This is a genomic window from Streptomyces sp. NPDC055103, from assembly GCF_053607625.1.
Genome location: NZ_JBSGTX010000004.1, coordinates 81,302 through 129,639, shown reverse-complemented (window position 1 = coordinate 129,639; position 48,338 = coordinate 81,302). Strand labels below are relative to the sequence as shown.

Annotated in this window: 38 protein-coding genes and 2 tRNA genes; 10 read left to right on the top strand and 30 right to left on the bottom strand. The window is 71.1% G+C overall.

Annotation, left to right across the window (positions count from 1 at the left end):
• Positions 1-77: 77 nt before the first annotated feature.
• The 13 genes from ACWFR1_RS04670 to folC form a co-directional block, all read right to left on the bottom strand.
• Positions 78-3,914: an Rne/Rng family ribonuclease gene (locus ACWFR1_RS04670; protein ID WP_453546430.1), complete on the bottom strand. Its 3,837-nt coding sequence runs from the start codon at positions 3,912-3,914 to the stop codon at positions 78-80.
• A gap of 236 nt (positions 3,915-4,150) precedes the next feature.
• On the bottom strand, positions 4,151-4,942 hold the full coding sequence (locus tag ACWFR1_RS04665) for a TIGR03936 family radical SAM-associated protein (protein WP_453546575.1): 792 nt from the start codon (positions 4,940-4,942) through the stop codon (positions 4,151-4,153).
• A 122-nt stretch (positions 4,943-5,064) separates the two neighbouring features.
• Positions 5,065-6,255: a hypothetical protein gene (locus ACWFR1_RS04660; protein WP_453546428.1), complete on the bottom strand. Its 1,191-nt coding sequence runs from the start codon at positions 6,253-6,255 to the stop codon at positions 5,065-5,067.
• Positions 6,256-6,329: 74 nt separating this feature from the next.
• Positions 6,330-8,258 (bottom strand): TIGR03960 family B12-binding radical SAM protein, encoded by a 1,929-nt coding sequence (locus ACWFR1_RS04655; protein ID WP_453546426.1) that lies wholly within the window; start codon positions 8,256-8,258, stop codon positions 6,330-6,332.
• A 52-nt stretch (positions 8,259-8,310) separates the two neighbouring features.
• On the bottom strand, positions 8,311-9,834 hold the full coding sequence (locus ACWFR1_RS04650; RefSeq protein WP_453546424.1) for a CYTH and CHAD domain-containing protein: 1,524 nt from the start codon (positions 9,832-9,834) through the stop codon (positions 8,311-8,313).
• A 27-nt stretch (positions 9,835-9,861) separates the two neighbouring features.
• Complete coding sequence (gene rodA, locus ACWFR1_RS04645; RefSeq protein WP_453546422.1) at positions 9,862-11,061, bottom strand: rod shape-determining protein RodA; 1,200 nt, start codon at positions 11,059-11,061, stop codon at positions 9,862-9,864.
• A 4-nt stretch (positions 11,062-11,065) separates the two neighbouring features.
• Entirely contained in the window at positions 11,066-13,252 is a 2,187-nt protein-coding gene (gene mrdA, locus ACWFR1_RS04640; RefSeq protein WP_453546419.1) for a penicillin-binding protein 2, read from the bottom strand.
• 19 nt (positions 13,253-13,271) lie between these two features.
• Positions 13,272-13,940, bottom strand: a complete 669-nt coding sequence (mreD, locus tag ACWFR1_RS04635; protein WP_453546417.1) for a rod shape-determining protein MreD — start codon at positions 13,938-13,940, stop codon at positions 13,272-13,274.
• A complete protein-coding gene (gene mreC / locus ACWFR1_RS04630) occupies positions 13,937-14,947 on the bottom strand; it encodes a rod shape-determining protein MreC (protein WP_453546415.1) in 1,011 nt (336 codons plus the stop codon). Before mreC ends, mreD begins: the two co-directional genes overlap by 4 nt.
• 102 nt (positions 14,948-15,049) lie before the next feature.
• On the bottom strand, positions 15,050-16,069 hold the full coding sequence (locus tag ACWFR1_RS04625) for a rod shape-determining protein (RefSeq protein ID WP_024755513.1): 1,020 nt from the start codon (positions 16,067-16,069) through the stop codon (positions 15,050-15,052).
• Between the two features lie 234 nt (positions 16,070-16,303).
• Positions 16,304-16,717: a nucleoside-diphosphate kinase gene (gene ndk / locus ACWFR1_RS04620; RefSeq protein WP_056640535.1), complete on the bottom strand. Its 414-nt coding sequence runs from the start codon at positions 16,715-16,717 to the stop codon at positions 16,304-16,306.
• 66 nt (positions 16,718-16,783) lie between these two features.
• The gene (locus tag ACWFR1_RS04615) at positions 16,784-17,158 is read right to left on the bottom strand and encodes a DUF4233 domain-containing protein (protein WP_453546412.1); all 375 of its coding nucleotides are present in this window, start codon (positions 17,156-17,158) and stop codon (positions 16,784-16,786) included.
• 4 nt (positions 17,159-17,162) lie between these two features.
• A complete protein-coding gene (gene folC, locus ACWFR1_RS04610) occupies positions 17,163-18,662 on the bottom strand; it encodes a bifunctional tetrahydrofolate synthase/dihydrofolate synthase (protein ID WP_453546410.1) in 1,500 nt (499 codons plus the stop codon).
• A gap of 100 nt (positions 18,663-18,762) precedes the next feature.
• Between folC and ACWFR1_RS04605 the strand changes: the two genes are divergently transcribed.
• Positions 18,763-19,785 (top strand): rod shape-determining protein, encoded by a 1,023-nt coding sequence (locus ACWFR1_RS04605; protein WP_453546408.1) that lies wholly within the window; start codon positions 18,763-18,765, stop codon positions 19,783-19,785.
• Positions 19,786-19,800: 15 nt separating this feature from the next.
• Here ACWFR1_RS04605 and ACWFR1_RS04600 read toward each other — a convergent pair whose 3' ends face one another.
• Together ACWFR1_RS04600 and ACWFR1_RS04595 are read right to left on the bottom strand one after the other, a co-directional pair.
• Positions 19,801-20,940, bottom strand: a complete 1,140-nt coding sequence (locus tag ACWFR1_RS04600) for a sensor histidine kinase (protein ID WP_453546406.1) — start codon at positions 20,938-20,940, stop codon at positions 19,801-19,803.
• A 179-nt stretch (positions 20,941-21,119) separates the two neighbouring features.
• The gene (locus tag ACWFR1_RS04595) at positions 21,120-23,741 is read right to left on the bottom strand and encodes a valine--tRNA ligase (protein ID WP_453546403.1); all 2,622 of its coding nucleotides are present in this window, start codon (positions 23,739-23,741) and stop codon (positions 21,120-21,122) included.
• Between the two features lie 137 nt (positions 23,742-23,878).
• Between ACWFR1_RS04595 and ACWFR1_RS04590 the strand changes: the two genes are divergently transcribed.
• Positions 23,879-24,847 carry a hypothetical protein gene (locus ACWFR1_RS04590; protein ID WP_453546401.1) on the top strand — a complete coding sequence of 323 codons (969 nt, stop codon included), beginning with the start codon at positions 23,879-23,881 and terminating at the stop codon, positions 24,845-24,847.
• Between the two features lie 80 nt (positions 24,848-24,927).
• On the opposite strand, the gene clpX is transcribed toward ACWFR1_RS04590, so the two are convergent.
• From clpX to ACWFR1_RS04565, 5 genes are all read right to left on the bottom strand, one after another.
• A complete protein-coding gene (clpX, locus tag ACWFR1_RS04585; protein WP_015033605.1) occupies positions 24,928-26,211 on the bottom strand; it encodes an ATP-dependent Clp protease ATP-binding subunit ClpX in 1,284 nt (427 codons plus the stop codon).
• Between the two features lie 156 nt (positions 26,212-26,367).
• Complete coding sequence (locus ACWFR1_RS04580; protein WP_376405880.1) at positions 26,368-27,030, bottom strand: ATP-dependent Clp protease proteolytic subunit; 663 nt, start codon at positions 27,028-27,030, stop codon at positions 26,368-26,370.
• A gap of 62 nt (positions 27,031-27,092) precedes the next feature.
• Positions 27,093-27,710: an ATP-dependent Clp protease proteolytic subunit gene (locus tag ACWFR1_RS04575; RefSeq protein ID WP_453546398.1), complete on the bottom strand. Its 618-nt coding sequence runs from the start codon at positions 27,708-27,710 to the stop codon at positions 27,093-27,095.
• Between the two features lie 242 nt (positions 27,711-27,952).
• The gene (gene tig / locus ACWFR1_RS04570) at positions 27,953-29,338 is read right to left on the bottom strand and encodes a trigger factor (RefSeq protein WP_453546396.1); all 1,386 of its coding nucleotides are present in this window, start codon (positions 29,336-29,338) and stop codon (positions 27,953-27,955) included.
• Between the two features lie 172 nt (positions 29,339-29,510).
• A tRNA-Pro gene (locus ACWFR1_RS04565) sits at positions 29,511-29,587 on the bottom strand.
• A 132-nt stretch (positions 29,588-29,719) separates the two neighbouring features.
• Between ACWFR1_RS04565 and ACWFR1_RS04560 the strand changes: the two genes are divergently transcribed.
• Positions 29,720-29,793, top strand: a tRNA-Gly gene (locus ACWFR1_RS04560).
• A 168-nt stretch (positions 29,794-29,961) separates the two neighbouring features.
• On the top strand, positions 29,962-30,387 hold the full coding sequence (locus tag ACWFR1_RS04555) for an amphi-Trp domain-containing protein (RefSeq protein ID WP_453546393.1): 426 nt from the start codon (positions 29,962-29,964) through the stop codon (positions 30,385-30,387).
• Positions 30,388-30,410: 23 nt separating this feature from the next.
• Here ACWFR1_RS04555 and ACWFR1_RS04550 read toward each other — a convergent pair whose 3' ends face one another.
• Both ACWFR1_RS04550 and ACWFR1_RS04545 read right to left on the bottom strand, forming a co-directional pair.
• Positions 30,411-30,605 (bottom strand): hypothetical protein, encoded by a 195-nt coding sequence (locus tag ACWFR1_RS04550; RefSeq protein ID WP_024755527.1) that lies wholly within the window; start codon positions 30,603-30,605, stop codon positions 30,411-30,413.
• A gap of 154 nt (positions 30,606-30,759) precedes the next feature.
• Positions 30,760-31,905, bottom strand: coding sequence for a PP2C family protein-serine/threonine phosphatase (locus ACWFR1_RS04545; RefSeq protein ID WP_453546390.1), 1,146 nt, complete (start codon positions 31,903-31,905; stop codon positions 30,760-30,762).
• A gap of 106 nt (positions 31,906-32,011) precedes the next feature.
• Between ACWFR1_RS04545 and ACWFR1_RS04540 the strand changes: the two genes are divergently transcribed.
• Positions 32,012-33,241 carry a GNAT family N-acetyltransferase gene (locus ACWFR1_RS04540; RefSeq protein WP_453546388.1) on the top strand — a complete coding sequence of 410 codons (1,230 nt, stop codon included), beginning with the start codon at positions 32,012-32,014 and terminating at the stop codon, positions 33,239-33,241.
• A gap of 192 nt (positions 33,242-33,433) precedes the next feature.
• Here ACWFR1_RS04540 and ACWFR1_RS04535 read toward each other — a convergent pair whose 3' ends face one another.
• Positions 33,434-34,243 carry an Fpg/Nei family DNA glycosylase gene (locus tag ACWFR1_RS04535; protein ID WP_453546386.1) on the bottom strand — a complete coding sequence of 270 codons (810 nt, stop codon included), beginning with the start codon at positions 34,241-34,243 and terminating at the stop codon, positions 33,434-33,436.
• On the bottom strand, positions 34,243-34,737 hold the full coding sequence (locus tag ACWFR1_RS04530) for a ribose-5-phosphate isomerase (RefSeq protein WP_453546384.1): 495 nt from the start codon (positions 34,735-34,737) through the stop codon (positions 34,243-34,245). Before ACWFR1_RS04530 ends, ACWFR1_RS04535 begins: the two co-directional genes overlap by 1 nt.
• 196 nt (positions 34,738-34,933) lie before the next feature.
• Between ACWFR1_RS04530 and ACWFR1_RS04525 the strand changes: the two genes are divergently transcribed.
• Positions 34,934-36,370, top strand: a complete 1,437-nt coding sequence (locus tag ACWFR1_RS04525) for an amino acid permease (protein WP_453546382.1) — start codon at positions 34,934-34,936, stop codon at positions 36,368-36,370.
• A 68-nt stretch (positions 36,371-36,438) separates the two neighbouring features.
• Here the strand turns inward: ACWFR1_RS04525 and ACWFR1_RS04520 are convergent, their stop codons facing one another.
• Positions 36,439-37,032: a biotin transporter BioY gene (locus tag ACWFR1_RS04520; RefSeq protein ID WP_453546379.1), complete on the bottom strand. Its 594-nt coding sequence runs from the start codon at positions 37,030-37,032 to the stop codon at positions 36,439-36,441.
• Positions 37,033-37,848: 816 nt separating this feature from the next.
• Here ACWFR1_RS04520 and ACWFR1_RS04515 point away from each other — a divergent pair.
• Together ACWFR1_RS04515 and ACWFR1_RS04510 are read left to right on the top strand one after the other, a co-directional pair.
• A complete protein-coding gene (locus tag ACWFR1_RS04515) occupies positions 37,849-39,264 on the top strand; it encodes an amino acid permease (protein ID WP_453546377.1) in 1,416 nt (471 codons plus the stop codon).
• 177 nt (positions 39,265-39,441) lie between these two features.
• Positions 39,442-40,086 carry a superoxide dismutase gene (locus ACWFR1_RS04510; RefSeq protein ID WP_453546375.1) on the top strand — a complete coding sequence of 215 codons (645 nt, stop codon included), beginning with the start codon at positions 39,442-39,444 and terminating at the stop codon, positions 40,084-40,086.
• 129 nt (positions 40,087-40,215) lie between these two features.
• Here ACWFR1_RS04510 and ACWFR1_RS04505 read toward each other — a convergent pair whose 3' ends face one another.
• Positions 40,216-40,851: a mycothiol-dependent nitroreductase Rv2466c family protein gene (locus tag ACWFR1_RS04505; protein WP_453546373.1), complete on the bottom strand. Its 636-nt coding sequence runs from the start codon at positions 40,849-40,851 to the stop codon at positions 40,216-40,218.
• 155 nt (positions 40,852-41,006) lie between these two features.
• Here ACWFR1_RS04505 and pepN point away from each other — a divergent pair, with 155 nt between their 5' ends.
• A complete protein-coding gene (gene pepN / locus ACWFR1_RS04500) occupies positions 41,007-43,559 on the top strand; it encodes an aminopeptidase N (RefSeq protein WP_453546371.1) in 2,553 nt (850 codons plus the stop codon).
• A 245-nt stretch (positions 43,560-43,804) separates the two neighbouring features.
• Positions 43,805-44,812 carry a hypothetical protein gene (locus ACWFR1_RS04495; protein ID WP_453546369.1) on the top strand — a complete coding sequence of 336 codons (1,008 nt, stop codon included), beginning with the start codon at positions 43,805-43,807 and terminating at the stop codon, positions 44,810-44,812.
• Positions 44,813-44,823: 11 nt separating this feature from the next.
• Here the strand turns inward: ACWFR1_RS04495 and ACWFR1_RS04490 are convergent, their stop codons facing one another.
• The 4 genes from ACWFR1_RS04490 to ACWFR1_RS04475 form a co-directional block, all read right to left on the bottom strand.
• Positions 44,824-45,984, bottom strand: coding sequence for a serine hydrolase domain-containing protein (locus ACWFR1_RS04490; protein ID WP_453546367.1), 1,161 nt, complete (start codon positions 45,982-45,984; stop codon positions 44,824-44,826).
• Positions 45,985-46,101: 117 nt separating this feature from the next.
• Positions 46,102-46,569: an NUDIX hydrolase gene (locus ACWFR1_RS04485; RefSeq protein ID WP_453546365.1), complete on the bottom strand. Its 468-nt coding sequence runs from the start codon at positions 46,567-46,569 to the stop codon at positions 46,102-46,104.
• 9 nt (positions 46,570-46,578) lie between these two features.
• Positions 46,579-47,124, bottom strand: coding sequence for an HPP family protein (locus ACWFR1_RS04480; RefSeq protein WP_453546573.1), 546 nt, complete (start codon positions 47,122-47,124; stop codon positions 46,579-46,581).
• A gap of 116 nt (positions 47,125-47,240) precedes the next feature.
• The gene (locus ACWFR1_RS04475) at positions 47,241-48,125 is read right to left on the bottom strand and encodes a pyridoxamine 5'-phosphate oxidase family protein (protein ID WP_453546363.1); all 885 of its coding nucleotides are present in this window, start codon (positions 48,123-48,125) and stop codon (positions 47,241-47,243) included.
• Between the last annotated feature and the right edge of the window lie 213 nt (positions 48,126-48,338).

The window sequence follows — 48,338 nt, the reverse complement described above, 5'->3', positions numbered from 1 at the left end:
GGGGGGGGGGCCACCGCGGTCAAAAGCCGCCGGCGGGGGGGGGGGCCGCCCCCGGGGCCCGCCCCGCACCCGGTGGGTCAGTCCTGGGCCGGAGCCGTGGTCTTCTCCGCCGCCTTCTTGGCCGGGGCCTTCTTGGCGGTGGTCTTCTTCGCCGCCGTCTTCTTGGTCGCCGCCGTCTTCTTGGTGGCGGCCTTCTTGGCCGTGGCCTTCTTCGCGGTCTTGCGCGCGGCCGTCTTCTTGGCCGGCGCGGCCTCGCTCTCGGCCTCGGCCTCGGGCTCCGCCGTGGCGGCCTCGGCCGGGGCCGTGGTGACCACGACGACGGCGGCTTCCTCGGCGCCCGCGGGCGAACCGGCGGGAGCGGTGGCCTTGCGGACCACCCGGCGACGGGCACGCGGCGGGGCGGCCACGGGGGCCTCCTCGACGGCGGGCTCGGGCGCGGGCTGCACGACGGGCTCCGGCTCCGGGGCGGCCACGGGGACCTCCTCGGCGACGGGCGCGGCGACCGGCTCGACGACGGCGGGCTCGGCGGCCTCCGTGGTCGACACGACCGGGGACGTCGCCCGGCGGGTGGCGCGACGGCGGCCGCGCGGCGCCGGGGCGGCGGTCTCCTCGACCACCGGCTCGACGACGGCTTCGGCGACCGGCTCCGGCACGACGACCGGCTCGGGCTCCGGCACGACGACCGGCTCCGGCTCCACCACGTAGCTCTCGGTCTCCACGACCGGGGCCGGGGCGACCGGCGCGGACACCCTGCGGGTGGCGCGACGACGTCCACGACCGCGCGTGGCGGCGGCCTCGGCCTCGGCGACGCTGCCGTACAGCTCCTCGTCCGGGGCGATGGGCTCGGGCAGGGCCACCGGCGCGGCCAGCTCCGCCGCGACCTCGGCCTCGGTCTCGACCTCGGTCTCGACGTCGGTCTCGATGGCCTCGTGCTCGTGGACGTGCTCGGCGCCGCGGCCGCGCTTCTTCGCCCGCTTGCCGCCACCGCCGACGGCGGCCGGCTGCTCCATGTGGACGATGACGCCACGGCCGTTGCAGTGGACGCAGGTCTCGGAGAAGGACTCCAGGAGGCCCTGGCCGACCCGCTTGCGGGTCATCTGGACCAGGCCGAGCGAGGTGACCTCGGCCACCTGGTGCTTGGTCCGGTCACGGCCCAGGCACTCCAGGAGGCGGCGCAGCACCAGGTCGCGGTTGGACTCCAGGACCATGTCGATGAAGTCGATGACGACGATGCCGCCGAGGTCGCGCAGACGCAGCTGGCGCACGATCTCCTCGGCCGCTTCGAGGTTGTTCCTCGTCACGGTCTCTTCGAGGTTGCCGCCCTGACCGGTGAACTTGCCGGTGTTGACGTCGACGACGATCATCGCCTCGGTCTTGTCGATCACCAGCGAGCCGCCGGACGGCAGCCAGACCTTGCGGTCCAGCGCCTTCATGAGCTGCTCGTCGATCCGGTACGTCGCGAAGACGTCGACCTCGCTCGTCCACTTGGACAGGCGGTCGGCCAGGTCCGGGGCGACGTGCGAGACGTATCCGTGGATGGTCTCCCACGCCTCGTCGCCGCTGACGATGACCTTGGAGAAGTCCTCGTTGAAGATGTCGCGGACGACCCGGACGGTCATGTCCGGCTCGCCGTACAGCAGGCTCGGCGCGCTCGTCGAGATCTGCTTCGCCTTCTTCTGGATGTCCTCCCACTGCGCCTGCAGGCGCTCGACGTCGCGGCGCAGCTCGTCCTCGCTCGCGCCCTCGGCGGCGGTGCGCACGATGACGCCCGCGTCCTCGGGGACGATCTTCTTGAGGATGGTCTTCAGCCGGGCGCGCTCGGTGTCCGGGAGCTTGCGGCTGATGCCGGTCATCGAGCCCTCGGGGACGTACACGAGGTAGCGGCCGGGGAGGGAGACCTGGCTGGTCAGACGAGCGCCCTTGTGGCCGATCGGGTCCTTCGTGACCTGCACGAGGACCGACTGGCCGGACTTGAGGGCGGTCTCGATGCGGCGCGGCCCGTTGGCCATGCCGAGCGCCTCGAAGTTGACCTCACCGGCGTACAGGACGGCGTTGCGGCCCTTGCCGATGTCGACGAAGGCGGCCTCCATCGACGGCAGGACGTTCTGGACCTTGCCCAGGTAGACGTTGCCGACGTACGAGGTGGCCTGCTCCTTGTTGACGTAGTGCTCGACGAGCACGTTGTCTTCCAGGACGCCGATCTGGGTGCGCTCGCCGCTCTGGCGGACGACCATGACGCGCTCGACGGCCTCGCGGCGGGCCAGGAACTCGGCCTCGGTGATGATCGGGACGCGGCGGCGGCCCTGCTCGCGGCCCTCGCGGCGCCGCTGCTTCTTGGCCTCCAGGCGGGTCGAGCCCTTGATGGACTGGACCTCGTCGGCGCCGGTGCCGGGCTCGGCCTTCTCGCGGGCCGGGCGGGGCTCGCGGACCTTGACGACCGTACGGACGCCTTCCTCCTCGGCGCCCTCGGCGTCGGCGGAGGCGTCCCCGCTGCGACGGCGGCGACGGCGACGGCGACGGGAGCTGCTGGAGCCGCCGGCGTACGCCTCGGCGTCGTCCTGCTCCTCCTCGCCCTCCTCGGTCTCGGCCTCGTCCTCGGCGCGGAGCTCGTCGGACTCCTCGGTCTCGTCGACCTCGGCGAGCTCACCGCGGCGACGGCGACGGCCACCACGGCGGCGACGGCGGGACGGGCGGTCCCCGTACTCGTCGGTCTCCTCGGCCTCCTCGGCCTCTTCGAGCTCGTCCGCGACGGCCTCGACCTCGGGCTCGTCGGCGACGGTGACCGGGACGGGCTCGACGGCGACGGGCTCGCCGCGGCGGCGCCGGCGGCGGCGGGAGCCGGCCTCGGCGCGCTCGGTGGCCTCGGGGATCTCGATGGGCCCGGTCGCCTCGGCGACCTCGGCCTCGGCCTCGACGGTCTCGTCGAGCTCGTCCTCCTCCAGCTCCTCCGGCTCCACGACCTCGGCGGCCTGCAGGGCGGCCGTCTCCGGGGTCTGGAACATCGGCTCGGAGAACACCGGAGCCTGGAAGACGGCGACGGCGGGGCGCTCGGCGCGGCGGGCGCGGGACGTCTCCGGCTTGGTGACGGGCTCGGACGTGAACTGCGGCGAGGTCGCGCGGCGGCGGCCGCGACCACGGGTGGCGGCGGTCTCGGCGGCGGCGACCTCGGCCTCCTCGGAGGCGATCTGCGCCACGGCGGCCTGCGGCAGCGACTCGCCGGTGGTGGCGGCCTCGGCGGCCGTCTCGGGGGTCGCCTCGGGCGACGTGACCCTGCGGGTGGCGCGGCGGCGGGTGCGCGGGGCGGGCGCGGCGGCCTCGGGGGCCTCCTCGACCGGGGCGGCGACGGTCTCGGCGACCGGAGCGGCCTCGACGGCGGGCTCCTCGGCAGCGGCCGTGGCGGTCACCGGCGACGTGGCCTTACGGGTGGCACGGCGACGCGTCGGGCGCGCCGGGGCGGCCTCGGGGGCCTCCTCGGCCGGGGCGGCGACGGTCTCGGCGACCGGAGCGGCCTCGACGGCGGGCTCCTCGGCAGCGGCCGTGGCAGTCACCGGCGACGTGGCCTTACGGGTGGCACGGCGACGCGTCGGGCGCGCCGGGGCGGCATCCTCGGCCGCGGCCTCGACGGCGGGCTCGGCCGCCGCGGAGGTCTCCGCGAGGGGGGCGCCGGCCTCGGCCGTCTCGGCGACCGGAGCGGTGGCCTTGCGGGTGGCGCGGCGGCGGGTGCGCGGCGCGGGGGCGGCCTCGGCCTCGACCGGGGCGGCCTCCACGGCCGGGGTCTCGGCGGTGGCCGTGGTCTCGGTGGTTTCGGCGCCCGCCGTCACCGGCGGACCGGCGGGGCGGGAAGCGGCGCGGCGCCGACGGCGCGGCGGCAGCTTGTCACTGGGGGCGTTGGTGTCTTCGTTGGACTCGAGCATGCGGGCGGTTCTCCCGTCACGCTCCCGGGCGCCGCGTCTGGTTCCGGTCCGGCGGCACGATCACGCCTGTGGCGCGGTGCCGCCGTCCGGGGCGCGGGCGCCGCACGGGAGCTGATGTCTGGCTCGCCGGTTCCGTACGCCCCAATGACGTACGGCCTGGCGAAAGTCTCCTGGTCAGTGCGCTGCCCGACCCAGGTGGCTCCCGAGTACCAGGGCGGCGCTACAACGACCGCTCCCTACGCGGTACCTGCACCCGGCGCCGTCGCTGAGGCGGTCGCGGCGGCCGTGGATGAAGCGGCCGTGACTGCCTCGCGGTCGGGCGCGAGCGGGTCGGTCACCGTGCCGGACTCCTCGTCGAAGAGCCCCTGCGCCAGCCTGGTCACCGCTGCGGGGACCGGCGGCGCCAGGTCGGCCACAGCTCGGAGACCGGACAGGACGTCGTCGGGTCGTACGGCAGGTGTCACGTGCCGAACAACCAGCCGCAGTATCGCACAGGCGCTGTCCAGCGGCCTATCGCCCTGGGGATCGCCCTGGGGACGGGAAACCGACAGCTCGGTGACCGCGGAGCGGGCGTCGAAGGTGCGGATGCCGTTCTTGGTCTTGCGCTGTACTTCCACGGTCTCGGCCGCGAGAAACGCCTCGGCGGCCTTCTGCGCGTCCTCGACGGTGACGCCTTCGAGGCGCAGCTCCCACACGGAGGCGGTGAGCCGGTCCGCGAGACCCGAGGTCCGGGCCTCGACGGCGTCGGTGATGTCGAGGCCCGTGGGAAGGGACTCGTCGAGCAGGGCCCGCAGCATCTCGGGGTCGCGCGTCTGGGTGAGCGCGATCTCCAGGTACTCGGCCTCGGAGCCCGTACCGGTCGGGGCTGCGTTGGCGTACGACACCTTCGGGTGCGGGGTGAACCCCGCCGAGTACGCCATGGGCACCTCGGCGCGGCGCAGCGCACGCTCGAAGGCGCGCTGGAAGTCACGGTGGCTGGTGAACCGGAGGCGGCCGCGCTTGGTGTAGCGCAGTCGGATGCGCTGCACCGCCGGTGCGGGCGGCGGGCCTTCGGGCTGTCGCTTGCCCAGTGGTTCTTCTCCTCGGTGCGGGGCGGCGCGGGTGGCGCCGTCCACGAGATGTGCGGGTGGCCCTGGGGGTCCCGCCCGGTTCACCCCCGCTTTCGCAGGGAGATCTCGGGGGCGGGCGCCGCGCCGGGGACGTTCGTTGTACTACCCAGAGTACGCGTTCGGGCCACCTCCGGTTCCCGGGGCTCGGTCATCCGGGCTCCGCCGACCAGGGCGCGCCATGCGTCGCGTCGAGCGTCCCGCACGGTGGCGCGGGCGGCGGTGAGCGCCTCCCGAACGGCCCGCCCGGTCTCGACGGCGGCCCTGCGGGCCGGGGCCAGGACGCTGTCGCGGATCCAGTGCCCGACTGGCCGGACGACCTGGGTCCAGGACCAGGCCACCGGCCGTCCGACCAGGTTCCAGGCGACCCGCTTGAGGGCCCGCCCGACGGCCAGGGAGAGGAATCCGGCGACCCGCCAGCAGATGGCGAGGGCGTCCCGGATCTCCCGCCCGACGGGCGCGAGGACCCGCTTCCAGAGCCATGTGGCGGGGACGGCGATCCCGTACCGGAGGAGCGGTGCGAGGACGTACCGCCACGGCCACACGAACAGCACGGTGGCGAGCCCGATCGCGCAGAACCGCAGGCCGTGTCCCAGTCCCGTGAGGACGAGGGCCAGTCCTCGTCCGAGTCGGGTGAACCCCCAGGCCAGGCCGCGTCCCGCGCCGACGACCAGCCAGGTCACGCCGAGCCCCAGGGGTGCGAGGACCCATCGGTACAGCCAGCGCGTGGGCATCGCCACGCCGTACAGGGCGAGCGGCACGAGCGCGTACCGCAGGAGCGCGGAGCCGAGCGGGGCGAGCACGTGCCGTCCGAGCCAGACGGCGGGGACGGCGATCCCGTACCGGACGACGGGCACGAGCACGTAGCGCCAGAGTCCCACCCACGGCCAGACGAACAGCGTCATGCCCAGCAGTCGGCCGGCGACGGACAGTCCCCGGCCGACGCCGGTGCCCACCCGCGCCAGCCCCCGGCCCACCCCCGTGAGCGCCCACGCGATCCCCCGGCCCATCGGCGCGAGCACCGAGCGGTACAGCCGGCGGGCCGGGCGCGTCACGAGGTGGTGGAGGAGCCATGCCAGGCCTCGGCCCGTCGGGCGGAGGAGGGTGCGGTCGAGGACGTGGGCCGCGGCCTTGAGGGCGTCCCAGGTCATCCGGACCGGGAGGACGACGAGCAGCACGACGATCCGGACCGGGATGCGGATCAGGGCTGGTGGCGGAGGGTTCTCCAGGCTCATGCCCGGAATGACGCAACGGCCCGGCGTGAGGTTTCCCTCGCGCCGGGCCGTCACCCGAGTGTTACCCGTTCGGCCTACTTCACGACCGACAGCGGCAGCAGCTTCTTGCCCGTGGGGCCGACCTGGATCTCGGTCTGCATCGCGGGGCAGACACCGCAGTCGAAGCACGGCGTCCAGCGGCAGTCCTCGACCTCGGTCTCGTCGAGCGCGTCCTGCCAGTCCTCCCAGAGCCAGTCCTTGTCGAGACCGGAGTCCAGGTGGTCCCAGGGCAGGACCTCCTCGTAGGTGCGCTCGCGGGTCGTGTACCAGGCGACGTCCACGCCGAAGGCGGGCAACGTCTTCTCGGCGGACGCCATCCAGCGGTCGTACGAGAAGTGCTCGCGCCAGCCGTCGAAGCGGCCGCCGTCCTCGTACACCGCGCGGATGACCGAGCCGATGCGGCGGTCGCCGCGCGAGAGGAGGCCCTCGACGATGCCGGGCTTGCCGTCGTGGTACCGGAAGCCGATCGAGCGGCCGTACTTCTTGTCGCCGCGGATCTTGTCGCGGAGCTTCGTGAGCCGCGCGTCCGTCTCCTCGGCCGACAGCTGCGGCGCCCACTGGAACGGGGTGTGCGGCTTGGGGACGAAACCGCCGATGGAGACGGTGCAGCGGATGTCGTTCTGGCCGGAGACCTTGCGGCCCTCGGCGATGACCTTGACGGCCATGTCACCGATCTGGAGGACGTCCTCGTCGGTCTCCGTCGGCAGGCCGCACATGAAGTACAGCTTCACCTGGCGCCAGCCGTTGCCGTACGCGGTGGAGACGGTCCGGATGAGGTCCTCCTCCGAGACCATCTTGTTGATGACCTTGCGCATGCGCTCGGAGCCGCCCTCGGGGGCGAAGGTGAGGCCGGAACGGCGGCCGTTCCTCGTGAGCTCGTTGGCCAGGTCGACGTTGAACGCGTCGACGCGGGTCGAGGGGAGGGACAGGCCGACCTTGTCCTCCTCGTACCGGTCGGCGAGGCCTTTCGCGATGTCACCGATCTCGGTGTGGTCCGCGGAGGACAGCGAGAGGAGGCCGACCTCCTCGAAGCCGGTCGCCTTGAGGCCCTTCTCGACCATCTCGCCGATGCCGGTGATGCTTCGCTCCCGCACGGGGCGCGTGATCATGCCGGCCTGGCAGAAACGGCAGCCGCGGGTGCAGCCGCGGAAGATCTCGACGGACATGCGCTCGTGGACGGTCTCCGCGAGCGGGACGAGCGGCTGCTTGGGGTAAGGCCACTCGTCGAGGTCCATGACGGTGTGCTTGGAGACCCGCCACGGCACGCCGGAACGGTTGGGCACGACACGGCCGATGCGGCCGTCCGGCAGGTACTCGACGTCGTAGAACGCCGGGATGTAGACCGCGCCGGTCTTCGCGAGACGGAGGAGGACCTCCTCGCGGCCACCCGGCCTGCCCTCGGCCTTCCAGGTGCGGATGATCTCGGTCATGTCGAGGACGGCCTGCTCGCCGTCGCCGATGATCGCCGCGTCGATGAAGTCCGCGATCGGCTCGGGGTTGAAGGCGGCGTGGCCGCCGGCGAGCACGATCGGGTGGTCGACGGTCCGGTCCTTCGCCTCCAGCGGGATGCCGGCGAGGTCGAGGGCGGTCAGCATGTTCGTGTAGCCGAGCTCCGTGGAGAAGCTCAGGCCGAAGACGTCGAAGGCGCCGACGGGGCGGTGCGAGTCGACCGTGAACTGCGGGACCTTGTGCTCACGCATGAGCTCTTCGAGGTCCGGCCACACGCTGTACGTGCGCTCGGCGAGGACGCCCTCGCGCTCGTTGAGCACCTCGTACAGGATCATGACGCCCTGGTTGGGCAGACCGACCTCGTACGCGTCCGGGTACATCAGCGCCCAGCGGACGTCGGCGGACTCCCACGGCTTCACCGTGGAATTCAGCTCTCCACCGACGTACTGAATCGGCTTCTGCACGTGCGGGAGCAGAGCTTCGAGCTGCGGGAAGACAGACTCGGCAGCAGACATCTCGAACCTTCGTGAGCTGGCAGGGGGGCGACTCTCAAGCGTACCCCGGTGCTCAGCGGCTCAGCGCCGCCCGGATTTTCGGGGCCGAGCTCTTGGCCCAGACCCCAGGGAGATCGCGCTCCGCGGCCGTCGCCGCCACTTCCTCGCGGCCGTGGAGAAGTCCCCAGGTGAAAGCGGACTCCCCGGCCGCGTGGGCCTGGGTCGCGATCTCGTGCAGGGCGTCGCGGGCGACGACGCTGTCCTGGTGTTCGCCCAGCAGGGACTGGACGGATTTCACACGCTTGGCGAACTTACGTGCGGGCTTCCCCAGGGCGGGGCGGGCCGCGTCGGCTGCGTACCGGGCGCGTTTGGCGGCCTTGCGGGCCGCGTGGAGCGCGAGGTCGCGGTCGTGGCCGGGATCGAGGGCGAGGGCCCGGTCGACGCGGGAGGTCAGCCGGTCGTGGTCCTTGAGGACGGCGCGGGCGAGGACCTTGTGGGCGTCGCGGGCGGCGGCCTTCCGCAGGGGCGGGTCGGCGAGCAGTTCGTCGAGGGTGTCGAGGAGGGCGAGGTAGCGGGCCGAGTCCAGCGCGGCGAGGGCGCGGCGGCGGCCGCCCCGGGCCCGGGCCGCGGACCAGGTCCGCAGCCGGCCGCGCACCGGTCCGAGGCGCAGGTTCGGGGGCAGCGCGTCGATCCGGCCGCGCAGCCGCTCGGTCAGCACTTCCTGGTCCCTGGCGACGCCGAGCTCGCCGGCCAGCCACTTCAGCTCGGCCCCGACGGGCTTGGTGACGTCCCGGTCGAGGACCTTCCGGTACGTCTTGCAGGCGCTGCGCAGCCTGCGGCAGGCGACCCGCAGCTGGTGCACGGCGTCGGGCAGGTCGCGCCGGACGGCGGGGTCGAGCGCGACGATCGCGTCGATCTGCTCGCGTACGTACGCGAGCACGGCGTGCCCGGCGGTTCCGGGGGCGGGGGTCTCCGGCACCTCGTGGGGCTCGGCGGGAGCGGGTCCCGTCTCCGCCAGGGCCTTCGCCAGTTTCGACGGGGAGTCCGAGGGGCGGATGCCCGCCTTCCGCAGGCGCTTCTCGACGGTGTCGAGGATCCCGGGGTCGGCCTCGTCCGCCACCTCGACCTCGATCTCCGTCCAGGTCGCCTCGGCTCCCCCGGGCAGCCGCCGGGCGCGGACGGTGTCGACGGACAGCTCGGCGAGGAGCGCGCCGGTCGCGTCGGCGAGGTGACGGACGTCCCGCGCGGAGCGGAGGTGGACGACGGGGACGACCTCGCGGTCCCGGACCCGGGAACGCAGAAGCCCCGCCAGCTCACCCGGGAGGGTGTCGGCCAGCGGGGCCCTGATCTCGTCGCGGATTCCGGAGGCGACGGGGAACTTGAGGTGCCAGCCCTCGTCCTCGCCGCCGGTGCGGCGCCGCAGGGTGAGCCCGGCGGCGGCGAGCCGCAGGTCGGGCGTGTCGTAGTAGACCGCGTCGAGTTCCGTGACGCCCCGGTCCACGACCGACGAGACCCCGGGGACCCGGGTGAGGTCCGGCAGCCGGGTCTCGCCCGTGGCTTCGTACTTCCGCTCGATCTCGCGTTTCGTCTCCGCCATAAGACGAATCTAGACCTACGTCCAGACCTATGCCGTCATCGGGCGCTGCACCCTGATCGACTGGAGCAGTCCGATCGCCACCCACACCGCGAACATCGACGAGCCGCCGTACGAGACGAACGGCAGCGGCAGGCCCGCGACCGGCATGATGCCGAGGGTCATGCCGATGTTCTCGAAGGACTGGAAGGCGAACCAGGCGATGATGCCGGCTGCGACGACCGTGCCGTACAGCTCGGTGGTCTCGCGGGCGATCCGGCAGGCCCGCCAGAGCACGATGCCCAGGAGGACGAGGATCAGGCCGGCTCCGACGAAGCCCAGCTCCTCCCCCGCCACCGTGAAGACGAAGTCGGTCTGCTGTTCCGGGACGAACTGGCCCGTCGTCTGCGAGCCCTTGAAGAGGCCCGAGCCGAGGAGGCCCCCGGAGCCGATCGCGATCCGGGCCTGGTTGGTGTTGTAGCCGACGCCGGCCGGGTCGAGGTCGGGGTTGGCGAAGGCCGCGAAGCGGTTGATCTGGTACTCGTCGAGCATGCCGAGCGCGGTGACGAGGACCGCGCCGCCGACGCCGGCGCCGATCAGGCCGAGGACCCAGCGGTTGGAGGCGCCGGAGGCGAGCAGCACGCCGAGGACGATGACGGCCATGACCATGACCGAACCGAGGTCGGGCATCAGCATGACGATGCCCATCGGGAGGGCGGCCAGGGTGAGGGCCTTGGCGACGGTGCGATGGTCCGGGTGGAGCTGGTCGCCCGCGTCGACCTTGGAGGCGAGCAGCATCGCCATGACCAGGATGATCGTGATCTTCACGAACTCACTGGGCTGGAGCGAGAAGCCGCCGCCGACGACGATCCACGCGTGGGCGCCGTTGATGGTGGCACCGAGCGGGGTGAGGACGGCGAGGATCAGCACGATCGAGAGCGTGTAGAGGATCGGGACCGCGCCGCGCAGGGTGCGGTGGCCGAGCCAGATCGTGCCGATCATCAGGGCGACCCCGATGCCGGTGTTGAGCGCGTGCCGGAAGAGGAAGTAGTACGGGTCGCCCTGGTTGAGCTCGGTGCGGTTGCGGGTGGCGGACCACACGAGCAGCGCCCCGATGAAGGAGAGCGCCAGCGCCGAGAGCAGTATCGGCCAGTCGAGGCGACGGAGCATCGAGTCGCGGGCGGTGAGCTTCGCGAGCGGCCCGCGCTCGGGTGCGTAACGGGAGACGGAGAAGCTGGTACGGGTCGTCATCGCGTCAGTCCCTCAGGTGGGGAGGCGGGCCCGCGAGCGGCGGCGCTCCGTCGTTCTCGACCGGGGCGACCAGCTGCGCCTTCGGGTCGTACGGCTTGATGTCGGGGATGTCGATGGTGCCGTCCGGGTTGACCTTCGGCAGGGTCTTCTGCGGCCCGGGGAGCAGGGCCCGCTTGAGGTCCTGGTTGCCCGCGTCGTCGAGGCCGTAGATGGCGTCGTAGATGTTGCGCACGGCGGGGCCCGAGGCGCCGGAGCCGGTGCCGCCCTGGGAGATCGTCATGATGATCGTGAAGTCGTCGGTGTAGGTCGCGAGCCACGAGGTGGTCTGCTTGCCGTAGACCTGGGCGGTGCCGGTCTTGGCCCGCATCGGGATCTTGTCCTGGGGCCAGCCGCCGAACCGCCAGGCGGCGGTGCCGCCGGGCTCGACGACGGAGCGCAGGCCCTTGTCGAGGTCGCGGACGGTCTGGGCGCTGATCGGCAGCTTGCCGTGGGCGGTCGGCTTGATCTCGCGGACCTTCTTGCCGTCAGGGCTGATGACGGCCTTGCCGACGGTGGGGTCGTGGAGGGTGCCGCCGTTGCTGATGGCGGCGTAGGCGGTGGCCATCTGGATGGGGGTCACGAGGACGTCACCCTGGCCGATGGCGAAGTTGATGCTGTCGTAGGCCTTGAGCTGGTTGCCTTCGAGGCAGCTCTCGTACGCGATCTGCTCGACGTAGCTGCCGCCCTTCTTGCCCTGCTTGCACCAGGCGTCCTTGTTCGCCTCCCAGAAGCTCTGCTTCCACTGGCGGTCCGGGATGCGGCCCTTGACCTCGTTGGGGAGGTCGATGCCGGTCTCGGAGCCGAGCCCGAAGTCCCGGGCCGTCTTGTAGAACCAGTCGTTGGCACCCGGCTTGGCCTGGAGGCCGCCGTCGCGCTGCCACTCCTGGTGGCCCAGGGCGTAGAAGACGGTGTTGCAGGAGAACTTGAGGGCCTCGCCCAGGGTGATGGGGCCGTGTCCCTTGGACTCGAAGTTGGCGAAGCTGCGGCTGCCGAGGCTGTAGGAGCTGCTGCAGTTGTACTTGTCGTTGAAGTCGTGGCCGGCCCGTACGGCGGCGCTGGCCGACACCACCTTGAAGATGGAGCCCGCGGCGGCCTGGCCCTGGATGGCCCGGTTGAGGAGCGGGTAGTTGGAGTTCTTGCTGGTGAGCGCGGCGTAGTCGGTGGCCGAGATGCCGCCGACCCAGGCGTTCGGGTCGTAGTCCGGCTGGGAGGCCATCGCGACGACGCGGCCGGTCTTCGACTCCATGACGACGACGGCGCCCGCGTCGGCCTCGTACTTGCGGTTGGTGATCTTGTCGGTCTCCAGCCGGACGGCCTTCATCGCCTCGCTGAGCTCGTACTCGGCGACGGCCTGGACCCGGGCGTCGATGCTGGTGACGAGGGTGGAGCCGGCCACGCCGGGGTCGGACTCGGTCTGGCCCATGACGCGGCCGAGGTTGTCGACCTCGTAGCGGGTCACGCCCGCCTTGCCGCGCAGCTCCTTGTCGTACGTGCGCTCGATGCCGGAGCGGCCGACCTGGTCGGAGCGGAGGAACGGCGAGTCGCTGTCCTTGGCCTTCTCGATCTCGGCGTCCGTGACGGGCGAGAGGTAGCCGAGCACCTGGGCGGTACGGGCCTTGCCGGGCGCGGGGTAGCGGCGTACGGCGGCGGGCTCGGCAGTGATGCCGGGGAAGTCCTCGGTGCTCTCGCGGATCGTCAGGGCCTGCTGGGTGGTGGCCTCGTCGGTGACCGGGATCGGCTGGTACGGCGAACCGTTCCAGCAGGGCTTGGGCGTCTTGGAGTCGCAGAGGCGGATCTTGTTGATGACGTCCTCGGGCTTCATCTCCAGGACCTCGGCGAGCCGGGTCAGGACGGCCCTGCCCCTGTCCTTCATCTTCATCAGCTCGGTACGGGACGCGGAGACGACCAGACGGGTCTCGTTGTCGGCGAGCGGGACGCCGCGGGCGTCCAGGATGGAGCCGCGGACGGCGGGCTGGACGACCTGCTGGACGTGGTTGTTCTTCGCCTCGTCCGTGTACTCCTTGCCGTTGCGGATCTGGAGGTACCAGAGGCGGCCCCCCAGGGTCAGGAGCAGCGAGAAGACGAGGATCTGGATGACGACGAGCCGGATCTGGACCCGCGGGGTCCGCCCGGTCTCGGGGATGTTGCTCATACTGCCGGGACCCCCTCGGTCACAGTCGCTTGACTCCCTTGATGCGTCCGGCCCGTGAGGCGCGGCCCCGGGCGGCCTTGACGCGCAGGCCGCCGCGCTGGGTGCCGATCCGCAGGCCGGTACCGGAGGACAGCCAGCCGGAGGCGACGTCGGAGCCGTTGGCCCCGCCGGCGTCGGCGAGCGGATCGTTCTCGGCGCGTCTCGCCAGCGCCATGATGAGCGGCACGGCGAACGGCGCGAGGAGCAGGTCATAGACCGCCGCGGTGAACAGCAGGAAGCCCAGGCCCACATGGCGGGCGGCGGTGTCACCGACGAGGGCGCCCACGCCGGCGTAGAGCAGGGTGGAGCCGACGGCCGCGACGACGACGACGGCCATGGGGCCGGTCGCGGAGGTCAGCCGGCCGTTGTCGGGCTTGGCGAGGCCGACCAGGTAGCCGATGACGCAGAGCACGAGGGCGTAGCGGCCGGCGGCGTGGTCGGCGGGCGGGGCGAGGTCGGCGAGCAGACCGGCGGAGAAGCCGATCAGGGAGCCGCTGACGGGGCCGTAGGCCAGGGCGAGGGCGACCACGGTGAGGAGCACCAGGTCGGGGACGGCGCCGGGGAGTTGGAGGCGGGCGAGGACGGAGACCTGCACGACGAGGGCGACCACGATCAGGGTCGCGGAGAGGAGGATGCGGTTGAACTTCACGGTGTCGCGTCCCCCTGGTCCTGGCCCTGCTGGTTTCCGTCCTGCTGGTTCTGGCCCTGCTGGTTCTGGCCCTGCTGGTTCTGGCCCTGCTGGTTCGCGTCCGGTGGTGGTGGCGTGACCGTGACGGTGACGGTCGGCGCCGGCTTGGGCTTCTGCGGCAGGACCGTGTCACGGGGGTTGGACCGGGGCGCCTGGACGACGACGCCGACGATGTCGAGCTTGGTGAAGCCGACGTACGGCCGGACGTGGACGTTACGGGTCAGGCCGCCGCCCATCGGGTCGACGCGGACGATCTCGCCGACCGGGACGCCGGGCACGAAGGGCTTGTCGCCGCTGGAGCCGAAGGTGACGAGCCGGTCCCCCGGCTGCACCTTGGCCTTGCCGTTGAGGAGCTGGACGAGCAGGGCGCCGTTCCCCTGGCCGGTGGCGAAGCCGAGTTCGTCGGTCTTCTCCATGCGCGTGCCGACGGTGAAGTCGGGGTCGTTGGCGAGGAGGACCGTCGAGGTGGACGGGCCGACGGTGGTGACGCGGCCGACGAGTCCGGAGCCGTTGAGGACGGTCATGTCGCGCTTGATGCCGTCGCGGGCGCCGACGTCGACGGTCACCGTCCAGGAGAAGCCCTGGGCCGCTCCTATGGCGATGACCTGCGCGCCCTTGATGCCGTACTGCCCGGCGCCTGCGGTCTTGAGCATCGCGTCGAGTTCGCGCAGCCGGTTGCGGTTGCGGTCGTCGCTGCCGAGCTCGGCCTTCAGCTCGGCGTTCTCCTTCTCCAGGGCGGCGATCCGGGTGTGCCGCTCGCCCGAGTCGCGGACCGCGCCTATGGCGTTCCCGATGGGGTCGACGGCCGCCGCCACACCGTTCTCGACGGGCCCGAAGACCGCGGCGGCGGCCTGTCGGGCACCGTCGACGGGTGACTCCTGGCCTCCGCGGATGTCCACCGTGATCAGTGCGAACGCGATGGCGATCAGCAGCACCAGGAGCAGCCGGCTCTCTCGTGTGTCCCTCACGTGCGGCGGCCGTGCCTTTCCTCGTGGTTCGGTTGTTCGGCTGTGCTTGTTCTCTTGTGGGTTGCGCTCGTGCGGCGTGCTACCGGCCGCCGCGGTACGGCGCTAGCGGCGCGGCTGGGCGTCCAGCACCTGCTGGAGGGCCTCGAACTCCTCGACGCACTTGCCGGCGCCGAGCGCCACCGAGTCCAGCGGGTCCTCGGCGATGTGGATCGGCATGCCGGTCTCGCGGCGGAGCCGCTCGTCGAGGCCGCGCAGCAGGGCGCCTCCACCGGTGAGAACGATGCCGCGGTCCATGACGTCACCGGACAGCTCCGGCGGGCACTTGTCGAGGGTGGTCTTCACGGCGTCGACGATCGAGTTGACCGGCTCCTCGATGGCCTTGCGGACCTCGGCGGCGGAGATGACCACCGTCTTGGGCAGGCCGGAGACGAGGTCACGGCCGCGGATCTCGGTGTGCTCGTCGTTGTCGAGGTCGTAGGCCGAACCGATGGTGATCTTGATCTGCTCGGCGGTCCGCTCACCAAGGAGGAGCGAGTACTCCTTCTTGATGTGCTGGATGATCGCGTTGTCCAGCTCGTCGCCGGCGACCCGGATCGACTGTGCCGTGACGATTCCGCCGAGGGAGATGACGGCCACTTCGGTGGTGCCGCCGCCGATGTCGACGACCATGTTCCCGGTGGCCTCGTGGACGGGGAGGCCCGAGCCGATGGCCGCGGCCATGGGCTCCTCGATGATGTGGACCTGGCGGGCGCCGGCCTGCGTCGAGGCCTCGATGACGGCGCGGCGCTCCACGCCGGTGATGCCCGAGGGCACGCAGACGACGACGCGGGGGCGGGCCAGGTAGCGGCGCTTGTGGATCTTGAGGATGAAGTAACGGAGCATCCGCTCCGTGATCTCGAAGTCGGCGATCACGCCGTCCTTGAGCGGGCGGACGGCGACGATGTTGCCGGGCGTCCGGCCGATCATCTTCTTCGCCTCCGCGCCGACCGCCAGGATGCCGCCGGTGTTGGTGTTGATCGCGACGACGGACGGCTCGTTCAGAACGATGCCTCGGCCCCTGACGTACACCAGCGTGTTGGCGGTCCCGAGGTCGACAGCCATGTCACGGCCGATGAACGACATTGAGTTCCCCTTGATTTCCCATGGCTGAGGGTGGTGCGGCGTGGAGTTTTCCATCGTAGTGCCGCCCGCACGGATGCCGCGCGTTGGTCCACCTCAGTACTGGTGACGGCAGGACGCGGCGATCCGTTCCCGGGATTGGCGTTCATATGCCTGGGGGCGACCGAAATTCCTTCGGTCGCCCCACAGGGTTGTGCCGATCGACTGACGCCGGGTCAGTATCCGATCGACGACGGATCAGACGAGACCCGGGAAGAAGATCTTCAGCTCGCGGAGCGCCGACTCCTCGGAGTCCGAGGCGTGGATCAGGTTCTCGCGGACGATGGTGCCGAAGTCGCCGCGGATGGAACCGGGCGCGGCGGCGATCGGGTCGGTCGGGCCCGCGAGCTGGCGGACGCCCTCGATGACGCGCTCGCCCTCGACGACGAGCGCGACGACCGGACCGGAGGCCATGAAGCCCATCAGCGGCTCGTAGAAGGGCTTGCCCTTGTGCTCGCCGTAGTGCTGCTCCAGGGTGTCCTGGTCCAGCTCGCGCAGCTCCAGGGCCGCGAGGGTCCAGCCGGCCTTGCGCTCGATACGACCGATGATCTCGCCGATCAGGCCACGGCGGACGGCGTCGGGCTTGAGCAGGACGAGCGTGCGCTGGCTCACGGGGGAACTCCTTCGGAAATGCGGTGTGCGGGACCTCCGAGGCTACAGGTCCCGCACGGCCCTCGATTACGCAGCGTCAGGCCCTGCCGTGGCCTGCGCGGGCTGTGCGCCCTGCGACTCGGCCCAACGCGCCTTGATGTCGTCGACCTTGCGGCCGTAGTGCACCGAGGCCCACCACAGGACGGCGAAGGCCGCCCCGAGGGCGTACATGACCGGCACGAAGAAACCGCTGGCGATCAGGCCGATCTGGAGGGCCCAGCCGAGCTGCACACCGCCGGGACGGGTGACCATCCCGCACAGCAGCACCGAGAGGACCATCCCGACGCCGCAGACCCACCAGACGGTGGACATCGCCAGGCTGTCGTCCTTCATGGCGACGAGACCGGCGAAGCCGATCACGAAGAACTCGCCGATCAGCGTCGAGGAACAGAGCACGCGCATCGGTTCAGCCCCTTCGCAGCAGCAGTCGGGCGTCGCCGACCGTGAAGATCGAACCGGTCACGAGGACTCCCGCGCCGCCGTACTCGGCCTCTTCCTCCGCGAGGGTGATGGCCGCTTCCAGCGCGTCGGGCAGCCGCGGCTCGACGACGACCCGGTCCTCGCCGAAGACCTCGACCGCGATCGCGGCGAGCGCGTCGACGTCGGTGGCCCGCGGGTTGGAGTTCGCCGTGATGACGACCTCCGCGAAGATCGGCTCGAAGGCCTCCAGGAGACCCCGGGCGTCCTTGTCGCCGCTCGTGGAGACCACGCCGACGAGCCGCGAGAAGCCGAAGGACTCGCTGACGCCCTCGGCCGTGGCCCGCGCGCCGTGCGGGTTGTGCGCGGCGTCGAGGATCACCGTCGGCGAGGAGCGGACGATCTCCAGGCGGCCGGGCGAGGCGACCTGGGCGAAGGCCCGCCGGACCGTGTCCGGGTCCAGGGTCCTCGCGTGGTCCGAGCCGATCCCGAAGAAGGCCTCGACCGCGGCGAGCGCCACGGCCGCGTTGCGCGCCTGGTACGCGCCGTGCAGCGGCAGGAAGACACCGTCGTACTCGCCGCCCAGTCCGCGCAGGGTCAGCAGCTGCCCGCCGACCGCGACCTCGCGGGAGACGATGCCGAACTCCATGCCCTCGCGGGCGACGGTGGCGTCCGCCTCGACGGCCTTCTTCAGCAGGACCTGGGCCGCGTCCACCGGCTGCTGGGCCAGGATGACGGTCGCGCCCTGCTTGATGATCCCGGACTTCTCGCCGGCGATCTCGGCGGTGGTCCCGCCGAGCCGGTCGGTGTGGTCGAGGTCGATCGGGGTGACGACGGCGACGGAGGCGTCGATGACGTTCGTCGCGTCCCAGGTGCCGCCCATGCCGACCTCGACGACGGCCACGTCGACCGGGGCGTCGGCGAAGGCCGCGTAGGCCATTCCGGTGAGGACCTCGAAGAAGGAGAGGCGGTACTCCTCGCGGGCGTCGACCAGCTCCACGTACGGCTTGACGTCCTGGTACGTCTCGACGAACCGCTCGGCGGAGATCGGGGCGCCGTCCAGGCTGATGCGCTCGGTGATCGTCTGCACGTGCGGCGAGGTGTACCGCCCGGTGCGCAGCTCGAAGGCGCCGAGCAGCGCCTCGATCATGCGGGCCGTCGACGTCTTGCCGTTGGTGCCGGTGATGTGGATCGAGGGGTACGCGCGCTGCGGCTCGCCGAGCACGTCCATCAGGGCCGCGATCCGCGTGACGGAGGGCTCCAGCTTGGTCTCGCCCCAGCGGGTGGACAGCTCGGTCTCGACCTCGCGCAGCGCCTTGTCGAGCTCCGGGTCCTCGGGACGGCCCGGCACGGGGTCGCCCTGGACCGGGCCCGCCTGCGCGCGCAGGGTACGGCTGCCGGCCTCGATCACCGCCAGGTCGGGGTCGCGCGTTGTCTCGTTGTCGACGATGTCGTCGAACTGGTCACTCGGGTCGCTCGGCTCGCTCACGGGCCCAGTCTACGGAGGGGTACCGACAGGACCATGGACCCACCCCTTTCGGGACTTTCGGTCCCCCGTCCGCCGGAGCCGCCGGGCAAACTTGGCGATCATGGACATAGGGATCGACCTCGGTACGGCCAACACGCTCCTCTACGCCCGGGGCCAGGGCATCGTGCTCAACGAGCCGTCCGTGGTGGCGGTCCAGGAGGGCTCGCGGCAGGCGCTAGCGGTCGGCACGGAGGCGAAGGAGACCATCGGCCGCACGCCGGGTTCGATCACCGCGATCCGCCCCCTGCGCGACGGCGTGATCAGCGACTACGAGGCGGCCGAGGAGATGATCCGGCACTTCGTCCGCAAGGCCGTCCCCGGCCGCCGCCGGCCCCGGACCCGGATGGTGGTCTGCGTGCCGAGCGGGGTGACCCCGGTCGAGCGGCGGGCGATCGTGCACGCCTCGCTGTCGGCGGGGGCGCGGGCCGTGCACCTCGTCGAGGAGCCGATGGCGGCGGCGATCGGCGCCGGGCTCCCCGTCTCCGACCCGCGCGGCTCGATGGTCGTCGACATCGGCGGCGGGACGACCGAGGTGGCGGTCATCTCGCTGGGCGGCATCGTCACGGCCCGGTCGCTGCGGGTCGGCGGCGACCGGCTCGACGCGGCTGTCACCGACTTCGTCCGCAAGGAGCACTCGCTCCTCATCGGCGAGCGCACGGCCGAGGACGTCAAGGTCGCGATCGGCTCGGCGTGGCCAGTGCCCGGTGAGGAGGAACGGGAGCGGGCGACCTTCACCGTGCGGGGGCGGGAGAAGGTCAGCGGGCTGCCCCGGACGGTGGAGCTGACGGTGCCGGAGGTACGGGAGGCGCTCGACGAGCCGGTGGAGGCGATCATCGCGGCGGTGCGGGCGACGCTGGAGGAGTGCCCACCGGAGCTGTCCGGGGACGTGATGGAGCACGGCATCGTCCTGACCGGAGGCGGGGCGCTGCTGCCGGGCCTCGATCTGCGGCTGGCCTCGGCGACGGAGATCCCGGTCTTCGTCGCGGACCGCCCGCTGGACTGCGTGGCGCTGGGCTCGGGGCGGTGCGTGGAGGAATTCGACAGCCTCCAGCGGGTCATGGGGAAGGCGGAGCGGGTCCGCTGACGGACGCTCCGCCGATCAGCGGTTCAGGCCCGCCGGAAGCAGCGCCGTCACGACGTACGCGCCGTCCTCCGCGCGGGCCTTCAGCGTCCCGCCCATGCTGGTGACCCGTTCCTCCATGGAGAGCAGCCCGGTGCCGGTCGAGACGGGCGCCGGCTCCGGCGGGGTCTTCGGCAGCGGGTTGCGCACCTCGATCCGCAGGTCGGGCCCCTCCACCGTGATCGCGACCGTCACCGGCAGGCCCGGCGCGTGCTTGGCGGCGTTCGTCAGGCACTCCTGGACGACCCGGTGGACGGCCGCCTGCCGCAGCGGCGACAGCGCCTTGGCCGCGTCCGCGACCGTCAGCTCCACGGGGCCGCCCATCCGTTCGCTCTCCTCGGCGAGCGCGGCGAGCCCTTCGAGGCCGGGGGTGGCCGCGTCCCGGTCGGCGCGGCGCACGATCGTCTCGTTCAGCATGAGGTGGGCGCGCCGGGCGGTGTCCGCGAGCTCCTCGAAGTCCTTCCGGTGCGCCTCGCCCCGCGCCCGTACGGCGAGGACCTCGGCCCGCACCGCGAGGACGGTGAGCTCACGGCCGACCAGGTCGTGGACGTCCCGGCCGACGGAGATCCGCTCCTCCTGGACGGCCTGCCGGGCGGCGGCCTCGCGGCGCTGGACCTCCAGGGCGCGCACGAGGTCCTGCCGGTACGCGGCGATGCCGACGCCCGCCGCGAGGACGCCGATCGGGACGACGATGCTCAGGAAGCCGCTCAGGGTGTCGCCGTGCCGGATGGACCAGCCGGGCGTCTGGAAGAAGGCGCAGGCCACGCCGATGTAGAGCAGGGTCGCGGCGACGGCGGCCCGCCGTCCCCGGTACCGGCCGACCGAGTACAGCGCGAACTGGATCATGGTGAGCTCGTGGAGCCACCCCATCAGGCCGAGCGCCACGAGGTACGGGACCCACGGCAGCCGGCGCCTGAGCACGAGCGTCGCCGCCCCTGCCGCCAGGACGAGGGTCGCGGTGACCCCGGTGAGCGAGTTGTCGGCGCGGGCGAGCCCCGGCACGTCGAGGACCATCAGGCCGAAGGCGCTCAGCGCGGCGACGACATCGAGCGCGCGGGGCGAGACGGCCCACCGGTCCACGCAACGGCGCAGCGCGGGGACGGTGGGGAGGCGGGACATATCGTCCATCATCCAAGGCCTTTCGTCCCGAAGCCGTGGACCTGAAGTCCCTTCTGGTGTGAGATCGGGCACTTCGCCCATATTGCCGCTTGGCGTCGGCCCGGTCGCCCCGGAGTCCTGACGGGTACGCGGAAGGGGCCCGGAACCGTGTACCGGTTCCGGGCCCCTTCCCTGACGGGCTACGCCTGCGGCAGGTTCGCCAGCTGCGTCTGGATACGGGCGATGTCCTCGTCCGCCTTGGCGAGGCGGGTCCGGATCTTGTCGACCACGTTGTCCGGCGCCTTGGCGAGGAAGGCCTCGTTGCCGAGCTTCCCGTTCGCCTGCGCCTTCTCCTTCTCGGCGGCCGCGAGGTCCTTCGCGAGGCGCTTGCGCTCGGCGGCGACGTCGATCGTGCCCGACAGGTCGAGCGCGACGGTGGCGCCGGCGACGGGCAGGGAGGCGGTGGCGGAGAAGCCCTCGCCCTCCGGCTGGAGGCGCAGCAGCTGACGGATGGCCGCCTCGTGCGGGGCCAGCGCGGTGCCGGTCACGTCCAGGCGGGCCGGAACCTTCTGACCGGGCTGGAGACCCTGGTCGGAACGGAACCGGCGGACCTCGGTGACGACCTGCTGGACGAGCTCGATCTCCTTCTCGGCGGCCTCGTCGCGGAAGCCACTGTCCTGCGGCCAGTCCGCGATGACGAGGGACTCACCGCCGGTGAGGGTGGTCCACAGGGTGTCCGTGACGAACGGGACGATCGGGTGCAGCAGGCGCAGGGTGACGTCGAGGACCTCGCCGAGGACCCGCGCCGAGACCTTGGCCTGCTCGCCGCCGTCGAAGAACGTCGTCTTGGACAGCTCGACGTACCAGTCGAAGACCTCGTCCCACGCGAAGTGGTAGAGGGCGTCGGCGAGCTTCGCGAACTGGTAGTCGTCGTAGAAGGCGTCCGCCTCGGAGACGACCTTGTTCAGTCGCGAGAGGATCCAGCGGTCGGTCGCCGACATGTCCGCGACGTCCGGCAGCGGGCCCTCGACCGTGGCGCCGTTCATCATGGCGAAACGGGTCGCGTTCCAGATCTTGTTGGCGAAGTTCCGGGAGGCCTGGACCCAGTCCTCGCCGATCGGGACGTCGACGCCCGGGTTGGCGCCCTTGGCCAGGGTGAAGCGCAGGGCGTCGGAGCCGTACTTGTCCATCCAGTCCAGCGGGTTGACCGTGTTCCCGAACGACTTCGACATCTTCTTGCCGAACTCGTCACGGACCATGCCGTGGAACGCGATCGTGCGGAACGGCGGCTGACCGTCCATCGCGTACAGACCGAACATCATCATGCGGGCGACCCAGAAGAACATCAGGTCGTAGCCGGTGACCAGGACGGAGTTCGGGTAGAACTTCTCCAGGTCGGGCGTCCGCTCCGGCCAGCCGAGCGTGGAGAACGGCCACAGCCCGGACGAGAACCACGTGTCGAGGACGTCGGTGTCCTGCGTCCAGCCCTCACCCGTCGGCGGCTGCTCGTCGGGACCGACGCAGACCAGTTCGCCGTTCGGGCCGTGCCAGACCGGGATGCGGTGACCCCACCACAGCTGGCGCGAGATGCACCAGTCGTTGAGGTTGTCGACCCAGTCGAAGTACCGCTGCGACATGTCGGCCGGGTGGATGTTCACCTGGCCGTCGCGGACCGCGTCACCGGCGGCCTTGGCCAGCGTCTCGACCTTGACCCACCACTGCAGCGACAGACGCGGCTCCAGCGTCGTCTTGCAGCGCGAGCAGTGCCCGACGGAGTGGGAGTACGGACGCTTCTCGGCGACGATCCGACCCTCGGCCCGCAGGGCGGCGACGATCGCGGAGCGCGCCTCGAAGCGGTCCAGGCCCTGGAAGGGACCGTGGACGGTGATGACACCGCGCTCGTCGAGGACCTCGATGGACTCGAGGTCGTGGCGCTGGCCGATCGCGAAGTCGTTCGGGTCGTGCGCCGGGGTCACCTTGACGGCACCCGTGCCGAACTCCGGGTCGACGTGGGTGTCGGCGACGACCGGGATGGTCCGGTCGGTCAGCGGCAGCTTGATCTGCTTGCCGATGAGGTGGGCGTAGCGCTCGTCGTCGGGGTGGACGGCGACGGCGGTGTCACCGAGCATCGTCTCGGCGCGGGTGGTGGCGACGACGATGGTGTCGTCACCCTCGCCGTACTTCATGGAGACGAGCTCGCCGTCGTCGTCCTGGTAGTCGACCTCGATGTCGGAGATGGCCGTCAGACAGCGCGGGCACCAGTTGATGATGCGCTCGGCGCGGTAGATCAGGTCGTCGTCGAACATCTTCTTGAAGACGGTCTGGACGGCGCGGGACAGGCCCTCGTCCATGGTGAAGCGGTCCCGGCTCCACGCCAGGCCCTCGCCGAGGCGGCGCATCTGACCGGCGATCTGACCGCCGGACTCGGCCTTCCACTCCCAGACGCGCTCGACGAAGGCCTCGCGGCCCAGGTCGTGGCGGGACTTGCCCTCCTTGGCGAGCTCGCGCTCGACGACGTTCTGGGTGGCGATGCCGGCGTGGTCCATGCCGGGCTGCCACAGCGTCTCGAAGCCCTGCATGCGCTTGCGGCGCGTGAGGGCGTCGATCAGCGTGTGCTCGAAGGCGTGGCCCAGGTGGAGCGAGCCGGTGACGTTCGGCGGCGGGATGACGATGGTGTACGCGGGCTTCTCGCTCTTCGCGTCCGCCTCGAAGTACCCCCGGTCTACCCAGCGCTCGTACAGCGGCCCCTCTACCTCGGCCGGCGCGTACTGGGTCGGCAGTTCGGTGGTGGGCGCTGTCTGCTGCTGAGTGTTCTCGGTCACGGGGCCAGTTTAGGGGTGTCGCCGCCCAGTCCTGAAACGCTTTGGTTCGGTAACGGTGTGGCCCCCGCCGCACTTACGCCTCCGCAGTTCCGTCAGGATGTTCGGAGGCATAAACATCCTGTGAGGGGAACCTGTCGATGAGCTACAACCAGCCGGGCCCGTACGGCGGCCAGCAGCCGCAGCAGCCCGGGCCGTACGGCCAGCCCGGTCAGCCCGGCCCGTACGGTCAGCAGCCGGGGCCGTACGGCCAGCCCCAGGCTCCGCAGCCCGGTTACGGATACCCGCAGCAGGCCCCGCAGGGCGTCCCTCCGCAGCAGGCCCCTTACGGATACCCGCAGCAGCCCCAGCAGCCCGGCCCGTACGGCCAGCAGCCGCAGTACGGCGCCCCCCAGGGCCCCGGCGGCTACATGCCGCACCCGCCGGCCCCGAAGAAGTCGAAGACGGGCCTCGTCATCGGCGCGGTCGCGGTCGTCGCGGCGCTCGGCGTCGGCGCGTACTTCCTGCTCGGCGGCGGTGGCTCCTCGGTCGCGGACGACGGCCCGCACAAGCTGACGACCCCGGAGACGGTGCTCACCGAGTACAAGAAGCAGCCCGGCAAGGAGGGCGGCGACAAGGACTCCCTCAAGGAGGCCCAGCAGAACGGCGTCAAGAACGCCACGAACGTCGGCGCCAGCTACCAGGTGAAGGACCCGGCCAACCCGCTCGGCGGCAAGCTCCTCTCCTTCAGCGGCCTCTACGGCGAGATCGACGACCCCGAGAAGGTCATCGACAACGTCTTCGCGAGCATCAAGACGGAGTCCGAGAAGGACAAGGGCGCGAGCACGGCCGGGGAACCGAAGATGGAACTGGAGGGCAGCCCGCAGGAGTTCACTCCCGCGGAGCTCGACGGCGCGCTCCTCAAGTGCCAGCAGGCCAAGTCCAAGGCCGACCCGGCCAGCTCCACCCCGGCGATGGCCATGACGTTCTGCGTGTGGGCGGACCACAGCACGGTCGGCTTCGTGACCCCGGTCAACATGGCCGACATGCTCGCGGGCAAGGCAGGCTCGATGGAGGACGCCGCCTCCATCACCGCCAAGCTGCGCAAGGAAGTCCGCGTCAAGCTCTGAACCCCGGCGTCACCGACCGGACATGAGTGAGGGGGTCCCGCCTCGAAGGTGGGACCCCCTCACTCATGACTCACTCGCCGTCAGGCCGACTTCTCGTGCCTGCCGTCGTTCTTCACGATCCGGGGGACCAGCGTCGGGTTGACGTTGTTCCGGACGACGTCCGCCGTGATGACGACCCGGGCCACGTCCTTGCGGGACGGGACCTCGTACATCACCGACTGGAGGACCTCCTCCATGATGGCGCGCAGGCCGCGCGCGCCGGTGCCGCGCAGGATCGCCTGGTCGGCGATGGCCTCCAGGGCCGGGCGGTCGAAGTCCAGCTCCACGCCATCGAGTTCGAAGAGGCGCTGGTACTGCTTCACCAGCGCGTTACGCGGCTCGACGAGAATCTGGAGGAGCGCCTCGCGGTCCAGGTTGTGGACCGAGGTGAGGACGGGGAGACGGCCGATGAACTCCGGGATCATCCCGAACTTCACCAGGTCCTCCGGCATGACCTCCTGGAACTGGTCGCTCGCCTCGATCTCGCGCTTGGAGCGGATGGTCGCCCCGAAGCCGATGCCCTTGGCGCCCGCCCGCGACTCGATGATCTTCTCGAGGCCGGCGAAGGCACCGCCCACGATGAAGAGCACGTTCGTCGTGTCGATCTGGATGAACTCCTGGTGCGGGTGCTTCCGGCCGCCCTGCGGCGGTACGGAGGCCGTGGTGCCCTCCAGGATCTTGAGGAGGGCCTGCTGGACGCCCTCACCGCTCACGTCACGCGTGATCGACGGGTTTTCGCTCTTACGGGCGACCTTGTCGATCTCGTCGATGTAGATGATCCCGGTCTCGGCCTTCTTGACGTCGTAGTCGGCCGCCTGGATCAGCTTGAGCAGGATGTTCTCGACGTCCTCGCCGACATAGCCGGCCTCCGTCAGCGCCGTCGCGTCGGCGATGGCGAACGGGACGTTGAGCATGCGCGCCAGCGTCTGGGCCAGCAGCGTCTTGCCGGAGCCCGTGGGGCCCAGCAGCAGAATGTTGGACTTCGCCAGTTCGATGGCGTCGTCCCGACCCTGCGCGCCGCCGTTCTCACCGGCCTGGACGCGCTTGTAGTGGTTGTACACCGCGACCGAGAGGGCCTTCTTCGCGGGCTCCTGCCCGACGACGTACCCCTCGAGGAACTCGTAGATCTCACGGGGCTTGGGGAGTTCCTCCCACCGCACCTCGCTCGTCTCCGCGAGTTCTTCCTCGATGATCTCGTTGCAGAGGTCGATGCACTCGTCGCAGATGTACACACCGGGTCCTGCGATGAGCTTCTTCACCTGCTTCTGGCTCTTTCCGCAGAACGAGCACTTGAGCAGGTCGCCGCCATCACCGATGCGTGCCACGAGGTGCTTCCCCTTCGCCTGGGAGTGCTTGGTTCAGCGACTCCTGGTGCCTCATATTCGACGGTACCTTGCCGGGCCCCCCGTTCGGGCCCCCCTTGGCACGGTTCACATGGACGGGAATGCGTCCTGTGCCCCGTGCCGAGGGAAGGTCGGGCGTCAGCGCTCCGAGGAGGCCGTGCTCTTGCGGGTCGACACGATCTGGTCGACCAGGCCGTACGCGAGGGCGTCCTCAGCGGTCAGGATCTTGTCACGCTCGATGTCCTCGCGGATCTTCTCGATCGGCGTCGAGGAGTGCTTCGCCAGCATCTCTTCGAGCTGGCTGCGCATCCGCAGGATCTCGCGGGCCGCGATCTCCAGGTCGGAGAGCTGCTCACGGCCGGTGCCACCGGAGGGCTGGTGGATCAGCACGCGCGCGTTCGGCAGGGCCATCCGCTTGCCGGGCGTACCGGCGGCGAGCAGCACGGCCGCGGCGGAGGCCGCCTGGCCCATGCAGACCGTCTGGATGTCCGGCTTCACGAACTGCATCGTGTCGTAGATCGCCGTCAGCGCGGTGAAGGAACCACCGGGGCTGTTGATGTAGATGGAGATGTCGCGGTCCGGGTCCATCGACTCCAGGCACAGGAGCTGCGCCATGACGTCGTTGGCCGAGGCGTCGTCGATCTGCACGCCGAGGAAGATCACGCGCTCCTCGAAGAGCTTCGCGTACGGGTCGTACTCGCGGACGCCCTGCGAGGTGCGCTCGACGAAGCGCGGAACGACGTAGCGGTTGTCCATCGGAGCGCCGGTGTAGAGGCCGCTCGCGGAGAGGTTGTTCTGCATCTGGGGGTTCACCGTCCTGGTGGCGTTCGGTGGGCTGGGGCTCTTGAGCGGACTGCCGGGGCTCAGGCGCCCGTGCCGCCGCCGCCGGGAACACCCGCGGCGTGCGTGATGATGTCGTCGATGAGGCCGTAGTTCTTGGCCTCCTCCGCGGTGAACCAGCGGTCGCGGTCACCGTCGCGGATGATCGCCTCGACGGTCTGGCCGGAGTGGTGCGAGGTGATCTCGGCCATGCGCTTCTTCGTGCGAAGGAGGTACTCGGCCTGGATCTTGATGTCGGAGGCCGTGCCGCCGATGCCGGCGGAGCCCTGGTGCATCAGGATGTCGGTGTTCGGCAGGGCGAAGCGCTTGCCGGCGGTGCCCGCGGTGAGCAGGAACTGGCCCATGGAGGCCGCCATGCCCATACCGATGGTGACGACGTCGTTCGGAATGAACTGCATGGTGTCGTAGACGGCCATGCCGGCCGTCACGGAGCCACCGGGGCTGTTGATGTACAGGAAGATGTCCTTCTCCGGCTCGGCGGCCAGGAGGAGCATCTGAGCGGTGATCTTGTTGGCGATCTCGTCGTCGACCTGCTGGCCGAGGAAGATGATCCGCTCGCCGAGCAGCCGGTTGTAGACATGGTCGCCGAGGCCGCCACCGATGGACGGCTCACCCGCGGCGTAAGGCTTCAGATTCGTCACGTATCCACCTGCTCGTCTCCGACGGCCAAGGCCGTCTCAGCGTCTCGTTCCGAGGGCAGTGCCCTCGTATTCATGGACCCTAACGCGCAGGTAGGACAACGCCATCCCGGTTCCCGAACTGTTCGCTGGGAGCGCAAGGTCGGCGGTGACGTGTCACCCGGTCCGGGTACGTCCACGGGCCCGTACGCACAGCAGTGCGTACGGGCCCGTGGAGCGGGGTTCCGCGCGGGGCGCGGAGCCGCTTACTTGTCCTCGGAGACCTCGGACTCGCCGGTGACGGCCTCGACGGCCTCGGCGGCGGTCTCGACCTCGTCCTCGTCGTCGGAGAGGTCGACGACCTCACCGTTGCTGTCGAGGACCTTGGCGGCCTCGACGACGACCGCGAGGGCCTTGCCGCGGGCGACCTCGCCGACGAGCATCGGCACCTGGCCGCCCTGGGCCACGGCCTGGGCGAACTGGTCGGGGCTCATGCCGGAGGAGGCGGCACGACGGAAGAGGTGCTCGGTGAGCTCCTCGCGGGAGACGTCGAGCTTCTCCTTGTTGACGAGCTCATCCAGGATGAACTGCGTCTTGATGCCCTTCTCGGCCTGCTCCTTGGTCTCGGCCAGGAACTCTTCCTCGGTCTTGCCCTGGAGCTCCAGGTACTTCGCGAGGTCGATGCCCATCTGGCCGAGCTGGTGGTGCTCCAGGTTGTGCTTGCGGGTGTTGATCTCGTCCTCGAGAAGCTTCTCGGGCATCGGGACCTCGACCAGCTTGAGGAGCTCGTCGAGGACGCGCTCCTGGGCCTGGGTGGCCTGGTCGAACTGCTTCATGTTCTCGAGGCGCTTGCGGCTGTCGGCCTTGAGCTCGTCGAGGGTGTCGAACTCCGACGCCATCTGCGCGAACTCGTCGTCCAGCTCGGGAAGCTCACGGGCGGCGACGGTGATGACCTTGACGGTCACCTCCGCGTCCTTGCCCTCGGCGGAGCCGCCCTTCAGCTGCGAGGTGAAGGTGGCCTCGCCACCGGCCTCCAGGCCCTTGACGGCCTCGTCGATGCCGTCGAGCAGCTCGCCGGAACCGATGGTGTACGAGACACCGTCGGCGACACCGTCGGGGAGGACCTCGCCGTCGACCTTGGCCTCGAGGTCGATGGTGACGACGTCGCCGTCCTGGGCGGCCCGCTCGACCGTGGAGGTCGAGGCGAAGCGCTCACGGAGCTGCTCCACCGACTTCTCGATGTCCTCTTCGGTGACCTCGACCGCGTCGACGGTGACCTCGATGCCGGAGTAGTCCGGGATCTCGAGCGTCGGGCGGATGTCGACCTCGGCGGTGAAGGCCAGCAGCTCGCCGTCCTTCAGCTCCGTGATGTCGACCTCGGGCTGACCCAGCGGGTTGACCTCGGCCTCGTTGACGGCCTCGGTGTAGAACTTCGGGAGCGCGTCGTTGACGGCCTCCTCCAGCACGGCGCCGCGGCCGAACCGCTGGTCGATCACGCGAGCCGGGATCTTGCCCTTACGGAAGCCCTTGACCGTGACCTGCTGGTTGATCTTCTTGTACGCCGCGTCGAGGCTGTCCTTGAGCTCCTCGAAGGGCACCTCGACAGTGAGCCGAACCCGAGTCGGGTTCAGGGTCTCCACGGCGCTCTTCACGGTTCGGTCTCCTTGTGGCTGATTCCAGGAATCCGCCGGCTCCGCGACAAAGCGACTCCGGCGGGGCGGCCCGGTCAGAAAGACACACGGGCACGCAGCTTGCATAGTAGCCGCAAGCGGGGAGGCGGCCATAACGTGATCAAGAACGCGGCCGGTGGGCGCGTGATCGTCATGGTCGGGGTGGCGGGATTTGAACCCACGGCCTTCCGCTCCCAAAGCGGACGCGCTACCAAGCTGCGCCACACCCCGTCGGTGCGACACGTAGGGTACATGGACGGAGACAGTGCGGCGCCCCCCGTTTTACGGGTGTGCGGAAAGGGCCTCGGACCCGCTACCATGCTGTCCGTGCCGCGGTCCTCGTGACCTGCGGCGTAACGCTGTGCGGGTGTAGCTCAATGGTAGAGCACTAGTCTTCCAAACTAGCTACGCGGGTTCGATTCCCGTCACCCGCTCCACGGTCTCGGGGCCGGTCCGGAGAAGTCTCTCCGGACCGGCCCCGAGGCGTTTCCGGAGGCGCTTCCCGAAGTGCCTGCGGAGGCGCTTCGGGAGGTTCGCGAGATGCCGGGTCCGGCAGGGTCGCGCAGACTGGGCTCAGCCCGTCTTCCGCCGCACCGGAGGTAGCGATGAAGGACCTGAAGTTCGAGCGGAAGCGCTCGCTGTCCCGTCACGAGGTGGCCGATCAGCTGGCCGCGCTCGCCGCCGCTCTGCGGGAGGGCGGGGAGGCCGAACTCGAGCTGGGGTCCGGAACGCTGAGTCTGCGCATCCCCGACGAGCTCCGCAGCGAGGTGGAGTTCGAGGTCGGCGACGGGGAGATCGAGCTGGAGATCGAGCTCAAGTGGTCGACGCGAGGCCCCCGCGAGACGGCGGCGCCGAGTACCGCCGTCGCGGGCAGCGACATGGGGGCGAAACGGTCCGCTCCGAAGCCGGCCGGAAAGCCGGCCGGGGCCGCGAGACAGGCCGGGACCGCCAAGCCGGCGAACGGCGCCAAGGCGGGCAGGACGGCCAAGTCGTCGGCCAGGACGGCCAAGGCGGCCAAGCCCGCGAAGTAACCCGTGAAGTAGCGCGGAACGTCTCAGAACTTGATGGAGCCGACGGTCTGCGTTATCGAGTCCAGGAAGCGCTGGATGTCGTCGGCCATGCCGGTGGAGGCGAGGAAGAAGCCGAAGAGCACCGCGATCACGGCCGGTCCGCCCTTGAGGTTCCCCCCGCGGATCAGCACCACCAGGATGATTGCCAACAGCAACACCACAGACAGTGAAATGGCCACAACTGCTCACACCCTCGGTCGGTCCGCCTTGCCCGCCGGGGAGCGCACGTCGCACACCACCCCCCGCTGTCTCCATGGTGCCATCAACTCCCATGCCCCCGCCGCCTCGTGACGAATCGCCGTGGAGAAGATCACGTCACACGGAGCCGGCCGGTCAGCCGCGGCGGGAGATGAGGAGCAGCGCCCGGTCGTCGTTGACGTCCTTGGCGACGGCCTCGATCAGGTGCCAGGCGACGCCCTCGAAGCCCTCGGCGACGCAGCGGTCGGCCTCGCCGGTGAGCCGGTCGATGCCCTCGGCGATGTCCCGGTCGGCAGCCTCGACGAGGCCGTCGGTGAAGAGCATGAGGACGTCGCCGTGGAGCAGGGAGCCCTTGACCGGGTGGAACTCGGCGCCGTCGTAGACGCCGAGGAGGGGGCCTTCCGCGGCCTTCTCCTCCCAGCGGCCACTGCCCGCGTGGAGCTGGAGCGCGGGGAGGTGGCCGGCGGAGAAGAGTTCGTAGTCGCCGGAGTCCAGGTCGAGGACGAGGTGGATGGAGGTGGCGAAGCCCTCGTCCCAGTTCTGGCGGAGCAGGTAGCCGTTGGCGGCGGGGAGGAAACCGTGCGGCGGGAGTGAGCCGAGGAGGCCGCCGAAGGCGCCGGAGAGCAGCAGGGAGCGGGAGGCCGCGTCCATGCCCTTGCCGGAGACGTCGGTGAGGACGACCTCCAGGGTGCGGCCGCCGTGCGTGCGGGCGGCGACGACGAAGTCGCCGGAGAAGGACTGGCCGCCGGCCGGGCGGAGCGCCATCTCGCGGTGCCAGCCCTGCGGGAGCCGGGGCAGGGCGCTCTGCACGCGGATGCGTTCGCGCAGGTCGAAGAGCATGGTGCCGCCGCGCCGCCAGGGCACGCCGACGCGGGCGCGGAACTGGGCGATGAGGAGGCCGAAGAGTCCGCAGGCGGCGACGGTGAGGACGGTGCCGGGGGTGACCCGGGCGGGGCCCTGGGTGTACGGGCCGAGGACGACGGACTCGACGATGAGGGCGCCGGCGGAGGCCGCGTACAGACCGAGGAGGCTGGCGGGGCGCAGCAGCAGTCCGCCGGCCACGATGGGCAGGACGAGCGCGGCGGGCGCGCACCAGACCGGGTTGAGGAGGGTGCCGCAGGCGATGGCCGGAATCATCAGCAGGAGTCCGGCGAAGGCGAGCCAGTCGGCGCCGTCCCCGCGGAAGTAGTCGACGCCGGACCTGCGCAGCGCGATGCGTGCCCGGCGGGCGCGTCTGCGCGTCCGGGCCGCGTACGTGTTCACTCCCGCGCGGTGTCCCATTGGCCTGGACCCTATCCACCCCGTCCGACATCGTGCAGGGGTACCCCGGTGACAATGTGCGTGAAATCAGGTCGCCCCGGACGTGCGGCGCTGATATCGATGGCATATGACTACTGATCTGCGGGTGCTCGACCCGAACGACTGGGACCGCTGGTACGAGGTTCTGGAGCTGGCGTTCGGGGGCCTTCACGAACCTACGGAGGCGCGCGGCCTGTGGCGGGACCTGACGGAGTGCGAGCGGTCGCTCGGCGCCTGGGACGGGGACCTGTGCGTGGGGACGGCGGGCGCCTTCTCGTTCCGGCTGGCGGTGCCGGGAGGGGCGCTCGTACCGGCGGCCGGGGTGACGATGGTGAGCGTGGCCGGCACGCACCGGCGGCGCGGGATCCTCACCTCGATGATGCGGCGGCAGTTGGACGACGTACGGGCGGCGGGTGAGCCGGTCGCGGTGCTGACGGCCTCGGAGCCGGTGATCTACGGGCGGTTCGGTTACGGCGCCGCGTCCTGGGCCGAGCACGCGACGATCGACACGAACCGGGTGCGGCTCGCGGTGCCGGACGGCACGGACGGGGTGAGGCTGCGGCAGGCGGATCTGGTGAAGTCCTCGGCGGTCTGCGAGGAGGTGTACGCCCGGCTGGTCCCGCTGCGGCCGGGCATGGTGGCCCGGGGGCCCGGCTGGGAGCGACTGCCGCTGCTGGACCCGGAGTCGGAGCGCGGGGGCTCCTCGCCGCGGCGGTGCGTGCTGGCGGAGCGGGACGGGGAGGTCGTGGGGTTCGCGCACTACGCGGTCAAACCGAACTGGTCGTTCGCGGGGGCGGACGGTTCGGTGGGGGTGCAGCAGGTGTGCGCGCTCGACCCGGTGGCGGAGGCGGCGCTGTGGCGGTTCCTGTGCTCGGTGGACCTGACGTCGACGGTACGGATCCACAGCAGTCCCGTGGACGGCGCGTGGCGCCATCTGGTGTCGGACGTGCGGCGGTGCGAGCCGACGGCGAGGGAGGTGCTGTTCGTCCGGGTCGTGGAGGTGGGCGCGGCGCTGGAGGCGCGGACGTACCAGGCGCCGGTGGACGTGGTGTTCGAGGTCGAGGACGCGTTCTGTCCCTGGAACGAGGGACGTTGGCGGCTGACGGGTGACGCGAAGGGCGCGATGTGCGTCCGGACGGACGACCTGGCTGATCTGTCGCTGTCCGTCCGCGAGTTGGGGGCGGCGTACCTCGGCGGGACCTCGCTGGTGTCGCTGGCGGCGGCCGGGCGGGTGCGCGAGCTGCGGGAAGGGGCGCTCGTGGAGGCGTCGGTGGCCTTCGGGTCGCCGGTGGCGCCGTGGCTGCCCCACGGGTTCTAGGGGGTGTTTCGAAAGTGGCGTCGTCTGCCCGAAGGGCAGGCCGGGCGGCGTCTGGTGCGTGCGATCGCAAGGCGGAGGGTCGTCCCGATACTGGTGTATCGGGATGATCCCGACAACGCGGCGAGCGTGCGTGCCAGGCGTCGCCCGGCAGACGGGACTTTCGAAACACGTCCCAGGACGGGGCCTGGACCGCTAGCGGGTCTGGCAGGCCGGGCACCAGAAGAGGTTGCGGGCGGCGAGGTCCGCGGTGCGGATCTCGGTGCCGCAGATGTGGCAGGGCTGGTGGGTCCTGCGGTAGACGTACACCTCGCCGCCGTGGTCGTCGACGCGCGGCGGGCGGCCCATCGCCTCGGGCGTGTGCTCGGGGCGGACGGTGTCGATGCGGTTGAGGCGGACGCCCTCGCGCATGAGGGCGGCGAGGTCGGTCCAGATCGCGTCCCACTCCCCCGGCGTCAGGTCCCTGCCCGCGCGGTAGGGGTCGATGCCGTGCCGGAAGAGGACCTCGGCGCGGTAGACGTTGCCGACGCCCGCGATGACCTTCTGGTCCATGAGCAGGGCGGCGATCGTGGTGCGGGACTTCGAGATCCGGCGCCAGGCCTTGCCGGGGTCGTCGCCGGGCCTGAGCGGGTCGGGGCCGAGGCGGTCGTGTATCGCCCGCTTCTCGGCGTCCGTGATGTACGCGCAGGTCGTCGGGCCGCGGAGGTCGACGTATCCGTCGGTGTTCGCGAGCCGCAGGCGGACCGTGTCCGTGGGCGGCGGGACGGGCGCGCCGCCGAAGTTCACCTTGCCGAAGAGGCCGAGGTGGATGTGGATCCATTCCTCGCCCCGGAAGCCGAGGAAGAGGTGCTTGCCGTGGGCCTCGGTGGTCTCCAGGACGCCGCCGTCGAGCAGGGCCGCCGAGTCGGCGAACCGGCCCTGGGGGCTGGAGACGCGCACGGGCCGGCCGCCGAACCGCTCGCGGTGGTCGGCGGCCAGCCGGTGGATGGTGTGCCCTTCAGGCATCAGGCAGTGGGGCCCTGCGGGTGGTGCGCCGGGATCGGGGGGAGCTCGCCGGTGTTCTCGTACGCGGTGAGCATGTCGATCCGGCGGGTGTGGCGCTCGTCACCCGAGTACGGCGTGCTCAGGAAGATCTCGACGAACTTCGTCGCCTCTTCCCGGGTGTGCATGCGGCCACCGACGGAGATCACGTTGGCGTTGTTGTGCTCGCGGCCGAGGGCGGCGGTCTGCTCGCTCCAGGCGAGGGCGGCGCGCACCCCCTTCACCTTGTTCGCGGCGATCTGCTCGCCGTTGCCGGAGCCGCCGATGACGATGCCCAGGCTGTCCGCGTCCGCGGCCGTCTTCTCGGCGGCGCGCAGGCAGAACGGCGGGTAGTCGTCGAGGGCGTCGTAGATGTGCGGACCGCAGTCGACGGGCTCGTGGCCGTGTGCCGTGAGCCACTCGACGAGGTGGTTCTTGAGTTCGTAGCCGGCGTGGTCGGAACCGATGTAGACGCGCATGGTGCCGAGTGTGGCATGTCAGGGGCCGGGTAGCGGTCAGCGGGGTCGGGACGTTCACCCGGCCTGGTACGGACCTTCGACTCTCGCGGAGTGGTCCTCGCAACGATCCGGAATGAGGCCTTCCGATCACCCCCTTCCACAGGGTTCAATGCTCGGGCTCGCGAACCGAGCGCCCCCCACACGCAAGGAAGCGTTCATGAACACGCAACCGACCCTGACGAAGGACGGCGAGGAGACCGGCACCACCGGTACGGCGCCTTCCTCCGACGGTCTCAAGGCCGGTCTCAAGAACCGTCACCTCTCGATGATCGCCATCGGCGGCGTCATCGGTGCCGGCCTCTTCGTCGGCTCCGGCTCCGGCATCGCCGCGGCCGGCCCCGCGATCCTGCTGTCCTACTTCCTCGTCGGCGCCATGGTCGTCTTCGTGATGCGGATGCTCGGCGAGATGGCCGCCGCCCGGCCGTCCTCCGGCTCCTTCTCCGCCTACGCCGACCGGGCGCTGGGCCGCTGGGCCGGCTTCAGCATCGGCTGGCTGTACTGGTTCTTCTGGGTCGTGGTCCTCGCCGTCGAGGCGACCGCGGGCGCCAAGATCCTGGAGGGCTGGGTCCCGGCCGTACCGCAGTGGGGCTGGGCGCTCATCGTGATGGTGGTGCTCACCCTCACCAACCTCGGCTCGGTCGCCTCGTACGGCGAGTTCGAGTTCTGGTTCGCCGGCATCAAGGTCGTGGCCATCGGCGCCTTCGTCGTCATCGGCATGCTCGCGGTCTTCGGCGTGCTGCCGGGCTCGGACAACCCGGGCACGGGCTTCGCGCACCTCACCGACACCGGGGGCTTCTTCCCGATGGGCGCGGGCGCGGTCCTCACCGGTGTGCTGATGGTCGTCTTCTCCTTCATGGGCAGCGAGATCGTCACCCTCGCCGCCGGTGAGTCCGAGGACCCGCAGAAGGCCGTCACCAAGGCCACCAACAGCGTGATCTGGCGGATCGGCGTCTTCTACCTGGGCTCGATCTTCGTCGTCCTCGCCCTGCTGCCGTGGAACGACAAGTCGATCGTCGAGAAGGGCTCGTACGTCGCCGCCCTCGACTCCATCGGCATCGCGAACGCCGGCCAGATCATGAACGTGATCGTCCTGACGGCCGTCCTGTCCTGCCTGAACTCGGGCCTCTACACCGCTTCGCGCATGGCCTTCTCGCTCGGTCAGCGCGGCGACGCGCCGAAGGCCTTCGCCAAGGTCAGCAAGCGGGGCGTGCCGACGGCGGCGATCCTCGGCTCGGTCGTCTTCGGCTTCGTCGCGGTCTTCTTCAACTACAAGTGGCCGGAAACCGTCTTCGCGTTCCTGCTGAACTCCTCCGGCGCGGTCGCGCTCTTCGTCTGGCTGGTCATCTGCGTGACCCAGCTGAAGATGCGCGGCATCATCCTGCGGGAGACGCCGGAGAAGCTCGTCGTGAGGATGTGGCTCTTCCCGTACCTGACCTGGGCGACGATCGGCATGATCGTCTTCGTCCTCGGCTACATGCTGTACGACGGCGGCAGCGCCCGTGAGCAGGTCGTGCTCTCGCTGCTCGTCGCCGCGCTCGTGATCGCGATCGCGCTGGTCCGGCAGTGGCGGGCGAAGGCCGCCGACCGGTCGTAGTCGGTACGCGTACGAGAGGGCCCGCCGTTCCCCCGGAACGACGGGCCCTCTCGCGTACCGCGACCGGCTCAGCCCGTGCGGCCGACGAGCTTCCAGGCGGCCGGCAGGGCGCCCATGGCGAGCGCTGCCTTGAGCGCGTCGCCGATCAGGAACGGGGTGAGGCCCGCGGCGACGGCCTGGCCGAAGGTCATGCCGGTGGCGAGCGCCAGGTAGGGCACGCCGACCGCGTAGATGATCGCGGAGCCGAGGGCCATCGCGCCGGCCGTGCGGAGCACCGAGCGGTCGGCGCCGCGGCGGGCGAGGGCGCCGACGACGGTCGCGGCGAGCATCATGCCGAGGATGTAGCCGAAGGACGGCATGCCGTAGCCGGAGGTGGCCTGCGCGAACCACGGCACGCCCGCCATGCCCGCCACGGCGTACGCGGCGAGGGCCAGGAAGCCGCGGCGGGCGCCGAGCGCGGTACCGACGAGCAGGGCGGCGAAGGTCTGGCCGGAGACGGGCACCGGGCTGCCGGGGACCGGGACGGAGATCTGCGCGGCGAGGCCGGTGAGGGCGGCGCCGCCGACGACCAGGGCGATGTCGCGGGCGCGACTGGCCGGGAGCAGGTCGGCGAGGACGGAACCCGCACGGAGGGAACGGACGGGGGCGGTGGCGGTGCTCATCGGTACTCCGCGGGGGTGAGGGTGGGTGGACAGGTTGACGGTATGCCAGGAGTGAGCGCCCGATCACGGTCAGCCGCCCACAAAGCGACGGTCGAGCACTTCGTGGAGATCGAACAAAATCCGCCGATCACACCTCGCGCCACGTGACGCTTGTCACTGGGGACTCGTGCGCGGAGGTCCCTTTTGCGCCAGGGCGCCGAAACTGGAGAGACTGTGGAGTCTCCATAAACCGTCCGCAAATCCGTACTGCTCAATGTCAACTCCTCGGCCGGAGAAGACGAAGCCCTTCGGCTTGGCCGCCCCACCGATTCGCGCTCCCGACCGCCCCCTACGGCAGGGCGGTCACGGGTCGCATCCCCCGGATCCGGGGCGGGACTGTTGACGAAGCCCCACACCAGGGCGCCGCGCTTGGCGATTGGGTGGCGTGCCGGGCCTCCCGGCGCGCACGCTTCTTGAGTCGCCGCACCGATGAGCGGGTGCGCTTGGCCTGCGGTTCGGCCTTCTTGCGGGCCTGCCGGCGCCGGTGCCGATTCAGGCGGCGGCCGGTGCAGCTGGCGGCGACCACCGTAGGACGGCCGGTTCGGCCTGAGCTCCGATCCGCCAGAACCAGCAGATATCGTGCGCCTCTTCACACCTGTCTTGCCTCCATGCCGAAGTGCGGCATGACCTGCTATGCACCCCCTCCACGAATCGAAGCCGAACGTTCACCTTGTGTGAAGATGGTGACCGTATATCGGACGCCCGTTCCCTCTGTGCGGTGACGCCCCACAGACTGTGGGCTCCCTCCCCGTCTCAGCTAGTGAACAGGGCTCGCCCATGTCTCGGACCACCGCGCCCGCGCCGGCCGACCGCAAGGACGGCGCGACCGCACCCGCCGAGGGCCTCACGCACGGCCTGAAGCAGCGCCACCTCTCGATGATCGCCCTCGGCGGCGTCATCGGTGCCGGACTCTTCGTCGGCTCCGGCGCCGGCATCGCCGCCGCCGGGCCCTCGATCGTGATCGCCTACGCCATATCGGGCGTCCTCGTCATGCTCGTGATGCGCATGCTCGGCGAGATGTCGGCGGCGAACCCGGCCTCGGGTTCCTTCTCCGTCCACGCCGAGCGGGCCTTCGGCTCCTGGGCGGGCTTCACCTCGGGCTGGGCCTTCTGGTTCCTGCTCTGCGTCGCCGTCGGCCTGGAGGGCATCGGCGCGGCGAAGATCATGACCGGCTGGTTCCCCGGCAGCCCCGAGTGGGCCTGGGTCGCGCTCTTCATGGTGGTCTTCTGCGCTGCCAACCTGGCGGCGGTGAAGAACTTCGGCGAGTTCGAGTTCTGGTTCGCCGCGCTGAAGGTCGGCGCGATCGTCCTCTTCCTCGGCATCGGCGTGCTCGCCATCACCGGCCTCCTGCCGGGCACGGACGCCCCCGCCCCCGGCACCACGAACCTCACCGGTGACGGCGGCTTCTTCCCGCACGGCTCCGAGGGCCTGATCGTCGGTCTGCTCGCCTCCGTCTTCGCGTACGGAGGCCTGGAGACGGTCACCATCGCGGCCGCCGAGTCCGAGCACCCGGTGCAGGGCGTCGCCAAGGCCGTCCGTACGGCGATGTGGCGGATCGCGCTCTTCTACATCGGCTCGATGGCGGTCATCGTCACCCTCGTCCCGTGGGACGACAAGGCGGTCGTCGAGAAGGGCCCGTACGTCGCCACCCTCGACCACCTGGGCATCCCGGGGGCCGGCCAGATCATGAACGTGGTCGTGCTCGTCGCCCTGCTCTCCGCGATGAACGCCAACATCTACGGCGCCTCCCGCATGGCCGGTTCGCTCGTGGCGCGCGGCCAGGGCCCGAAGGCGCTCGGCGCGCTCTCCGGCGGGGTCCCGCGCGCGGCCGTCCTCGTCTCCTCCGTCTTCGGCTTCGGCTGTGTGCTGCTGAGCTACTGGCGGCCGGACGACATCTTCATCTGGCTGCTCAACACCATCGGCGCGATCATCCTCGTCGTCTGGTTCTTCATCGCCGCCTCGCAGCTGGTGCTGCGCCGCCGCACCGAGCGCGAGGCGCCGGAGAAGCTGGTCGTGCGGATGTGGGCCTTCCCGGTGCTGACCTGGGTGGCGCTGGCCGGCATGGCGGTGATCTTCGCCCTGATGGCCCGCGAGGAGGGCACGCGTGCGCAGCTGTACTGGACGGGCGGCCTGACGCTGCTGCTCGCTGCCGTCGGCTTCGTACGCCAGAAGGCGGCGGGGCGTACGGCCTGATCCGTACCGCCCCGCTCTGAAACCCCGGAACCCCCGAACCGCCGCCGGTTCGGGGGTTTCGCCGTGTGGGGACTCCCGGACCCAGGGCGAAGGACTGATCAACATCTCCCGCACCTGCTGTTAATCTGCATTTGCGCATAGGTTGCAATAAGCAGAGCCATCGAAGGGGCCGGGCACATGGCGATCTACACACTTCCGGAGCTGCCGTACGACTACGCGGCGCTGGAGCCGGTGATCAATCCGCAGATCATCGAGCTGCACCACGACAAGCACCACGCCGCGTACGTCAAGGGCGCGAACGACACCCTGGAGCAGCTGGAGGAGGCTCGCGACAAGGATCAGTGGGGCGCGATCACCGGCCTGGAGAAGAACCTCGCGTTCCACCTCTCCGGCCACATCCTCCACTCCATCTACTGGAACAACATGGACAGCCCGAAGGGCGGAGGCGGCGGCGAGCCGCTGGCCGCCGACGGCGTCGGTGACCTCGCGGACGCGATCACCGAGTCCTTCGGCTCCTTCGCCAAGTTCAAGGCCCAGCTGACGAAGGCCGCCGCGACCACCCAGGGCTCCGGCTGGGGCGTCCTCGCGTACGAACCGATCAGCGGCCGGCTCATCGTCGAACAGGTCTACGACCACCAGGGCAACGTCGGCCAGGGCTCGGTCCCCGTCCTCGTCTTCGACGCCTGGGAGCACGCCTTCTACCTGCAGTACAAGAACCAGAAGGTGGACTTCATCGAGGCCATGTGGCAGGTCGTCAACTGGCAGGACGTGCACAAGCGCTACCAGGCCGCCAAGGCCTCCGTACCGCTGATCTCGTTCTGACCGCTCCCCCGACTCCTGCTCGTGATCGTCTTCTCAGCCTTCACGCCGCAGGTGGATGAACGAAGAACCCCCGTGATGACGTGAATCACGGGGGTTCTTCTGTGCCGCGACGCGGACCAGCGGTGCGGACTACTCGAAGCTGGGTGCCGCCGTCCGGGTGCGCTTGATCTCGTAGAAGCCGGGCGTCGACGCCACGAGCAGCGTGCCGTCCCACAGCCGGGCCGCCGCGTCGCCGCGCGGGGTCGGGGTGACGACCGGGCCGAAGAAGGCGACCTCGTCGCCCGTCGGGCCCGGCACCGCGATGACCGGCGTACCGACGTCCTGGCCGACCTTCCCGATGCCCTCCGTGTGCGAGGCGCGCAGCTCGGAGTCGTAGGTGTCCTTCTCGGCGAAGTCCGCGAGGTCCTCCGGCAGGCCGACGTCCGTCAGCGCGCCGACGATCGCCTCACGGGTCGGGCCCTCGCCGTTGTTGTGGAAGCGGGTGCCGAGCGCCGTGTAGAGCTTGCCGACGACCTCGTCACCGTGCAGCTGCTGGGCGGCGACGACGACCCGGACCGGGCCCCAGGCCTGGGTCTCCATCATCTCGCGGTACTCGACCGGGAGCTCTTCGAGCCGGTTCTCGTTGAGCACGGCCAGGCTCATGACCTTCCAGCGCACGTCGACCGGGCGGACCTGCTCCACCTCCAGCATCCAGCGGGAGGTCATCCAGGCCCACGGGCACAGCGGGTCGAAGTAGAAGTCGGCGGTGGTCCTGCTCTCGGACATGTCACTCCTCGGTAAGGCCGTGCTGGACGTCGTGCTGAAGGGGGTGCGCCGAAAGGAGCCAACGCCACGGACGCTCGGAGGCATTCCCGTGTGCCGCGTGACAGTGGCACATGGGAGGATCGGTGCTGTTTCGAACGTGCCACGAAGGAGTGACCGTGCCCGGTGAGAATCTGTCCCGCGACGAGGCCCACGAGCGGGCCGCGCTGCTGTCCGTCGACGGGTACGAGGTCGTCCTCGACCTGCGCTCGGCGGTCGGCGACTCCGCCGAGGCGGTGCGCACCTTCCGTTCGGAGACGACGATCCGCTTCCGCCGGACCGGCGAGGGCACGAGCACGTTCGTCGACCTGATCGCCCCGTCCGTGACCGCGATCACCCTCAACGGGCGTTCCCTGGACCCGGCCGTCGTCTTCGACGGCTCGCGGATCGCCGTCGACGGCCTCGCCGACGAGAACGTGCTCGTGGTGGACGCGCGGTGCGCCTACAGCCGGACCGGCGAGGGCATGCACCGCTTCGTCGACCCGGAGGACGGCGAGGTCTACCTCTACACGCAGTACGAGCCGGCCGACGCCCGCCGTGTGTACGCGAACTTCGAGCAGCCCGACCTCAAGGCCCCATACCGCTTCGCGGTGACCGCGCCCGAGGGGTGGACGGTCTGGTCGAACGGCGCCGGGGAGCAGGACGCCGAGGGTGTGTGGCGGTTCGCCGAGACGGCGCCGATCTCCACGTACATCACGTGTGTCGTGGCGGGCCCGTACCACTACGTGACCGACAGCTACACGCGCGGCGATCTGGAGATCCCGCTCGGCGCGATGTGCCGCAAGAGCCTCGCGAAGCACTTCGACGCGGACGACGTCTTCCTGATCACCAAGCAGGGCTTCGACTTCTTCCGCGACAACTTCGACTACCCGTACCCCTTCGGGAAGTACGACCAGGCCTTCGTCCCCGAGTACAACCTCGGTGCGATGGAGAACCCGGGCATGGTGACCTTCCGCGAGGAGTACATCTACCGGGGCAAGGTCACGCAGGCCGCGTACGAGGCCCGGGCCAACGTCATCCTTCACGAGATGGCGCACATGTGGTTCGGCGACCTGGTCACCATGGTGTGGTGGGACGACCTGTGGCTGAAGGAGTCCTTCGCGGACTTCATGGGCTCCTTCGTGAACGCCGAGGCGACCCGCTTCACCAACAGCTGGGTGACCTTCGCCAACAACCGCAAGGCCTGGGCGTACCGCGCCGACCAGCTGCCGTCCACGCACCCGATCACGGCCGACATCCGTGACCTGGAGGACGCCAAGCTCAACTTCGACGGCATCACGTACGCCAAGGGCGCGTCGGTGCTGAAGCAGCTCGTGGCGTACGCGGGCCGGGACGCGTTCCTGGAGGGCGCGCGCCGCTACTTCAAGCGCCACGCGTACGGGAACACGCGCCTCGCCGACCTGCTCACGATCCTGGAGGAGACCTCCGGCCGTGACATGACGTCCTGGGCGAAGTCCTGGCTCCAGACCTCCGGCGTGAACACGCTGACCCCGGCCGTCACCTACGACGCGGAGGGCCGGATCACCGAGCTCGCCGTCGTCCAGGAGGGCGGGGAGCTGCGTCCGCACCGCGCGGCGGTCGGCCTCTACCGGCTGTCGGCCTCCGGCGACCTCGTGCGCTTCGCGCGCGCCGAGGCCGACATCACGGGCGCCCGGACGGTCGTCGCCGAGCTGGCGGGCGAGGAGAAGCCCGACCTGGTGCTCGTCAACGACGACGACCTGACGTACTGCAAGGTCCGCTTCGACGAGGGCTCGCTCGCCACGCTGCGCGCGCACCTCGGCGACATCACCGACCCCCTGGCCCGCGCGCTGTGCTGGTCGGCGCTGTGGAACCTGACCCGTGACGGGCTGATGCCCGCCCGGGACTTCGTCGCCGTCGCGCTCGCCTTCGCGGGCCGCGAGACCGACATCGGCGTGCTCCAGATGGTGCACGCCTGGGCGAAGTCGGCCGTCAGCCTCTACGCGGCGCCCGCGTGGCGCGAGGAGGGCGGGCGGCTGCTCGCCGAGGGCGGGCTGCGCGAGCTGCGGCTGGCCGAGCCGGGCAGCGAGCACCAGCTGACCTGGGCGCGGTTCTTCGCGGCCACGGCCGGTACGGACTCCGACTTCCAGCTCCTGGAGGGGCTGCTCGACGGCACGGCGAGGATCGACGGGCTCGACGTCGACCAGGAGCTGCGCTGGGCGCTGCTCTCCCCGCTGGCCGTGCACGGCCGGGCGGACGAGGACCGGATCGGCGAGGAGCTGTCCCGGGACGACACCGCGACGGGCAAGCGCCACCAGGTCCGGCTGCTCGCCTCGCGGCCCTCGGCGGCCGTCAAGGCGCAGGCCTGGGCGCAGGTCGTCGAGTCGGACGCCCTGTCGAACGCGCTGGTGGAGGCGACGATCGCGGGCTTCGTCCAGCCCACGCAGCGCGAGCTGATCGCCCCGTACGCGGAGAAGTACTTCGCGGCGATCGAGCAGCTGTGGGCCGAGCGGTCCATCCAGATCGGCATCGACGTGGTCAAGGGCCTCTTCCCGGGGCTCCAGGACAGTGACGCGACGCTGGCCGCGGCGGACGCCTGGCTGACGGCGCACGAGTCGGCCGCGCCGGCGCTGCGCCGCCTCGTCCTGGAGGCGCGGGACGACCTGGCGCGTGCGCTGCGCGCGCAGGCCTGCGACGGCCTGGCCGCCGCGTAGCCCTGTCTCTCCGGTGGGGGTCGCGCGCTTCGGCGTGCGGCCCCCGCCGGCGTGCGGCCCCCAGCGGCGTGCGCGGGGCGTCGGCATGCGGCCCCCAGCGGCGCGCGGGGGCCGTCGGGGATGCCGCCGGGACGACCGCCCCTTTCGGCACTCGAACGCGCGTACTTTAGGGCGAGGTTGTCCCTAAATGTCGACGAGCGTGTAACAGGGGTTAGGGGAGCCTTCGGGAGCGGAAGACCCCCGGCATGAACCACAACACCCCCATCACCCCCCACCCCCTCTCCCTCGCCTCCCGCACCGGCCGCACCCAACGACTGGCGTCCGCAGCCCAGTTGAGGGCCCAGGGCGTGCCGGCCGGTGAGGTCGCCGCGCGCTGCCGGCCCGGCGGCGGCTGGCAGCAGCTCCTCCCGGGCGTCTTCCTCCTCCAGCCCGGGCCTCCGACCAGCGAGGACCGGCTCAACGCCGCGCTCCTGTACGCCCGTCGGGCCGGGACGCTGCCCCTCCAGGGGCCCGAGGCGATGATCACCGGGCTGGCCGCGCTGACCCTGCACCGCTTCTCCTCCGCTCCCCCGCTCACCGCCCTGGACCGGATCGACGTGCTCGTCCCGCGCACCCGGCGGCTGCGCTCCACCGGCTGGGTGCGGGTGGTGCGCGCCGTCGAGAACCCCGAGCCCCTGGAGCTCACCGGCGTCCCCGTCGCCCCGGCCGCCCGCGCCGTCGCCGACGCGGTCTCGGGCCTCTCGGACGCCGAGACCGTACGCCGGCTGCTCACCGAGGCGGTCCGCGGCGGGCACTGCGAACCAGCCGCGATCGTCCGGGAGTTGAGCCGGGCTCGGCTGCTCACCCGGCCGCACGTGGTGGACGCGGTGGACACCCTCCTCGCGGAGGGGCGCTCGCTCTCCGAGGAGCGGCTGTACGAGATGGTGCGGGAGTTCGGACTGCCCGACCCGCTGTGGAACGTGGACCTGCGGCTGCCGGGCGGCCCGCACCTGGGCGGGGTGGACGCCTACTGGCCGGACCAGTCGGTCGCCGTCGAGCTGGACACCCGGGCGCCCCGGCAGGAAGACGACGCGCTGTGGTCGGAGTACACGCGCAAGCGCGAGCACCTGGAGCGGCTCGGCATCACGGTCGTCCACCTGACCCCGCGCAAGCTGCGCGAGGCCCTCGACCAGCAGGCCACCGTGGTCCGTACGGCCCTGATGGCCGCGCCGGACCGGCAGCCCTCCGCGTACGTCGTCGTCCTGCCGCGGTGAGCGGTGGGAGGTCAGCCCTTCGGGGGGACGTCCTTCGGGGTGACCCCACAGAACTCGGCCTCCAGGACGGCCATGGTGTCGCCCGTCCAGTCGGCGTTGAAGTTCAGGGCGAGCGAGTGGGTGCCGTCCTTGGTGGTCGCGGCCATCGAGGAGGAGCCGTGGATGCCGCCGCCGTGGCCCCAGACCTCCTTGCCGCAGCTCAGCTCGGTCTGCATGAGGCCGAGGCCGTACCCCGCCCCGGGGGCGATGGTGGTCATCTCGTTCAGCTCGGCCTTCGGGAGCAGCCGGCCCGTGAGCAGCGCGCGGTAGAAGGTCTGGAGGTCGCGCGAGTCGGAGATCATCTCGCCGGCCGCGTAGGCGAGGGTGGGGCTGAGCCGGCTGACGTCGTGGACCGGACCGCTCGGGTCGCCGCCGAAGGAGAGCTTGGACCAGGCCGGTGAGCTCGGGTTCGGCATCGAGACGTCGGCGCCGGGGACGCTGGTGGCGCGGAGCTTGAGCGGCTTGATGACGCGGTTCTCGACCGCCTTGCCGTACGGGCGGCCCGTGACCTTCTCGATCACCATGCCGGCCAGGACGTAGTTGGTGTTGGAGTAGTTCCAGGCGGTGCCGGGGGCGAAGTCCGGGGCGTGGGTCATCGCGATGTCGACGAGCTGCTTCGGGGTCCACCGGTCGTAGCGGTGCTCCAGGAAGCCGGGACCGAAGACCTTCTCCTGGAAACCGGCGTCGGAGGTGACGCTGTAGACGCCGCTGGTGTGGTTGAGCAGCTGGCGGACGGTGATCCTGCCGCCGTCGTGGCCGTTGCCCTGGACGACTCCGGGCAGCCACTTCTCGACCGGGTCGTCGAGGTCGATCCGGCCCTCGGCCTGGAGCTGGAGGAGGACGGTGGCGACGAAGGTCTTGGTGATGGAACCGACGCGGTAGCGGTCGTTGCCCTTGCGCTCACCGGCGGTGCCGGTCCACGCCTCCCGCCCGTCGCGGGCCTGGGCGACGGCACCGGGGACCCCCGCGTCGACCGCGGCGCGGAGTGCCTGCTGGGTGGCCGCGTGGTCCTGCTTCGCCGGAGCGGGCGCGGGTGCGGACGCGGCCAGGGCTGGCGTGGCGAGGGCGGTGGCGGCGAGGCCGGCCACCAGGGTGGCGGCGACGACGGTGCGGGCGGTGCGTACGGCTGACATGCGGGCTCCCCTGTTGCTGCGCTCTGTACTGCGGTCGGCGGGGAGGACCGCGGGGCTGCTGGGACGGTTGAGCGGGATCGGGGTGGTTGAGTCCTTTTCGGCCTTTCGGCGGCGGGGTCAGCCGTTCGACGGATCGGCGAGGCGGGAGCGGCCCACGGGCGGTCGCTCGCGCCACAGGTCGAGGCCGATGTCGACGAGGGCGACGCGGGGCAGGCCGGGGACGGCGTCGAGCGGATGCCAGGCGGCGAGGTCCGTGGAACCGCCGGTCTCGTTGCGCAGTGCACCCCCGGTGACCTGCGCCTCGTAGATGATCCGCAGGCCCTGGAAGTCGCCGGGGCCGGCGAGACGGCGGAGCCGGCTCCGGCGGATCGAGTCGACGCCGAGGAGGGCGGTGGGTTCGGCGAGGTACCCCGTCTCCTCCTCGACCTCGCGGACGACGGTGTCGACGGGCTCCTCGCCGTGATCCATCCCGCCGCCCGGCAGGGTCCACTGCTTGTTGCCGTCGCTCGACACCCAGCGGGCGAGGAGGATCTCACCGTCACGGACACACACGGCGTAGGCCGCCACCCTCAACTCCTGCGTCATGCCCCGAGGTTAGAACCAGTACGCGGGATACGTCCGCCCCGCGGCACGGGCGCCGGCGAGGCCGACCGCGACCAGGAGGAGCGAGGCGAGGGCGAGAAGGCCGAGAAACGACCAGAACGGCGGGGCCTGGAGGGCGACGATCACGGCGGTGGCCGCGGCGGGTGAGTGCGGGGTGCGGGCGCACATCATCACGCCGAGGGCGAGGCCGCCCGCGACGGCGGCGCCCCAGAGGCCGGGGCCGGCCACGGCGAGGACCGCGAAACCGGTGAGGGCGGAGAGCAGTTGGCCGCCGACGACCGAGCGTGGCTGGGAGAGCGGCAGGTCGGGGGCGCCCGCGACCAGCGCCATGCTCGCCGCGAGCGGCGGGATGAGCAGGGGCTGGTCGAGCAGGGTGCCGAGAGCGACCAGGAGGAGGAGCGCGGTGACGGCGGCGGCGGTACCGACAAGGAGGACGCGGGGGCGGGGGCGGGCGGGGGGACGGGGGCGGGCGGGGAGGGGGGTGACGGCGGGTGTGGCGGGGGCCGCCGCTTCCGGAGCCGTCGCTTCGGAAGTCACCACCGCGGACGTCGCCACCGCGGACGTCGCCACCGCGGAAGTCGTCGCTTCGGGGGCCGGAGTCGTGGGCACGGGCGGTCCTCGTGTCAGGGGGCAGGGGATCAGGGGGCGGCAGGTCAGGAGGGTGTCGGGTTGACCGGGGAGTACTCCGGGGCGGACCAGCGCAGGGGGCTGCCGGCCGGGGTCTCCACCGTGCGCTCGATCCGGAAGCGGACGACGCGCCCCTCGGGGCCGACCTCGGTGTGCGCGAGGCCGCTGAGCTGGAGGGTCGTCCCCGTCTCCCAGTCGAGGAAGAGCAGGCCGGCGCGGCCGTCCTCCTCCAGGTTGCCCAGGGTCAGGAACATCGCGTTGCCTGGGTAGTCCCGCCAGCTGAGCTCCCCGGGCGCGTCGACCCGGACGAAGCCCGGGTTGCCGCCGCGGTGGCTCGCGTCGACGCCGTCGGGTGCGGTGGTGGTGACGAAGAAGGTGTCGGCGGCACGGACGCGGCGCACCTGGTCGGGGGTGAGCGCCTCGCCGTGCCGCACGTCGGCGGACCCGGGGCGGGCGGCGGAATCGGAGCCGTACCACTCCCGCTTCTGGAGGTACTTCGGGCAGTTGGAGAAGACCTGCTCGGCCTCGATGGTGAACCCGCGTGCGCTGGGCCGCGCGATGCCGTTGAGGCGCATGCGGCGGCGGGTGCGGGGGTCGAGGGCGATCGTGCCGACGGGGGTGCCGGCGGTGGTGACGGCGGCGGCGAGCGGGTCGTGGGCGGGGACGCCGCCGGCGACGGAGACGGTGTGGGGACCGGTGGCGCGGGTGAAGCCGGGGGCGCCGGTGAGGAGGGTGGACCAGACCCGGCCCTCGGGGTCGGCCGCGCCGACCACCAGCATCGGCTGGGCCTCCAGGAAGGCGGCGGCGACAGGGCGGATGCCGGGGGTGATGGAGCGGCCCACGTGCGCGGCGAGGTCGCGGACGCCGAAGCGGGACTGCACGGCGAGGGAGCCGGGGTTGTACGGGTCCATGACGGACCTCCCTGGAGTACGGAGGTGGGCGCGGCCGGGTCCGGACAGGGCCTGTCCTGACCGGCTCAGGGTCGGCCGGGTTCTAGGGCGTGTTTCGAAAGTCCCGTCTGCCGGGCGGCGTCTGGCAGAGGGACATTAGAAAAAACACCAAAAAAAAAAACCCCGTGGGGGGCCCACCCCCGGGGGGGTGGGGGTCATAAGCCCCCCACGGGA

What these genes read in the sequence shown, in the direction of transcription:
- ACWFR1_RS04670 (WP_453546430.1), bottom strand. Translation starts at nt 3,914, where the DNA reads ATGCTCGAGTCCAACGAAGACACCAACGCCCCCAGTGACAAGCTGCCG.
- ACWFR1_RS04660 (WP_453546428.1), bottom strand. Translation starts at nt 6,255, where the DNA reads ATGAGCCTGGAGAACCCTCCGCCACCAGCCCTGATCCGCATCCCGGTC.
- ACWFR1_RS04655 (WP_453546426.1), bottom strand. Translation starts at nt 8,258, where the DNA reads ATGTCTGCTGCCGAGTCTGTCTTCCCGCAGCTCGAAGCTCTGCTCCCG.
- ACWFR1_RS04650 (WP_453546424.1), bottom strand. Translation starts at nt 9,834, where the DNA reads ATGGCGGAGACGAAACGCGAGATCGAGCGGAAGTACGAAGCCACGGGC.
- rodA (WP_453546422.1), bottom strand. Translation starts at nt 11,061, where the DNA reads ATGACGACCCGTACCAGCTTCTCCGTCTCCCGTTACGCACCCGAGCGC.
- mrdA (WP_453546419.1), bottom strand. Translation starts at nt 13,252, where the DNA reads ATGAGCAACATCCCCGAGACCGGGCGGACCCCGCGGGTCCAGATCCGG.
- ACWFR1_RS04625 (WP_024755513.1), bottom strand. Translation starts at nt 16,069, where the DNA reads ATGTCGTTCATCGGCCGTGACATGGCTGTCGACCTCGGGACCGCCAAC.
- ACWFR1_RS04615 (WP_453546412.1), bottom strand. Translation starts at nt 17,158, where the DNA reads ATGCGCGTGCTCTGTTCCTCGACGCTGATCGGCGAGTTCTTCGTGATC.
- ACWFR1_RS04605 (WP_453546408.1), top strand. Translation starts at nt 18,763, where the DNA reads ATGGACATAGGGATCGACCTCGGTACGGCCAACACGCTCCTCTACGCC.
- ACWFR1_RS04600 (WP_453546406.1), bottom strand. Translation starts at nt 20,940, where the DNA reads ATGTCCCGCCTCCCCACCGTCCCCGCGCTGCGCCGTTGCGTGGACCGG.
- ACWFR1_RS04590 (WP_453546401.1), top strand. Translation starts at nt 23,879, where the DNA reads ATGAGCTACAACCAGCCGGGCCCGTACGGCGGCCAGCAGCCGCAGCAG.
- ACWFR1_RS04580 (WP_376405880.1), bottom strand. Translation starts at nt 27,030, where the DNA reads ATGCAGAACAACCTCTCCGCGAGCGGCCTCTACACCGGCGCTCCGATG.
- ACWFR1_RS04555 (WP_453546393.1), top strand. Translation starts at nt 29,962, where the DNA reads ATGAAGGACCTGAAGTTCGAGCGGAAGCGCTCGCTGTCCCGTCACGAG.
- ACWFR1_RS04545 (WP_453546390.1), bottom strand. Translation starts at nt 31,905, where the DNA reads ATGGGACACCGCGCGGGAGTGAACACGTACGCGGCCCGGACGCGCAGA.
- ACWFR1_RS04540 (WP_453546388.1), top strand. Translation starts at nt 32,012, where the DNA reads ATGACTACTGATCTGCGGGTGCTCGACCCGAACGACTGGGACCGCTGG.
- ACWFR1_RS04535 (WP_453546386.1), bottom strand. Translation starts at nt 34,243, where the DNA reads ATGCCTGAAGGGCACACCATCCACCGGCTGGCCGCCGACCACCGCGAG.
- ACWFR1_RS04530 (WP_453546384.1), bottom strand. Translation starts at nt 34,737, where the DNA reads ATGCGCGTCTACATCGGTTCCGACCACGCCGGCTACGAACTCAAGAAC.
- ACWFR1_RS04525 (WP_453546382.1), top strand. Translation starts at nt 34,934, where the DNA reads ATGAACACGCAACCGACCCTGACGAAGGACGGCGAGGAGACCGGCACC.
- ACWFR1_RS04520 (WP_453546379.1), bottom strand. Translation starts at nt 37,032, where the DNA reads ATGAGCACCGCCACCGCCCCCGTCCGTTCCCTCCGTGCGGGTTCCGTC.
- ACWFR1_RS04515 (WP_453546377.1), top strand. Translation starts at nt 37,849, where the DNA reads ATGTCTCGGACCACCGCGCCCGCGCCGGCCGACCGCAAGGACGGCGCG.
- ACWFR1_RS04510 (WP_453546375.1), top strand. Translation starts at nt 39,442, where the DNA reads ATGGCGATCTACACACTTCCGGAGCTGCCGTACGACTACGCGGCGCTG.
- ACWFR1_RS04505 (WP_453546373.1), bottom strand. Translation starts at nt 40,851, where the DNA reads ATGTCCGAGAGCAGGACCACCGCCGACTTCTACTTCGACCCGCTGTGC.
- ACWFR1_RS04495 (WP_453546369.1), top strand. Translation starts at nt 43,805, where the DNA reads ATGAACCACAACACCCCCATCACCCCCCACCCCCTCTCCCTCGCCTCC.
- ACWFR1_RS04490 (WP_453546367.1), bottom strand. Translation starts at nt 45,984, where the DNA reads ATGTCAGCCGTACGCACCGCCCGCACCGTCGTCGCCGCCACCCTGGTG.
- ACWFR1_RS04485 (WP_453546365.1), bottom strand. Translation starts at nt 46,569, where the DNA reads ATGACGCAGGAGTTGAGGGTGGCGGCCTACGCCGTGTGTGTCCGTGAC.
- ACWFR1_RS04475 (WP_453546363.1), bottom strand. Translation starts at nt 48,125, where the DNA reads ATGGACCCGTACAACCCCGGCTCCCTCGCCGTGCAGTCCCGCTTCGGC.